Here is a 56,691-nt window from a genome sequence, read left to right on the forward strand (position 1 = left end):
CCCGGACTGGGAGCGCAACTGGGGCCGCAAGTGGGACGTCATCACGGCCAACGCCAAAGCCGGCCGTGAGGACCTCACCCTGCCCTCGACACTGCCGGTGACCTGCAACATGTGTCATCTGCCGATGACCGTGTGGACCGACGAGGCGGCGCCGCTGCGCATCGTCCGCAAGGGCGGGCGCAGCTACCGGTTCTGCTCCGACCCCTGCCAGTGGATCTTCGAGCAGGAGCCGGAGAAGTACGTCGGCCACGATTCGCTGATCGACCGGTTCGTCGCGGGCCAGATCCAGCCGCCCGACCTCAACGGCGCCCTCGGCTACATGGGCATCACCCCGGAGGTCGCCGGCAAGGACGCGCTCGACTACGCGTGGGCCAACCCGGCCTGAGAGGACAACGATCATGGGTAACCCGATGCCGGTCGTCGCCCACTTCCGAGGCGACTTCCTCTACAACCTGGTCCTGATCGAGGACACCGACTCCGTCGCCGACGTCGGGCGCAAGTGCGCGGAGCACTCGGTCGGCCGTCGCGTTCCCGAGCAGGATGCGCCATACCAGGTCGAGTACGCCGGCTCGCTGCTGGCCGACTCGCTGACCGCCTCCGAGGCTGGAATCGAGCCGATGGAGGAAGTGATCGTCTCCTACGCCGCCCGATGACCGCGGTGTCTCAAGGATCGTGGCAACCCGCCGGCGCGGCCGACGACGTCTGGGAGGGCGAGATGACCTTCCAGCAACTCGGCGACGGAACCTCGGTACTGCTGGTCAACACCGACGGCGCCGTGCGGGCCTTCCACGGTCTGTGTCCCCACCAGGAGAACTCTCTCGAGGACGCGGACTTCGACGGCGAGATCATCACCTGCCTCGCGCACATGTGGGAGTTCGACGCCCGCTCGGGCGCCGGCGTCAACCCGACGACCACCTGCCTACCGGAGTACCCCGTCGAGATCCGAGACGGCGAGCTCTACGTCCACACGTCCTCCGCACCCCCTGAGAAGGAGGCGGGTCCCGAATGACCGCAGAAGCAACCGACCCCACCACGTCCGGCCCGGCGGCCGCACTGGTCGGACCGATCATGCAGGTCGGCGAGATGGCCGAACTGGTGGCCGACGCGATCGCCGAGGACAACCCCGGCGTCGAGGTGCACCTCCGCGACGAGGGCTCCTACATCCACATCCACACACCAGGCCGGTGCCGTCTCACCCGCACGACCCTGACCGCGTTGGCCGGTCGTCCGATCCGGATCGGGGACGTCGAGCCGTACATGGCGTTCTTCGCCGGCCACATCATCACCACGTCCGACGAGATCATCTGGCACACGAAGCAGGCAGCGGCCAGGCCAACCAGGAAGGAGGGCTGATCGCCGTGAGCTCACCCACCAGAAAGCGGCGCAGCTGGAGCCGCTACACCGAACGCCGCGTGCCCACCGAGTACGAGTTCGTCTCCCACGACCTGCACTGGCACTACAAGCCAGGGCAGACCCCTTGGGAGATGTCCCCGGACCACGTCTGGAACCGCTGGTACACCGAGCACCGCAACGACTCACCGTTCCGGTGCTCGGACTGGAACGCCTTCCGCGACCCGGACATGCTCGTCTACCGCACCTACGTGCGCATGCAGGACGAAGCAGAGACCTACGTGGACGGGCTGATCGACGACCACGAGGACCGCAACTCCTACGCCGAACTGAGCTCACACTGGCTCGATGCGCTCGGCCGGGCCTACACCCCGTTCCGCTACGCCGGGCACGGCCTGCTCATGGCCTCGACCTACGTCATGTCCATGGCGCCGTCGAGCTACATCAGCAACGCGGTGGCCTTCCAGGGCGCCGACGAGCTCCGCCGCATCCAGCGGATCGCCTACCAGACCCGCCAGCTTCAAATCCACTATCCGGAGCGCGGATTCGGTGAGGACCGCGCCGCCTGGGAGACCGCACCGGCCCTGCAGCCGCTGCGCAAGGCGATCGAGACCCATCTCGGCATCCGTGACTGGGGCCAGTCGTGCGTGAACCTCTGCTTCGTGCTCAAGCCGGCGATCGACGCCGTGTTCAACCTCAGGGTGGCCGAGGCGGCCGCAGCGAACGGTGACGAACTCACCTCGATGCTGCACCGCAATCTGCAGCTCGACACGATCCGTAGCCGCCGGTGGTCGGTCGCGCTGGCGCGCACTGCCATCGCCGATCACCCACCGAACCGTGACCTCATCCAGAGCTGGGTCGACCAGACCCGGGAGGACATCAGCTCGGCGGTCGTGGACGCCTCTGCGTTGCTCTCCACCCCGGCCTACGACCTCGGTCCGGACGAGACCCGCACTGCAGTGGACGAGGCGATCGACGCCGGCCTCATCGGCGTCGACAACGGGCTCGACGACACCGAAGCCTGATCATCGTCCGATCGACCCGAACCGAACGGGGCCCGGCGATCGCCGGGCCCCGTTCCCGAGGGACGAGGAAAGGTCGACATGCTGCACGACAACGGGCACGGCGTAGTGGTCGTCGGCGCCTCAGTCGCCGGCGTTCACGCGGCCGAAGCTCTGCGCGACAACGCCTACAGCGGCCCGATCACCGTCCTTGACGCGGAACCCGGCCCCGCGTCCTACGACCGCCCGCCGCTGTCCAAACAGCTACTGCTCGGCGAGTGGGACCTCCCGCGGGCAGCTCTCCGAGCACCCGCGGCGCTTGCCGACCGGCACATCGACACCCGCTACGGAGTACACGCCGTCGGCCTCGACGTCGATGCGGCGACTGTTCACACCTCACACGGGCCGCAACCGTTCGACGGCCTCATCATCGCCACAGGTGCCACCCCGCGGCGTCTGCCCGGCGTGGCCCCGATGGCCGGTCTTCATGGGCTGCGAACGGCGAGCGAGTGTCTCGCACTGCGCGCCGACTTCGAGCGCGGAGCGGAACTCGTGATTGTGGGGGCCGGCTTCATCGGGATGGAGGTCGCCGCCGCGGCGCGCGCCATGGGCGTTTCGGTCACAGTCGTGGACACCCTCGACGCGCCGATGGCCGGCCAGCTCGGGCGCGAGCTCGGACAACAGCTGCAGCGGCTCCACGAGGGACACGGCGTGCGCTTCCTGCTCGGCCGGGGCGTCACGTCCGTTCGTGGTGTCGATCGCGTCGAGTCCGTCGAACTCGACGACGGAACGGTGCTGCGGGCCGACGTGGTGCTCGTCGGCATCGGCGCGCGACCCGTGACCGACTGGCTCAGCCGTAGTGGCCTCGACACCTCCGATGGCCTGATCTGTGATCGCCGCCTGTTCGCGGCTCCGCAGATCGTCGGCGCCGGTGACGTCGTGAACTGGCACAACCCACGTTACGACCGGCGAATGCGGATCGAGCACTGGACCACGGCCATGGAACATGGCGCCGTGGCCGCGGGGAACCTTCTCGGTGACGCCGACGAGCACCGTGACGCCGACCTGGTGCCGTACTTCTGGTCCGACCAATACGGTGTGCGAATCCAGCAGGCGGGCATCACCGGTGCCACCACACGGGTCGTGCGAGGAGACCCCGACACGGTCGTCGTCCTGTCGGGGGACGCCGATCTGCTAACGGGAGTGATCGCTGTCGGCGCCGACCGAGCCTTCGTCCGGGCACGACGTCTTCTCCGGAAACCGTGCACGCTCGATGATGCCGAGGACGCCGTCGCCTCGCTTCTCGCCCGAGGAGGCGTGGGATCTGAGCCGTCTCGGCGATGACCTCGCAAGCGCCTGAGCAGCGCGATTTCTGGCCGCTCGGGTTGCCACCGAGGGCCCGAGAACCCGCAAGTATCAGGGCCGAACGGCAGATCGCCGTCGCGGCCCGTTCCCGTGCCGGCGCCACCAGCCGCAGACCCGGGCGGCTCGGCGGGTCCGCCGGCCGGCGTCGAGCGCGGCAGCGCCCTGCACAGAGCCGACCGCGCCGCCCCGTGCCGCCTGCCCGCCCACTTGACCCTCGGACCGCAGCCCGCTACAAACGTTTATAGTCCGACGGCGAGGTCGAGCCGATGGCGATCGCCCGGTCGACTCGCAACAACTCGCTCCAGTTCACGGTGAACCCATCACTACCTGGAGCTTCACTGCGATCACATGGTCAACGGCTACAGAGGCAGGGAGCCTGATGCAGAACGCGGATCGTTTCTACATCGACGGTGAGTGGATCAGCCCGCACTCGTCGGACAGCACGGCGGTGATCGATCCGTCGACCGAGCAGGCCGTGGCAACGGTCGCGCTGGGAGACAAGCAGGACGTCGACCGGGCGGTCGCCGCGGCGCGGCGTGCGTTCCCGTCCTTCTCGACGACGTCGGTCGAGGACCGGATCGCGCTGCTGGAGCGGATCATCGAGGTCTACCAGTCGCGGAGCGACGACCTGGCCCAGGTCCTGATGACCGAGATGGGCGCTCCGACCACACTGGCGCACACCGCTCAGGTCGGCGCGGGGCTCGGCCAGTTCGCGTCGGCGTTGGACGCGCTGAAGAACTTCGAGTTCGAGGAGCAGCGTGGTTCCACGATGGTCCGGCACGAGCCGATCGGGGTGTGCGGGCTGATCACGCCCTGGAACTGGCCCGCGCTGCTGATCGGCGCCAAGGTCGCGCCCGCTCTGGCCGCCGGGTGCACGGTGGTGCTGAAGCCGTCGGAACTCGCGCCGGTCAGCGCCGTGATCATCACCGAGATCCTGCACGATGCCGGCGTGCCCGCCGGCGTGTTCAACCTGGTGCACGGTGACGGACCGACGGTCGGCTCCGCGATCACCGCCCACCCGGACGTGGACATGGTGTCGTTCACGGGCTCGACCCGCGCGGGGGTGCAGGTCGCCGAGAACGCGGCACCCACCGTCAAGCGGGTGGCCCAGGAGCTCGGCGGCAAGTCGGCCAACATCCTGCTCGACGACGCCGACCTCACGACGGCGATTCCTCGGGACATGAACGACGCCTGCGCGAACTCGGGCCAGTCCTGCAACGCCGGTACCCGCTTCCTGGTCCCGGAGACCAAGCGCAGCGAGGCCGAGAAGATCGCGAAGGGCGCAGCCGAGGCGATCGTGGTCGGTCCGCCGACGGAGGAGGGAACCCAGATCGGTCCGCTGATCTCGCAGGCCGCCTACGACAAGGTGCAGCGTCTGATCGAGCGGGCCCTCGACCAGGGCGCGACGCTGGTGACCGGCGGGCTCGGGCGTCCCGAGGGGCTCGAGAGCGGGTACTACGTCCGGCCCACGGTGCTCACCGACGTCACCAACGACATGGAGATCGCCCAGGAGGAGATCTTCGGCCCGGTGATCACGCTGATCTCCTACACCGACGAGGACCACGCGGTGCAGATCGCGAACGACACGATCTACGGCCTGTCCGGGTTCGTGTCGTCGGCCGACATCGACCACGCGCGCGCGGTGGCACGTCGGATGCGCACCGGCATGGTGCACCTCAACGGGAACGGGCTGGACTTCGCCGGATCGTTCGGCGGGTACAAGCAGTCCGGCAACGGCCGGGAGTACTCCGACTTCGGGCTCCGGGAGTTCCTTGAGGTGAAGTCGATCTTCGGGTACCAGACGTAAGCCCTTGCCGGACACGGGCGCCTGCACGCGCGGCGGCCGTGTCCGGCCGGCTCGTCCCCTCGGCGGCGAGCGTGTCAGCCCGGTGCGGGGTCGAGCCGGTCGATCGGCGGCGCCAGCGGTGGCGGCGCGGTGCGGTAGGTCGGCGGAGTCAGCGACAGACCGATCGGGTTGCGGGTGACGGTCACCGACGAGTGCGGGCCACGTGGCAGGTCGACGGTGGGGGACAGACCGAGCCGGGTGGCGAGCTCGAACGCACCGGCGATGTCGTTGACCACCCCGGCGGGCACGCCGGCCGAGGTCAGGTCCCGCGCCCATTCGGCAGCCGGTCGCCGACGCAGCAGCGAACAGAGCTCCTTGCGCAGCGCCTCGCGGTGGGCCACCCGGACCGGGTTCGTGGCGAACCTCGTGTCCTCGGCCAGGTGTGGCGCGCCGACGGTGTGGCACAGCAGCCGGAACTGTCGGTCGTTGCCCACCGCGACGGCGAGCTCGCGATCCGCGCACTCGAGCAGCTCGTACGGGGCGATGCTGGGGTGGTTGTTCCCGAGCCGCCCCGGGACGATCTTGCCGGAGGTGTAGGCGGTGCCCTGGTTGGTCAGTGCGGCCAGCAGCGAGGACAGCAGGTCCACCTCGACCCGCTGGCCGTGTCCGGTCCGCTCGCGGTACTGCAGCGCGGAGAGGATGCCGACGCCGGCGAACAGGCCGGCCAGGACGTCGACGAGCGCCACGCCGACCTTCTGCGGGGCACCGTCGGGTTCGCCGGTGATGCTCATCAGTCCGCCGAGCGCCTGCACGAGCAGGTCGTAGCCCGGCAGGTCCGCGCCGCCGTGGCGGCCGAACCCGGTCACCGAGCAGTAGACGAGCCGGGGGTTGGCGGCGCAGAGCTCGTCCGCGCCGAGGCCGAGACGGTCCATCACGCCGGCGCGGAAGTTCTCCACGACCACGTCGCAGTCCTGCGCGATGCTGCGCGCGCGAGCGAGGCCGCGGGGGCTGGCCAGGTCGATGGCCACGCTGGTCTTGTTGCGGTTGACCGACTGGAAGTAGGTGGACTCGCCCGTCGCGTCGTAGGGAGGACCCCAGGATCGGGTCTCGTCGCCGATGCCGGGGCGCTCGACTTTGATCACCTCGGCGCCCAGATCGGCGAGCATCATGGTGGCGAACGGCCCCGCGAGAACCCGGGAGAAGTCGAGCACCCGCAGGTGCTCGAGAGCCGATGAACCCGTCTGCAACTCATCACCTCAGAAACGTTTCGAAACCAGTTCGTTCGTCACGCCAACAGCCCGGCCGTGCTGGCCGGCAAGCTCCCGCGGGCAGCCGTCGCGCCGTACTGGGAGTCGCGCGTCATGGCCTCTCACCGGCCACGACAGCGTTCTCGGTCGGGCCAGGTCAGCCGGGTCCACGTATGATGCATGGCGGCACAGGCCGGAGATGAAGGGGCGTCGATCGAGCCGTTCACTCTTGACTGTACCCGCCAGTCGGACGCTATCATAGAAACGAATCAAGTCGCTGAGAACGTCCTCCCAGCAGGGCTCGGCGAGCTGAGATCCCACGCGTGACGGCTGCCCGGTCGCGGGCCGCTCGTCATCGTCCACCGCGACCGGGAAGGACCAAGACCTGTGCCGGACTACGACCCACACGCGCCGAACGCACGGCGCTACCCACGGGTGATCGTGCCCGACGAGATCGACAAGATGCCGCGGCTGACCTTCAACACCGGCATCACGACGAACATCTTCGTCTCCCGTGAGCGCGACGACGCCCGCTACTTCCGCCACGGCTACTGCTACGGCGAGCCCGACCACCTGCCGTACCACTGGGATCAGAAGGACTTCGACGAGTCCCACTACGTCCTCAAGGGACGGATCCACCTGGTGGTCGAGGACGCTGCGGGCCGGACCATCGTGCTCGAGGCCGGCGAGGGCGAGCACATCTACCTGCCCGCGGGCTACAAGTACACGCTCGAGGCCACGGGCGTCGCCTTCACCTTCTTCTGGACCTCGGGACCGTCCCCGAAGGTCGGAGTGGTCGAGGCGGCCGAGTACAGCCGCGAGCTCAAGGCGATGAGGAGCTGACATGGCCGTGACCGCGAGCACCCTGCAGCCGCTGCGTGGCGACAAGCGCTGGGCCTACCTCAGCCGGGCGCGCACGATCCGGATCGCCACCCTCAACGAGGACGGGACGATCTACCTGTCCCCGTTGTGGCTGGTGGTGCACGACAAGAAGATCTACATCCCGATCGACGCGGCCAGCAAGCACGGCGCGAACTTCCGCGCCGGGCGCGCCCTTTCCGCGCTGGTCGACGGCGGCGACGAGTACGCGACGGTCAGCGGCGTGCGGATCAGCGGGACGATGTCGGAGGTCACCGACACCGCACTGGCCGACACGCTGGCGCAGGTGGTGTTCGACAAGTACTTCCACGTCGGTCATCCCTACGCGGACAACTACCTCGAGTTCGGTGAGGTGGCCGGTCGCACCTACTTCGAGCTGGTGCCGGACAAGATGATCGGCTGGGACATGCGGGAGATCACCACGCTGGCGGTCCCGGAGATCCGGACCCTCCCGGCACACGTGGGGGACCGACTGCTGTGACGACGGCGACGCAGAACCACGCTCTGCGTGTGTTGGTCGCGGGCGAGTCCTGGATCAAACACACGACCCACCTCAAAGGCTTCGACCAGTTCCACACCACCGAGTACGAGGAAGGCGCCGGGGAGTTCCTGGCCGCGCTGGATCGCTGCGGTTTCGCGGTCACCTACGTTCGCGCGCACGAGATCTCGGCACGCTTCCCCAAGTCGGCCGAGGAGCTCGACCAGTTCGACGTGGTCGTGCTCTCCGACATCGGGTCCAACTCGTTCCTGCTCCCGGACGAGACCTTCCTGCGGTCCGAGCGCAGCGCGAACAAGCTCGCGGTGCTCGCCGACTGGATCCGCGGCGGCGGCGGGATGGTGATGATCGGCGGCTACATGTCCTTCACCGGGATCGACGGGCGAGCCCGCTACGGGATGAGCCCGCTCGCGCCGGTTCTGCCGGTCACGTTGCTCGACCACGACGATCGGATCGAGGCCCCCGAGGGCATCAAGGCCGAGTTCGACCACCCGGACCACCCGGTGCTCGGCGGCACCCCGGCCGACTGGCCGATGCTGCTCGGCTACAACAAGATCACCTCCCGGCCGGAGGCGACCACGGTCGCACGGTCGGCCGCCGGGGACCCGTTGCTCGTCGCCGGTCAGGCCGGTGACGGCCGCACGGTCGCGTTCGCCTCGGACCTGGCTCCGCACTGGGCCCCGCCCGAGTTCGTGGGATGGGCGCACTACCAGAAGCTCTGGGAGTCGATCCTGAACTGGGCAGCCGGCCGGACGAGCTGACCGGCGGGCCGGCTGACCGGGTCGGGCCGCATCCGCCGCCGGGTCGCGCTCCTCGACGTCGCCACCGCGACGCCACGCGACCCGGCGCCGGCAGCCCGTCGGCGTGGCGCAATAAACGCTTCGAGCTGGGCATCCTCTAGAGTCCAACGGCCGCCCCGCCACAACCGCACACCGCACACCGCACACCGCACCACACTGGAACGTCAGGTGCTCGGGGCTCACCCCATCAACGCGTCCGGCCGACCGTTCGGGCGCCGCAGGCCAGAGGAGTTTGAGCGGCATGACAGCGCGCCGTCGGCCCACGATGAAGGATGTCGCTCGACACGCCGGCGTCTCGGTCAGCACCGTGAGCTACGTCCTCAACGACAGCGGCCCGGTGGCGACGGATCGACGCAACCGCGTCCTGGACGCGATCCGCGTGCTGGAGTACTCGCCCAACGAGTCCGCCCGCAACCTCAAGCGGCGCTCGGCATCGACGATCGGCATGGTCGTTCCGGAACTGGCCAACCAGTTCTTCGCCATGGTGACCGAGGGTGTGCAGCGCGCCGCATCCGCGCGCGACGTCCTCGTCGTGTTGGTCGTGCCCGACGCCAGCCAGCAGCCCGAGGAGAGCCAGACCCGGCTGCTGCGCAGCCAGCGGGTCGATGGCGTGATCTACCTGTCGGGCACCGGAACCGCACCGGCATCGCTCTACGACCTGGCCCGCTCCGGACCGGTGCTGCTGGTCGACGAGCAGATCCCGGGCCTCGAGCTGCCGGCCATCGTGTGCGACTCGCGTCGCGGAGCCCGCGAGGTCGCCGCGCACGTCCTCGAGATGGGGCACCGCCGGCTCGCCGTCATCGGCGGGCCGGCTGCACTGTGGACCTCGCAGCAGCGGCTCGCCGGATACCGGGAGGCGCTCGCGGGCGCCGGGATCGACCCGGACCAGGTGCCGGTCCACAACGGCGACTACCGCCAGGCCTCCGGGTCCAAGCTGGCCCGCCAGGCACTCTGCGAGACCAGCGGGCCGCGACCGACCGCGCTGCTGTGCGCCAACGACCTGATGGCGATCGGGGCGATCGAGGCGTGCCGTGAGCTCGGCCTTCGCGTGCCGCAGGACGTCAGCATCGTCGGCTTCGACGACCTTCCGCTGTCCTCCCTGCTCACCCCGCGCCTGACCAGCGTGCGTCAACCGGCCCACGACATGGGTTTCCAGGCCGGGTCCGCCCTGCTCGACCAGCTCGAGGGCACCACCGTCGAGCCGATCCCGCCGCTGCCGGTGTCGGTCGAGCTCCGCGACTCGGTCTGCCCCCCACAGGAGGAGACGTGACGCCCAAGGTCATCGTCGTGGGAGCGGTGAACGTCGACATGGTCGTCACCGCCCCCACGCTTCCTCGTGCCGGTGAGACCGTGGTCGGCCCGGGCGTCGAACGCCATGGCGGCGGCAAGGGCGCCAACGCGGCCGTCGCCGCGTCCCGCGCCGGCGCCACCGTCCACTATCTCGGTGCCGTCGGAGACGACGACCTCGGTCGCACCGCGCTCGCGGAACTGTCCACCGAGAACGTGATCGTCGACGACGTCGAGGTCATCGGCCGGTGCTCGACCGGCGTCGCTCTGATCGTCGTGGACGACGCCGGTGAGAACCAGATCGCCGTCGGCGGCGGCGCGAACATCCGACTCTCGGTCGACCGCCTGCGCGCCGGGCTCGTCGCGAGCCTGCCCGAAACCGACTGTGTGCTGGTCTCGACCGAGATCCCCGACGACGCCGTGGTGACGGCGGTGGAGCTCGCCACCGCGGCCGGGGTGCGCTGCCTGCTCAACCCCGCGCCCGTCATCCCGGCCGTTCACCGCCTCATCGATCGCGGCGCGATCCTGACCCCGAACCGGGGCGAACTCGCCGCGCTCGTCGACCCCTCCGCCGCCACCGGCGCCCCGACCACGGACCAGGCCATCGAGCACGCACGGGCGCTCAATGCCCGCTCCCGGGCGCCGGTCGTCGTGACCCTCGGCGGGGACGGGGCGCTGCTCGTCGACCCGGACGGCGGCGCCGAGCACGTCGCCGCCCTGCCGGCCACGGTTCGCGACACCACCGGCGCCGGTGACACCTTCAACGGTGTCCTCGCCGCCACGCTCGCCAGCGGCACCTCGCTGCGCGAGGCCGTGACCGACGCGAACACGGCCGCCGCCCTGTCGGTGGCCCGGCTCGGGGCGCGTGCGGGGATGCCGACAGCGGCCGAGCTCGACCTGGCGCGCGCCCGAACCTGACCCCCAGCCCGACCCGCGTCCTCACCTCCGGGGACGCGGTACACCCGTTCCTCCGGTAGAAAGGGTTCTATCTCCCAGCGAAGTGCGGCCCTGTCCAACCTGGACACACGGCCCACTCCGCCGACGATCAGACTGGGTAACCCCTGGCTACTGGTCCTCTGAAGTGCACGAACGTCTGACACGGCGAGCAGCGGCATGATCGCCGCCGGCTACCGCGCAGGCGAACGGAGCAAACTGGATCGCTCAGATGAGTTGACGGTCACACTAGAATCGTTAAAATTGTGTTGCTCCGTAGCCCTACCTCTGGCGGACGCCGGAATCGATCCCCCAGGGTGTTCAGGGCGTGGGCCGCAGCGGTCCGCACATGTCAGGACCGAGCTCGATGCCCTCCCGGGCACCGCGGCTCCCAGTAGAAACGACTCACGTGGAAGGTGAGCCAACCCGATGGGCTACCTCGACAACCTGATCATCAACACCGACAACTACAAGCACTGCCACTACCCGCTCTACCCGCCGGGCACCGAGTACGTCTCGAGCTACATCGAGTCCCGCGGCGGCGAGTGGCCAGTGACCCAGTTCGTCGGGTTGCAGGCCTACCTGCGCGAGTACCTGATGCGCCCGATCACCCTCGAGGACATCGACGAGGCCGAGTTCGTCGTGCGCGAGCAGGGCATGCACTTCAACCGGGACAACTGGCTCGGCATCCTCAACGACCACGGCGGATACCTCCCGGTGGAGATCGAGGCGGTTCCCGAGGGCACCGTCCTGCCGGCGCGCAACGTGCTCGTCCAGGTGATCAATACCGACCCCAAGTACTTCTGGGCGACCAGCTTCTTCGAGACCGCGCTGCTGCGCGCCGTCTGGTACCCGACCACGATCGGCACCGTCAGCTGGCTGTCCAAGATGGTCATCAAGGAGGCGCTCGAGCGCACATCGGACAACCCGCAGCTGATCCGCAACACCCTGCATGACTACGGCGCCCGCGGGGTCAGCTCCCAGCAGTCCGCCGCGCTCGGCGGGCTCGCCCACCTGGTCAACTTCGACCAGAGTGACACGGTCCCCGGGATCCTGGCCGCCAAGCACTTCTACAACGCAGGCAAGGTCTCCAACTCCGGACCGAACTCCGAGCACGCCGGGTTCTGCGCCTGGGGCCGCGACCACGAGGCCGACGCGCTGCGCAACATGCTCAACGTCTACGCCAAGGAGGGCTGTGCCCTCCTGCTGACCGACACCTACGACCACGAGAACTGCGTCAAGAACATCCTCGGCGGGGAGCTCAAGGAGCAGATCCGCAACTTCCCCGGCCTCGTCGGCGCCCGGCCCGACTCCGGCGACATCGTCCAGGTCACATCGGACACCACCGAGTGGCTCATGGACGCGTTCGGCTACGAGGTCAACAGCAAGGGCTTCAAGATCCTGCCGCCGTTCATCCGCGTCGTGCAGGGCGACGGCGTGAACTTCCACAGCCTGCCCCAGGTCTACATGGAGATGGAGCGCCGCGGGCTGGCCGCCGACAACGCCGTGTTCGGTATGGGCGGCGGGCTGCTGCAGCACTGGAACCGCGACACCATGAACTTCGGGCAGAAGGCCAGCGCAGCGATGGTCAACGGCGAGTGGCGCGATATCGCCAAATCGCCGACCGGTGCCGGGTTCAAGGTCTCCAAGGCCGGCCGGCTCGCCCTGAAGTACGAGAACGGGAACTACGTGACAGTCCCGAAGGGCTCGATCCCCGAGTCCGAGAACGTGCTCCAGCCGGTCTTCCGTGACGGCAAGCTGCTCAAGAAGTGGGACTTCACCGAGCTCATCGCGAACGCCGAGCGAGAGGTCCCGGAGTCCTACTACATCGAGCACGTCGGTCAGATGCGGACCGTCGCCCCGGAACAGGCCGTCACCGTCCCGGCCTGAGCCGGTGCCACGTCGTCCAGGTCGCGGTCGATCGCTCCTCCCCCGGCCGCGACCTGGACGACGGCTCGGCCCGCGACAGGCAGAACGCCGAACGCGCACCTCGACATCCAGGGAGCCCGCACCCATGACCGGCCTGCACGTGTTCGATATGGACGGCACGTTGCTGCGCGGCGCAGCCTCGGTGGAGCTGTCCCGTCACCTCGGCACCTTCGACGAGGCGAACGCGATCGAGAACGGCTGGGTACGCGGCGAGATCACCGAGACCGGCTTCTGGGAGCGGATGCTCCCGCTCTGGTCGGCCGCGTCCGAGGCCGACATCGACGACGCGTTCGCCCACGCAGCCTGGATCGACGGGGTACGGGAGGTCTTCGCCGACATCGCCCGGCGCGGCGAGCACAGCATCGTCATCTCGCAGTCACCCCACTTCTTCGTCGAGCGCCTGCAGCGGTGGGGAGCCCACCGCACGTTCGGATCGCAGGTCGGACCCCACATGCGCGCCGAGGAGTGGTCGCTGCTGACCCAGCAGCACAAGGTCGACATCACCCTGTCGGTCCTCGACGAGCTCGGCATCGACGAGTCCCGCTGCCTCGCCTACGGCGACTCCACCTCCGACGTGCTGCTGTTCGAGCACCTCCACAACACCGTCGGGGTGAACAGCAACGGCTCACTGCGGTCCAGCGCGACGGTCGTCTACGACGGCGACGACATCCGGGAGGCCTACGCCCTGGGCCGCTCCCTGTGGGAACGATCCGCCACCACCTGTTCGGAGTCCACGTCATGACCACCGAGACGACGGCGGGGAAGTCCTCCACCTCACCCACCACCGCGACCAGCCTCCCGCTCGGCTACAACAAGCGACTCATGCTGTTCAGCGGCAGATCCAACCCGGCGCTCGCGAAGGAGATCAGCAGCCAGCTCGGCGTCGATCTCGGTCCGGTCACCCTCAAGACCTTCTCCAATGACGAGGTCTACTGCCGTTTCGACGATTCGATCCGGGGTGCGGACGTCTTTCTGATCCAGCCCATGTGCAGCAATCCTGAAGAGGGGTTGAACGCCAACGACTCCCTTGTCGAACTGCTCGTCATGATCGATGCCGCGGTCGGGGCGAGCGCGCACCGGGTCATCGCTGTGACGCCGTGGTACGGATATTCGAGACAGGACAAGAAGTCGGCTCCACGCGAACCGATCTCGGCGCGGCTGGTCGCCCGGATGCTGGAATCCGCCGGAGTGGATCGCATCCTGACGATGGACCTGCACGCCGGGCAACTCCAGGGGTTCTCCCAGCGCCCGGTCGACCACATGACCGCGCTGATGATGCTGGCCGATCACTTCGCCGCACTCGAGGACGAGCTGGTCGTGGTCGCCCCCGACGCCGGACGCGTCAAGCTGAACAAGCAGTTCGCGACCCGGGTCGGCGCCGATCTGGCGATCCTGGACAAGGACCGGCCGGAACAGCAGGTCGCCGAGATCGGGCACGTCATCGGCAACGTGGCCGGCAAGACCGCGATCATCGTCGACGACATCATCGACACCGCAGGCACGTTGCGCGCGGCCGGCGAGGCAGTCATGCGGGCCGGCGCGTCCCGCGTGTTCGCCGCCGCCACCCACGCCGTGTTCAGCGGACGCGCCTTCGAGAACCTGCGAGCTGCGCCGTTCGAGCGCATCGTCGTCACCGACACGATCCCGCTCCGGCCGGGGGCCCCGGACAACGTCCACGTCGTCTCGTGCGCTCCATTGCTCGCCCATTCGATACGGAGCATCTTCACCGACGACTCGGTCAGCGAGGTGTTCGGCGGGAAGAACCACGTGTTCTGACCGCATTCCGTGAACTGAACCCGAGATCGCCCGGACCGGGCGCGAGAGGCCCGCACGCCGATGCGGTAGCACCATGACTTCTGCGCGAGCAGTTGACGAAGGAGAGCAATGAGCGGCACGGACGGTTCGACGACGACACCGCCGATCACCATCGGCTACAAGGCATCGGCCGAGCAGTTCGGCTCGGTCGAGCTGGTGGAGTTCGCCGCCGAGGCCGAGCACCGCGGCCTCGACCTCATCGCCACCTCCGATCACTTCCAGCCCTGGCGCCACCACGGCGGGCACGCCCCGAACGCGCTGACGTGGCTGGGCGCGGTCGGCTCCCGCACCCGCCGCGCTGTGCTGGCCACCAGCGTGCTCACGCCCACGCTGCGCTACCACCCGTCGATCGTCGCGCAGGCGTTCGGCACCCTGGGCATGCTCTGTCCCGGTCGGGTCGTTCTCGGGATCGGCTCCGGTGAGGCGATGAACGAGACGCCGGCGACCGGGCAGGAGTTCCCCGGCGCCAAGGAACGCCGGATGCGGCTGGCGGAGTCGATCACGCTGATGCGCCGGTTGTGGAGCGAGGAACGGGTCGACTTCGAGGGCCGGTACTACCGGACCGAGAAGGCGACCGTCTACGAGCGGCCCGAGACACCCATCCCGATCTACGTCGCGGCGTCCGGGCCGCTGGCGGCCAAGCTCGCCGGCCGGGTCGGGGACGGGTTCATCTGCACCAGCGGGAAGGATCCCGAGCTCTACCGGACGCTGCTGGGCAACGTCGCCGAGGGCGCGACCTCGGCGGGCCGGCACCCCGCATCGCTGCGCCGCATGATCGAGATCAAGGTGTCCTACGACCGCGACCTGGCCACCGCCTACGAAGCGTGTCGCTGGTGGGCGGCGCTGGCACTGAGCTCGGAGCAGAAGACCGGGGTCGAGGACCCCCTGGAGATGGAACGCCTCGCCGACGCCAACGCCGACCGCGCCCACACCCGGTTCATCGTCTCCGACGACCCGCAGCAGGTCATCGACCGGATCGGGACCTACCTCGACCTCGGATTCACCGACCTCGTCCTGCACGGGCCCGGTGGTGACCAGCGCCGCTTCCTCGAGCAGTTCTGCACCGACGTCCTGCCAGGGCTGCGCGAGCGGGCCCGCACGGCCACCCCGGTAGCACTGGAGACCGCGCCATGACCGGGCCGCCCACCACCGACGGACACGTCGACGCCGGTCACGACGACACGGAGCAGACGCTGCGTCATCTCGTGGCCGGCCGCTGGGTCACCGGCACCGGCGCCGACATCGTCGACACGAACCCGGCCCGGCCGTCCGAGGTCGTCGCGCGCGGGCAGCTCGTCGGTACCGACGAGGTCGACACCGCAGTCGCCGCGGCCGCCGCCGTGTCCAAGCAGTGGGCCTCGACCCCGTTCCCGGAACGCGGCGATGTCCTCCGTCGCAGCGCCGAGATCCTCGCGGCCCGAGCCGGGGACTGGGGCCGTGAACTCGCCAGGGAGGAGGGCAAGACCCTCGCCGAGGGCGTCGGGGAGGTCCGCCGCGCCGCCGAGGTGTTCCGGTTCTTCGCCTCGGAGTCCCAGCGCCCGGTCGGCGAGGTGTACGCCTCGCCGCGCCGCCACGAACAGATCCAGCTGGTGCACCGGCCGGTCGGGCCGGTCGCGGTGATCACGCCGTTCAACTTCCCGATCGCGATCCCGGCCTGGAAGATCGCGCCCGCGCTGGCGTTCGGGAACCCCGTCGTCTGGAAGCCGGCCGCCGACGTACCGCTGCTGGCGATGCGCCTGGCCGAGGCCCTGGTCGAGGGCGGGCTACCCGACGGCGTTCTGTCACTTCTGATCGGCGACGGCACCGCGGGCGCGCGCCTGGTCGAGCACGCCCGGATCGAACGGGTCTCGTTCACCGGCTCGACAGCGGTGGGACGCGCGCTGATCGAACGCTGCGGGACGCTCGCCCGCCCGATCCAGACCGAGATGGGCGGCAAGAACGCCGCCGCGGTACTCACCGACGCCGACCTCGACCTCGCGGTCGCCGAGGTCGCGGCCGGGGCGTTCCGCTCGACCGGGCAGAAATGCACCGCCACCTCGCGTGTCGTGGTCACCGACGCCGTCGCCGACGAGTTCGTGCGCCGGCTCTGCGAGCACACCTCGGCCCTGCGGGTGGGCGACCCCGTCGACGAGTCCGTGCAGATCGGGCCGCTGGTGTCGGCTCAGGCACGCGACCGCGTGCGCGACGCGGTCGACACCGCGACGCAGCGGCCGGCCGTGCAGCTGCTCACCGGCGGCGGCGCCTACGACGACGACCGTGCCGCCGGAGCCTTCCTCGCCCCGGCCGTCGTCGAGCTGGGCGGCGGCGATCCGCTCTGGCGCGACGAGGTCTTCGGCCCGGTGCTCGCCGTTCGCCGCGTACCCGACGACCACACCGCCCTCGAGCTCGTCAACGACACCGTCTACGGGCTCTCGGCCGCCGTGTTCACCGACAACCTGCGCGCGGTCACCCAGGCCGTCGAGTCCCTCGACGTCGGGATCCTGCACATCAACTCCGAGACCGCCGGCGCCGACCCGCACGTCCCCTTCGGCGGCAGCAAGCACAGCGGCTTCGGGCCCAAGGAGCAGGGCCGCGCCGCCCGCGAGTTCTTCACCACCACGACCACCGTCTACCTCAAGCCGTCACGCCCACTCGTGACCTGACCCGTGCGGCGCCGCCCGCGCACCGCCGAGGAGAACCCATGGCGCCCATGTCCGACCCGCTGGACCTGCTCGACGTCTCGACGCTGCTCAGCGAGGACGAACGTGACATCCAGGCCACCGTCCGCGCGTTCGTCGACGACCGGGTCCGCCCCGACATCGGCGACGCCTTCGAGAACGCGCAGTTCGCCCGCGAGCTGATCCCCGAACTCGGCAAGATGGGCCTGCTGGGCATGCACCTCGAGGGCTACGGCTGCGCCGGGACCAACGCGGTCAGCTACGGGCTGGCCTGCCTGGAGCTCGAAGCACTCGACTCCGGCCTGCGCAGCTTCGTGTCGGTGCAGGGATCGCTGTCGATGTTCTCCATCTGGCGGTGGGGCTCCGACGAGCAGAAGCAGGAGTGGCTGCCCCGGCTGGCCGCCGGCGAGGCCGTCGGTTGCTTCGGGCTCACCGAGCCCGACTTCGGGTCGAACCCCGCCGGCATGCGGACCCGCGCGGTCCGCGACGGTTCGGACTGGGTGCTCAACGGCGGCAAGATGTGGATCACCAACGGCGGGATCGCCGACGTGGCCACCGTCTGGGCCCAGACCGCGGACGGGATCCGCGGCTTCCTGGTGCCACGAGACACCCCCGGGTTCAGCACCACCGACATCAAGCACAAGCTGTCGCTGCGCGCCTCGATCACCTCCGAGCTGGCCTTCGACGACGTCCGCCTGCCCGCCTCGGCGCAACTGCCAGAGGCCCGCGGGCTCAAGGGCCCGCTGTCGTGCCTCAACGAGGCCCGCTTCGGGATCCTGTTCGGTGCGGTGGGTGCGGCCCGCGACTGCCTGCAGACCGCACTGAACTATGCGGACTCCCGGATCCAGTTCGACAAGCCGATCAGCGGTTTCCAGCTCACCCAGAAGAAGCTCGCCGACATGGCGGTCTCGCTGAACACCGCCATGCTGCTCGCCCTGCACCTGGGCCGGCTCAAGGACCAGCACGCGCTGCGCCCCGAGCAGGTCAGTGTCGGGAAGCTGAACAACGTGCGCGAAGCGATCGCGATCGCCCGCGAGTGCCGCACCATCCTCGGCGGCAGCGGGATCTCACTGGAGTACTCGCCGCTGCGGCACGCGAACAACCTCGAGTCCGTGCTGACCTACGAAGGCACCAGCGAGGTCCACACCCTGGCCATCGGCCACGCCCTCACGGGACAGGCGGCCTACCGATGACCGCCCCGACGACCCCGCCGGAGCCGTCCCCGCTGCACACCGTCTGTGTGTTCTGCGGCTCGAACCCCGGTCGCACGCCCGGCTACCTGCAGCGGGTCGAAGAGCTCGCCGTGCTCCTCGCCGAGTCGGGCATCCGCATCGTCTACGGCGGCGCCAAGGTCGGCACGATGGGCGCGCTCGCCGACGCCGCGCTACGCGCAGGCGGCGAGGTCATCGGCGTCATCCCCTCCCATCACATGGGCGACGAGATCTCCCACCAGGGGCTGACCGAGCTCCGTGTCGTCGAGTCGATGCACGAGCGCAAGGCCGCGATGAGCGACCTCGCCGACGGCTTCGTGGCCCTGCCCGGCGGTCTCGGCACGCTCGAGGAGTTCGCCGAGATCGTCACCTGGTCCCAGCTGGGCATCCACCGGAAGCCGACCGGCCTGCTCAACACCGACGGCTACTACGACCACCTGCTGGCCTTCCTCGACCACGCCGTCGACGAGCTGTTCCTGCGCCCCGACGACCGTGCCCTCGTGCTCGCCGACACCGACGTTCCCGGCCTCATCGACCAGATGCAGCGCTGGAGCCCCGCCACCGAGCAACGCTGGCGATCGTTCACCGACGACGACAGCGCCGAGCCCACCACCACATCCGCTACTCCGCATCCACGACCCGCATCGGCAGACAGGTCCGCACACACGGCTTGATCCGGCGTCCGCGAGGCGAGATCACGTGATCCGGAGGGGCTTCCGGCCGGTGGTCGCGCTCGTTCCTGATCCGACAGACCCACGCGTCTACCAGCGATTTCAAGCCCACGGGCGTGCCATCGCGCCCCGATCGCTCGGGTAGCTGCGGGCCGGTGTCGTTGTCGGGATACACCACGCAGTTGTCGGATTCGAAGAGGCGCGTTGACACCGCTGGACGTGACTCGGAACACTCCAGAGCACATCATTTGGCCGGACAAAAGCCGGACCGCTCGGACGAGCGGGACCGTCGGATGAGGGGCGTCGATGCCGTCACTGGAGTTGCCCGCGGAGGAGCGCCTGCGGGCGGGCGACCTCATCGCTCGGCTCAACGACATGGCGACCGCGGTCGGCCCCAATGACTGTCACTGGCCGGGCCTGACCGCCTACCGGTTCACCTCCCCGCAGTCCGCCCAGTGGGCCGAGGTCCACTCGCTGTCGCTGTGCTGTGTCCTGCAGGGACGCAAGCGTGTCACCGTCGACGGCGAGGAGTATCTCTACGATCCGTTCAACTACCTCCTGTTCACACGAGGGATGAGCTTCGAGGCCGATATTCTGGAAGCAAGCCCCCAGATGCCGTTCCTTTCCTTTGTCCTGCAGATCGATCCGACGGTCGTCCGGGCCGTCTCCGTCGATATGGCGCAGCGCAGGACAACTCCGTTCAGTCGTCCGTCGAATCCCGGCACGCCGAAAGCAGCCTACGTCTCCCCGCTGGAACAGAACCTGCTCGGCGCGGTGCTGCGATTCTTCGGGACTCTCAACTCGGAGACCGATCGTCGGGTCCTCGCGCCGATGTACCTGCAGGAGATCACCTACCGGCTCCTGCAGGCCGATCAGTGCGTGCGGCTTCTCGCGGCCGCACACACCGAGAACGAGCGCAACCCCGTCACGGAGCTGATCCGGCACGTCCGCGCCCGTCTCGGCGAGCCGCTCACGGTCGCCGACATGGCCCATGCGGTCTGCCTGAGCCCGACGGCACTGACCAACGTCTTCACCGAGGCGACCGGTATGGGTCCCTACCAGTTCGTCAAGAAGATGCGCCTCGACCGCGCCAGCGTCCTGCTGCTCGAGCAGGAGATGAACGTCAGCGAAGTCGCGAAACAGGTCGGCTACGCCAGCGTGTCGCACTTCATCTGCGAGTTCAAACGGTACTTCGGGACCACGCCGCGGCACTACCGCGAGGCACAACGCGAACGCGTGGGCCTCGGGTTCGCATCGGCAACCGAACGCCGATCCCACGGGTAGACCGTTCCGTTCCCGGTAACCCAGAACGATCACCGGGTCAATCGAATCCGATACTTTCGGCGGCGATACCGGCTACATGCCGGGCAATTTCGCGGCTAGTTTTGACTTTCCCGAAAACCGCAGCCTCAACGAGGAGTGGGTATGCCACGTCTGTTGTTCCTGGTATCCGGTGCGCGCGAGCTGCCGCTCGCGGACGGGTCGATGCACGAGACCGGGTACTTCGCCGAGGAGGCGCTGACCCCCTACGAGCGGTTCGTCGAGGCAGGCGTGGACATCGACGTCGCGACCCCGGACGGCCGCGCGCCGCACGCCGACCCGTACGGCCTCGAGCCGATCTTCCACTACCCGGACGAGGACGAGGACTTCCTGGCCTCGATCACCCGGACGTTCGCCCACGACGTCGATGACATCCGGCTCACGCTGCGCCACCTGACGGAGATCGGGCTGATCGCCGCCCGGCGCGTCCACCTGGCCCTCGTCGAGGCCGGCGTCACCCCCGAGCAGGCCCGCGACCAGGTGGCGCGCGCGGCGCGCACCGCGTGGGACACCGACCGGAACTTCCTGGACGTCCTCGACGAGACCGGCGACGGCGCGCCGCTCGACCGGGCGGCCCTGGACCGGGCCTACACCGCGGTCGTCGAGGACAGCCGACGGGAGTCCGAGCGAGTGGCCGCGACCCTGGCCGCGAACCCCGGATTCCAGCAGCCCACCTCGCTCGCCGCGCTGTCCGACGAGCAGCTGGCCGGCTACGACGCGGTGTTCGCACCCGGTGGCCACGGTCCGATGGTCGACCTCGCCGACAACCCGGACGTCACGCGGCTGCTGCGGATCCTGCACCAGAAGCGGGCACCGATCGCCTCGCTGTGCCACGGCCCGGCGCTACTCCTCGCGGCGCCGGCGAACCTCGACGGCCAGTGGATCTTCGACGGCTACCGGGTCACCGCATTCACCGACGAGGAGGAGTACCAGACCCCGCCGGGCAAGCTCGGCATGCCATGGCTGCTCGAAGCGTCCCTGCGCAACGCGGGCGCGGTCTTCGACGACGCGCGGGCCGCGTGGACCTCCCACGTGGTCGTCGACCGCAACGTGATCACGGCGCAGAACCCCAACTCGGCCGACGCCGTCGCCGATGCCGTGCTCAAGGCCCTCGACGTCCTCTAGAGGCCCGCCATGACCACCACACGTTCCTGGTGGAGCCGGCTGCTCGGCTCCCACACATCCGAACCGACGGCCCCACCACGATCCCCCGAGGAGCAGGTAGCGGTGACAGCGTCCGACTCAGCCGCAGGTGCGGCGACAACGTTCTGGAGCGGCATCCGAGCCGGCGACCTCGACGCGGCGTTCGCGGTCGTGGACCCCGCCGCCGAGGTCCGGATCGGCCCGGCCGGCGTGCTCGGCGACGCCACTCACGCCCGCGCGTTCTTCGCCGAGACCCTGACCGCATTCCCCGACCTGCGGATCACCGAGAAGTCCTCGCTGACCGGCGACGACGGCACCACCGTCACCGAGATCAAGGTCGAGGGCACCCAGGCCGCGCCGTATCTCGGGGCCCTGAACCAGGAGAAGCACCTCGACGTCGACCAGGTGTGGTTCCTGCGCACCGAAGCCGGGCGCGTCCGAGGCATCTCCGCGTACTGGTGCCAGAACCAGCTCTACCGACGGTTGGCCGTCAAGCGGCTCGACCAGGTCGCGATCGTCGCAGGAGGGACGACATGACCGAGACACTGACCGCCCACCACCAGTCACCGACCGCCGGAGCGTCCGACGTCGTGACCAGGTTCTTCGGGGCCTATCGCGACCATGACGTCGAGGCGATGGTCGCGCTCTGCGCCGAGACCGCCTCCCTCGAGTACGTCCCGTTCGAGCTCTGGGGCCGGCAACGCGTGCTGCGCGGCGCCGGGACGGTCGCGACCGTCGGCAAGCCGCTGTGGGTCGGCCTCATCCAGGCGTTCCCCGACCTGAGCAACACGGTCCGCTCCGTCACCGCCGACGGCCACGGCAACGTCGCCGCGGAGGTGGTGATCGGCGGCACCCAGGCACGACCGTGGGGAACCATCGGCAACCAGGGCCGGAGCTTCTCCGAGCCGCACGCCTTCGTGTTCCACGTCACCGACGGGCTGATCGACCACATCGCCGCCTACTGGGACGGCGCCGGCATCGCCCGACAACTCGGCCACCTCGAAGTCGACTGAGAAGGACGGACACCCGATGACGCTGATGAAGCGCGAAGAGTGGCAGGACATCGTCAGGGACGTCGACTGGACGTTCGGCTACGTCACTGACGACGCCGTGTTCCCGGACTGGCTCTCCGGCACCGGCAAGGTCCCCCGCGGGGCGTGGGCGCAGTGGGAGGAGAGCTACAAGGTCTCCTACCCCGAGTACGTCGCGACGCAGCGGGAGAAGGAGAGTTCCGCCTACGCGGTCAAGGCCGCTCTGCAGCGGTCGAAGACCTTCGAGCACCTCGACGAGGGCTGGAAGTCGTCGACGAAGATGCACTTCGGCGGGGTCTCGCTGGTCGAGTACGCCGGTCTGCTCGGCGAGCTCAAGATGGCGCGGTTCGGGCTCAGCCCGGCCTGGCGGAACATGGCCGTCTTCGGCGCGCTGGACGAGATGCGCCACGCCCAGATCACGCTGTTCTTCGGCCACGAGTTCGTGGCCAAGGACCCGCAGTACGACTGGTCGCAGAAGGCGTTCCACACCAACGACTGGGTGTCGATCTCGCTGCGCAGCCTGTTCGACTCGATGATCATCGGGGCGGACGCGGTCGACCTGGCGATCCAGCTGCCCATGACGTTCGAGACCGGCTTCACGAACCTGCAGTTCGTGGCCCTGTCCTCGGACGCCCTCGAAGCAGGCGACATCAACTTCGCCAACATGATCAGCTCGATCCAGACCGACGAGGCCCGCCACGCCCAGCAGGGCGGGCCGACCCTGGAGCTGCTCGTCGAGCACGACCCGGTGCGGGCGCAGTGGACGATCGACAAGTTCTTCTGGCTGTCCGCCCGCGCGTTCGCCGCCCTCACCGGGCCCGCGATGGACTACTACACCCCCGTCGAACACCGGAAGCAGTCCTACCGGGAGTTCATGGAGGAGTGGATCATCGATCAGTTCGTGCGGACGATCGAGGACTACGGCCTGCGCAAGCCCTGGTACTGGGACGAGTTCATGCAGGGCCTCGACACCTGGCACCACGCCCTGCACCTCGGGCTCTGGTTCTGGCGACCGACGCTGTGGTGGAAACCGGCCGGCGGCGTCGACGCCGAGTCGCGCGAGTGGCTGCGGGAGAAGTACCCGAACTGGGACGCCGTCTACGGCGACAAGTGGGCGGTCATCGCCGAGAACGTCAACGCCGGCAACATGGAGGCCACGCTCCCGGAGACCCTCCCGTGGCTGTGCAACATGTGCCACCTCCCGGCGTGCAACGCCACCTACGGTCGGGACGGCAAGTGGCGGGTCCGCAACCACTCGCTCAAGCACAACGGGACGACGTACCACTTCTGCACGAAGGGCTGCCGGCAGATCTGGTGGGAGGACCGCGACGCGGTCAACCACACCACGGTCGTCGAACGCTTCCTCGCAGGCGAGATCCAGCCCATGGACGTGCCCGGCATCCTCGGCTGGATGGGGCTCACCCCGGACGTGATGGGCGACGACGCCCACGGCTACGCCTGGGCGAAGTCCTTCGGCCCGGTTACCGAGAACGAGTCCGGCCTCGCCGTCGTGGGCGGGGGGCAGTGACCGTGTCCGACACCGCAACCGACACCGCCGCCGACGCGACCCCGCAGCTGGTCCCGATCAACGCGATCTTCGCCGACGACTTCGTCGAGGTCCTCGCGCCGGTGCTGTCCACCGACACGATCGCCGAGGTCGCCGAGAAGGTCGCCCACCACAGCGAGGGCAAGCGGGTGCGCAAGCAGGACAAGCCGAAGGTCGTCTACCACGACGACCGGATCCTGCCGATGGAGATCACCGTGGTCGAGGCCGGAATCGGCCCCCTGGACCACGTCCGCGTCGACTACCAGGACTGAAGACATGGACAACGCAGTCGGTCCCATCCTGCGCATGTGCGACGAGGTCGAACTCGTCGCCGCCGCGATCGAGGACGACAACCCGGACAAGGAGATCGAGGTCATCGACCGTGGCTCCTACGTCCGCATCCACGCGTCCGACCACCTGCGGGTGACGGCCGAGTCGCTCAAGCGCCACCTCGGTGACCAGTTCGAGATCCGATCGCTCGAGGCGATGATGTCGGCCTTCTCCGGCCGCATCCAGACCTCCAGCGACTCCGTCGAATGGTCGCTCGGACGCCGTGGAACCGCCTCGACCGCGGCGACGCGGTGACATCGGAGGGGAACTGAACATGACAGAGACGCCGGCCACCCCGAAGCGACGGCTGCGCACGTGGAGCGCGTTCGGGGACGTGAAGCGCCGACCCAGCGAGTACGAGATCGTGACGCACCGCACGAACTGGACGCTGCGTCCCGATCGGAAAGCGCCACTCGAAGGCAACCCCTCCTCTCCGGGGAACCTGTGGCTGCTGACCTACCGCGACCAGTCGCCACTCCAGGTGCCCGACTGGGACGACTTCCGCGACCCGGACGCCCACACCTACCGCTCCTACGTGATCCACCAGGACCAGGAGGAGGGTCAGGTCGCCGGACTGCTCGACCAGTACGCCACGGCCAGGGCCGACACCGGGCTGTCCCCGGCGTGGGTGCGCACGCTCGCTGAGCTGTTCACCCCCTCCAGGTTCCCGCTGCACGGCTCACAGCAGGTCGAGGCCTACATCGGGTACGTGGCGCCGTCGTCCTACATCACCAACCCGGCGGCGCTCGCCGCGGCCGACCTGCTGCGACGGGTGACCCTCGTGTCCTACCGGACCCGGGAGCTGCAGATCGCCCACCCGGACAGCGGCTTCGCCACCGGCGAACGGGCCGTGTGGGAGCACGGCGAGGCGTGGCAGCCCGCCCGGCGGGCCGTCGAACTCGCCCTGGTCGCCTACGACTGGGCGGAGGCATTCACCGCGCTGAACCTCGTGCTGCTCCCGACGCTCGACGACGTCCTGCTACGGCAACTCGGCGACGTGGCCCGGGACAACGGTGACGAACAGAGCTGGCTGCTCGGCGGACGTCTGGCCGCCGACTCCGACCGGCGCATGCGCTGGAGCGGCGCGCTGGCGCGGTACGCCCTCGAGAACGGCCCGGGCAACGCCGGCGTGCTGCGCAAGTGGATCGGCAAGTGGTCCCCCCGCGCGGACGACGCCGCAGCCGGTCTCGGACACCTGCTCGAGACCCTGCCCGACCACGGCAGGCCGGCGTCCGAGGTGGCGGACGGCGCGCGCCGGACCCGGGAGCGGCTGCTCTCCGAGCTCGGCCTGATCTGAGCGTCCGCCACCCACCGGCGGCGTCGCCGCCGGTCGCCCGCTCCCACGCCTCGGAGCAGGGGCCGGGACGGTCGGAACTCCCCGGCCGGCCGTCCCGGAACCACCACAACCTGCAGTAGTTCGGAGACAGCCCCATGAACCGTGCCGCTTCGGGCACATCGACCTGGACCGCCGCGATGGAGGAGGACGAGCTCTGGGAAGGCGACATGGCGCCCGTCGTCGTCAACGGCGTGAAGGTCCTGCTGATGAACGTCGACGGCACGGTCCGCGCCTACCAGAACCGGTGCCCGCACCAGGAATGGGCGCTCGACGAGGGCGAGTTCGACGAGGGCAAGCTCATCTGCTCACGCCACCTCTGGGAGTTCGACGCCCTCACCGGCGCCGGGGTCAACCCGACCGACTGCGCACTCACCTCCTACCCGGTCAAGGTGGAGGACGGCCAGATCCTGGTGTCCTTGCCATGACCGCCCCGATCGTGGTGATCGGCGGCGGCCCGGCCGCATCCGCGGCGTGCGGCGCCCTGCGCGAGGAGGGGTACGACGGCCCGCTCGTCGTCTGCTCGGCCGAACACGTCGCTCCCTACGAACGGCCGCCCCTGTCCAAGGACCTGCTCACCGGGCAGGCGACCGCCGCCGATCTGGCCCTGCGCGCCGACGACTGGTACGCGGCCAACGACATCGACCTGCGGCTGGGGACCCCCGTCGTCGCGCTGTCGAACGGGACCCATGAGGTCGAGCTCGCCGGCGGTGAGCGGCTCGCCTACGACAAGGTGCTGCTGGCCACCGGCGGCTCGCCGCGCCGCCTCCCCGACGACCACAGTGACCGGGTGCTGTACCTGCGAGACCTCGGCGACTCGCACGAGCTCGGGAAGCGGATCCGGTCCGGCGAGCCGCTGGTCGTGCTCGGTGGTGGTTTCATCGGCTGCGAGGTCGCGGCGTCGGCTCGCGGGTCGGGCGCCGAGGTGACCGTGCTGGAGATGGACGAGCTCCCGATGCGGCGCGGGGTCGGCGACGCCATCGCCGCCGCGATGGCGCAGGTGCACCGCGAGAACGGGGTGGTGTTGCGTACCGGCGAGCGGGTGGACGTCGTCGAGAGCTCGTCGGAGGGCGTCCGGATCCGCGCGGCAGGAGGCGACCTGGAGTGCGCGACCCTGCTCGTCGCCGTCGGCCTGGTCCCCAACACCGCCGTCCTCCGCGGCACCGGTATCGACCTCGATCCGGCGAGTGGCGGCGTGGCGGTGGACGGGTTCTGCCGTTCGAGCGATCCCGACGTGTTCGCCGCCGGCGACGTCGCCGCCCACGATCACCCCGGCTACGGCCGGATCCGGGTCGAGCACCACGACAACGCGATCAAGCAGGGTGCCGCAGCAGCCCGCGCCATGCTCGGTGTGCTCAGCGAACCGTACGCCGAACCTCATTGGTTCTGGTCGGACCAGTTCGAGCACAACCTCCAGTCCGTCGGCCGGTCCGGCCCGGGCGACCAACAGGTCGTGCGAGGGTCGATCGAGGAGCGCCGCTTCGCGCAGTTCTCCCTGCACCGCGGGCGGGTCCGCTCGGTGATCGCTCTCGATCGCGGGCGGGACATGATGTGGGCGAAGAAGCTGGTCGCCTCCGGGATGACCGTCGACCCCGGCCAGCTCGCGGACGACTCCGTCCCTCTCAAGCAGCTCGTCAAGTCCGGTGGAGGAGCAGAGCAGTGAACGCACTGGATGAACAGCGGCCGCCGGCGCCCGACCAGCGCTTTCTGGGCCGCACCAGCCAGGCCCGAGCGGACCAGACCACCGTCCGCAGAGCCCTGTCCTCGGTGAGCGACATGCCGGCCGACCGTGCCTACGCCGCGCTGCAGTTCAGCGCGGGGATCAGCTGCCCGGTCGCCGCGCGTGTCCTGCTCGAGGCGATGACGACCGCGGAACGGGCCGGGGTCGCGTCGTCGGACCTCGTCGTGTCCGGATTCGAGGTCGGCGACGGCGAGACGGTGACGCGGGTCCGTCGCCTGGCCCACGGGAAAGCGGACTGGATCTCGACACAGACCACCGCCGTACAGGTAGAGCTCAGCGCGCCGGCCGCCCCGCCGCGCCGAAGAGAGGCAGACCGATGAGCCGGACCGACACCCTCGCGACCGAGGCGATCACCGAACAGATCACCGAAGCGCTCACCGAGGTGCTCGACCCCGATCTCGGTGTCAACGTCGTCGACCTCGGGTTCCTCTACGGGATCACCCTCGACGACGGAGCGGTGACCCTGACGATGACCCTCACGTCACCGGCGTGCCCGTTGACCAAGCCGATGGAAGACCAGATCCAGATCGCGCTTGTCGACGGCGGCCTCGTCACCTCCGCGACGGTGGACTGGGTGTTCCAGCCCCCCTGGTCGCCGGCTCGGATCACCCCCGACGGACGGGACCAGCTGCGCGCGATCGGGTTCAACCTGTGAGCGTCATCGTGGTCGCCCGCTATCGGACGGCGCCCGCCGACGCCGACGACGTCGCTCGGCTCCTGGTCGACTACGCCCCCCAGGTCCGCGACGAGCCGGGCTGCGTGAGTTTCGTAGCAGCCCGCAGCCCCGATGACCCGGCCTCCTTCGTGCTTCTCGAGCACTACCGAGACCAGAGCGCGTTCGACCAGCACGTGAACTCGGAGCACTACGCGGCCGTCGCCCGAGACAAGATCCGGCCGCTGCTCACCGAGCGCGCGGTCGAGTTCTACGACACCGTGGAGTGACATCGTGATGATCTTCGGACTGGCACACCCGGAGCGAGATGAGCCGCCCGGCTGACCCCTTACGAGATCGGCGCGGGCAGCGAGACGACAACCGAAGCAGGGGGAGGTACGGACCGTGACCGCTGAGGGCACTCGGCCCACGATTGCCTACCGCACCCTGGCCAACGAACTCCGCAACGCGATCCTGGCCGATCAGTTCGCCGACGGGGTCCCGCTGCCGACCGAAGAGTCCCTGGCGCGAGACCGGGGACTGAGCCGCCAGACCGTGCGACGAGCGTTCCAGGACCTCGTCACCGAGGGCCTGGTCTACCGGATTCGCGGCCGCGGCACGTTCGCCAGCCCACGCGACGGTCGCTACCTACGCCAGTTCGGGTCCGTCGAGGAACTCATGGGCCTCTCACTCGACACCGAGCTCGAGCTGATCGTCCCCCTCCACGACATTGTGGACGCGGCAGCCGCCGACCGGCTCGAGGAACCATCGACGGGCCTGTGCTCGGCGACGTTTCGCCGCTTCCACAACGGGACCGCCTTCTGCTCGACCCGGGTGTACCTGCCCGGCGACGTCGGAGAGCTCATCGCCGGCGCCCCCGAGCTGAGCACGCTCGGATGCCGCAGCCGCAACACCGTCATCGGCCTGATCGACGACCGAGCCGAGCCGATCACCGACGCCGAGCAGTCGATCACGGCGACGGCCATACCGGGAGAGATCGCCGGGCACCTCGGCGTACGGCCCGGACTGTCGGTCCTCCGCATCGACCGGACCTACTACGGCGCCACCGGCCGGCCACTCGAGCTGGCAATCAGCCATTTCCTGCCCAGCCACTACAGCTACCGGGTTCGGCTGCGGCGCAACAGCACATGAGCCCGACCCTGCTGGGACGGGCACGTCCCCTGGCATGTGCGTCTCGCGGACACGGCCCCTGCGAGCCGTCTCCCGGCCCAGGTAGAGAGGAAACGCAACCGTGGCAGGACCACTGGCCGGACTACGCGTCGTCGACCTGACCCAGGTCCTCGCCGGCCCCTACTGCACGATGGTCCTCGCCGACCTCGGCGCCGACGTGATCAAGGTCGAGCCCCCCGGCGGAGACATGGCGCGCCAATGGGGACCGCACCCGCAGGGCGCCGACGCCGCCAGCTACGGCGGCTACTTCGCCAGCGTCAACCGGAACAAGCGCAGCGTGTGCATCGACATCAAGGACCCCGCCGGGCGCGAACAGTTCCTCTCCCTGCTCGGCACGGCCGATGTGCTGATCGAGAACTTCCGGGCCGGCGTCATGAACGGCCTGGACCTGTCGTGGGAGCAGCTGCACACCCGCTTCCCCGCCCTGGTGTACGGGAGCATCCGTGGATTCGGCGACCCTCGCACCGGAGACAGCCCGTACCGCGACCGCCCGGCTTTCGACATCATCGCCCAAGCGATGGGCGGGCTGATGAGCGTCACCGGTGAGGACGCCGCCCACCCGATGAAGGTCGGCCCCGGGATCGGTGACATCTTCCCGGCCGTCCTCGCCGCCGTCGGCATCGTCGCGGCGGTCCGGGAAGCCGACACCACCGGCGTCGGGCGATTCGTCGACGTCGCGATGTACGACGCCGTGCTCGCGCTGAGCGAGCGGATCGTCTACCAGCACTCGATCACCGGCAAGAGCCCGGAGCCCCGAGGGAACTCGCACCCGATCCTGTGCCCCTACGGCGTCGTCCCCACGGCGAGCGGCTCCATCGCCATCGCCGCACCGTCCGATCGTCACTGGGCCCGTCTGGCTCGGGCGATGGGACGCCCCGAGCTCGCCACCGACCCGTCGTTCGCGACGAACGACGCGCGCCTCACCAACGCCGACGCCGTGTACGGCGCGGTCGAGGCATGGACCCGGACCCTGCCGACCGAGGCCGTCGTCGAGAAGCTCGCCGGCCATGTCCCGTGCGGCCCGGTCAACACGGCCGCCGACATCGTCGCCGACGAGCACGTCGCGGTCCGCCGCATGATCATCGAAGTCGAGCACCCCGGCGGTCGAACCGTTCAGATCGCCGGATCGCCCATCAAGCTCGCCGACGACACAGCCATCGCCCACACCCGGGCTCCGCTGCTCGGCGAGCACAACGACGAGATCCTCGCCGAGCTCGCCGCCCACGACCGGGGCGTCAGCGGCCGAGCGATCACAGCCTGACCTTCGGCGACACCCACGACCTGACGATCGACCGGAAGGACGGGGTTCGCTAGGCCTTGAGCGCCGTCACCAGCGCCTCGGCGAGTGGCTCGGAGGACGCCGGGTTCTGGCCCGTGTACAGGGTCCGGTCCACCACGACCTTCGGAGCCCACGCGTCAGCGACCGAGACCACACCACCCTCGGACTTGATCCGGTCTTCGAGCAGCCAGGACGCCTGGTCGGCGTAGCCGACCTGGCCCTCCTCGACATTCGAGAACGCCGTGAGCCGGTACCCGTCGAACGACCAGCTGCCATCTGCGCGCCGGGCCGCCAGCAGCCCGGCAGGCCCATGACAGACGGCGGCGATCGGCGTGCCCGCGTCCAGGAACGCGTTCAGCTGCGCACCGAACGACTCCGACACGGCCAGGTCTTCCATCGGACCGTGCCCACCCGGGACGAACACCAGGTCGAAACCGGCCGGATCGATCGTCTCCAACGGCGTCGGGGCGGCCAGCTCGGCCGAGATCGAGCTGATGTAGTTGCGCAGGCCCTCGCCGACCTCGGCCGAGCCACCATTCATCTCCGGAGAGAAGCCGGCCTCGTCGGGGGTGGGAACCACACCACCCGGCGTCGCGATCGTGATCGTGAAACCCGCCGCGGTGAAGATCCGGTGGGGCGCCACGAGCTCTTCTGGCCAGTACCCGCACGGGTGCTTCGAGCCGTCGGCGAGCGTCCAGTGATCGGAGCCGGTTACTGCGAGCAGAACTGTCGTCATGGCCCGAAGCTAACGGGACGTGCCGGCCGCCAGCGCCATCTGAACAGCATCACGACAGAACCGTGTACGAACCCGCAACTCCCCCTCGTGGTCCCCGGGTACTCAGTCGCTCGGTGTGAAGAGCGGGACGCTCTCACCCAGGTCCGGGTGGACGAAGGCGACACGAACGGGGAGCCCGGCGCGCATCGTCGTCGGGTCGCCGCAGATCCGGGCGTGCAGCCAGGGGCCCTCGTCGAGTTCGACGATCCCGGCGACGTAGGGCACCGCGCCGGCCAGGTCGGGGTGTGGGGCCCGGTGGACGACCGTCCACGTGACGAGGTGGCCCCGACCCGTTGCGGAGATCCACGTCAGGTCGACGCTCGCGCAGGACGAGCAGGTGCGTGCCTCGGGTGGCTCGGGATGGGCGCACCGCTCGCACCGGCGGATCATGAGCTGCTCGCGGGCGGCGCCGTCGAAGAACGGAGCGGTCGCCATGTCACGTTCGGCCGGCGGGCCCGGGAACCGCGGGGTCACGACGTCGGCCCGTGTGGGCTGAGCACCAGCGTGGCGTGGTGTTCGAGGACCCCGCCGTTGCCGCTGACCAGCACGACGTCGCAGCGGTCGACCTGGCGTTCCCCGGCCTGGCCGCGGGCCTGCAGGACCGCTTCTCCGAGCGGGGTGAAGCCCCACAGGTAGTAGCCCGACAGCTGCCCGCCGCCGGTGTTGCAGGGCAGCTTGCCGCCGCGGGCGGTGTGGCCCTCGGCCACGAACGGCCCGCCTTCGCCCTTCTCGCAGACGCCGTAGTCCTCGAGGGTGACCAGGACCGTGTACGTGTAGCAGTCGTAGAGCTGCAGGACGTCGACGTCGTCGATGCCCAGGCCGGCCATCCGCAGCGCGGCCGGCCCGGCGATCGCGGCACCGGTGCGGAGCCCGAACTCCGATCCGCGCTCCATCACCTGTCCCGGGTGGCCCTGTCCCCAGCCGATCACGTGGACCGGAGGTCGGGCGAGGTCGCGGGCACGGTCCGCGGTCGTCACGATCACCGCGGCGCCGCCGTTGGACACCAGGCAGCAGTCGAGCAGGTGCAGGGGTTCGGCGATCCAGCGCGACGCCTGGTGCTCGGCGAGGGTGAGGGGCGTCCGGTGCTGGGCGAGCGGGTTCGACCCGGCCCACTCGCGTTGTGCGACGGCGATCGCGCCGAGCTGCTCGGTCGTGGTGCCGTAGGTCTGCATGTGTCGCCGGGCGGCCATCGCGTAGAGCACGTTCGGGGTGACGGCTCCGGCGGCCAGGCGGTAGCTCGGGATGCCGGCCGGGATCGGTCGCGCCCCGGCCGCGTAGGCGGAGCCCGCGCTGCCGGAGGGGCGCAGGGGCGCGTCGGCGAACACGCACGCCACAGCGGTGGCCGTCCCGGCGGTCACCATCGCCGCGGCGAACATGACCATCGCGCCGGCGGTGGCACCGAACGCGTTCATCTCGGTGTTCAGGCGCAGGTCGCGCAGGCCGAGCGTGTCCTGCAGCCGGACCCCGAGGTCGCGGCGCAGTCCGCTGCTGGTCAGCAGCCCGTCGATCCCGGACAGCGGGAGCCCGGCGTCCACGGCGGCCCGACGCACGGCATCGGCGGCCAAGTCGGTCGCGGAGCGGCCGTACACCTTGCCGACGTCGGTGATCCCCCAGCCGGCGATCGCCGCCGTGGCACCCGTGGTCACCGCTTGCCCGCGATCCGGTCCGCCACATCGTAGGTGTCGGCGACGCGGTCGACCGCGGCCCGGGCCGCCTTCGCCGCAGGCCCCTCCGGGTCGGCGAGCCCCTTCAGTGCGGCTCTGTCGACGAGGAGGCCCCCGAGGACGAGCGTGACCAGGGCGCTGCCGACGTCCGCGGGCGGTGTCGGTCCGTCGGGATCGAACCAGGTCCACATCCACTGAGCTGACCCGAACACCAGCAACGTCTGCAACGCCGGATCGACAGCCTGGAAGAGGCCCCTCCCGATGCCGTCCGCGAGCACCTCCCGTACGGCGTCGAGGTAGGTCTTGCGCATCGCCCGCCCGGTGGCCATCGCCTCGCGGTCGGCGAGCCGCGCGATCTCCCGGTGGACGGCGACGGTCGCCGCCCGGTCCTGCACGTAATAGATCACGAACGCGTGCAGGACCGCTGCGAGACGCTCGGCCGGATCGCCGAGCTGGTCGGTCATCAGGTCCAGCTCCATCGACCGCCGGTCCATGTAGGACTCCTGCAGCGCGGCGAGCATCTGTTCCTTGGCCCCGAAGTGGTGCGACAGCGCACCCTTCGACAGACCCACCTCGGCCGCGACCGCGCTGAAGTTCGTCTCGTCGTAGCCGACCTCGGCGACCTGGCGCGTGAACGCCTCGAGGATCTCGCGGGCCCGTCCGGGTCGGGGCATGTGCAGCACTCCTGGGGCTCGTAACTGGACGCCCGACCAGTCTAACCCTTGACACGGTCCGACCCGCCACTGAAATTGACCGGACGTCCGGTCAGTAACGGAGGCATCGATGGAGAGCACCACCGAGCGGCGGATCATCGCCGACATACGGCAGTTGATCGAGGGTCGGACGACGGCGATGGCCGACGAGGTCCGCAGGCAGCCGACGTCGGTCTACGTCGACCCGGAACGACACGTCGCCGAGCGGCAGGTCCTGTTCCGCCGGTACCCGAGCGCGGTCGCGCTGACGGCCCAGGTGGCGAACCCGAACGACTTCGTGACGACGACGGTGGCCGGGATCCCGGTCATCGTGGTCCGCGGCGACGACGGCGTCGTGCGGTGTCTGGTCAACATCTGCCGCCACCGCGCCAACCGGGTGTGCGACGAGAAGTCCGGCAACCGGCGGATGTTCGCCTGCCAGTTCCACGCCTGGACCTACACGACCAAGGGCCACTGCCGGTCGTTCGTCGACCGCGAGGGCTTCGCCGACATCGGCCGGGAGGACTTCGGCCTGCGCGAGCTGCCGTGCGAGGAGCGGCACGGCCTGGTCTGGTGCCTGCCGGACGCGGACGTGCCACTGGACATGGCCGGCTACCTCGGGCCGGTCCTCGACGCCGAGCTCTCGGACTACGACGTCGGATCGCAGACCCTCTACGCGTCCACCCGCCTGGAGAAGCCGTTCAACTGGAAGCTCGGCGTCGACACGTTCCACGAGGTCTTCCACCTCGCCTTCCTGCACAAGAAGACCGTCGGGCCGCTGTTCCTCGGCAATCTGGCGGCGTACGAGAAGATCGGCCTGCACCACCGGTTCGTCCCGGTACGCAGCACGTTCCCCGACGTCCTCGCCCGGCCCGAGGCCGAACAGGAGCTCCTCCCGCACGCCGGCGTCGTCTACTACGTCTTCCCGGCCACGTTCATCAACTGGCAGATGGACCACATGGAGATCTGGACCGTCGCGCCCGACGCACGGCGAGACGACGCCTGCGTGATCACCGCGTCGATGCTCGTCGCGGACCCGCCGTCGACCGAGCGCGAGACCCGGCACTGGGACCGCAACTGGACGATGCTGCGCGACTCGGTGATGACCGAGGACTTCGACACCATGGAGATCATCCAGTCGAACATCGAGTCCGGCGCCGTCGACGAGCTCGCGTTCGGCCGCAACGAGATCGGCCTGCAGAACTTCCACCGCGACCTCGAGGCAGAGCTGGCCAGGCACGCCGCCGGGCAGTCATGACCGCCGGCCGGCTCCGGGACGCGATCGCCGGGCTGTGCGCGACGGCGGTACCCGGGTCACCGCCGACCGGGGCCGAGCTCGACCGCTCCGCCGCAGCACTCGCCGACACCCGTCACCCCCTGGACGCCCAGGCCTACACCGTCGCGACCGCCCGATGGCTCGCCGACCTCGACCACCGGTGCGAGCACCCGGACCGGGTGGCCACCGCCCTGCTCGACCACCTCGGAACCCTGTTCGTCGGCGCGAGCCTCCGGACCGGCGAGCCCTCGTCGGACCTGCTCGCCGGAGTGCGGACGCACGCGACCGAACCGCCGCCGGACGTCATGGTCCTGTCCGACACGTTGCTGCACGTCGTCGGCGATGACCTGCCCCACGACCACCTGGCGCACATCGACGAGCTCTGCGACCACGCCGTCCCCGCCGCCGACAGCCTGCACGCGGCGGACTCGATCTTCTACACCCCTGAGGCCCGATCGAGCCTGGAGGGATTCGCCCGCCTGAACCTCGCTCGCACCCGGCAGGCGATGTCCGCCCGCAACCCGCAACCGACCGGAGGCCCGAGATGACAGAGCTGTCAGCGCACGACGCCTTGCCGAGCGCGATCGCGCGCACCGCCGCGCAGGACCCGGGCCGCCCGTTCCTGCTGCAGGTCGACGGCCGGTCCCAGAACTACGGCGAGGCCGATGCCGAAGGCGACCGGTTCGCCTCGGCGTTCCGACGGCTCGGGGTGGAGCAGGAGACCCGGGTCCTGACACTGCTTCCCCCGTGCATCGACGCCGTGGACACATGGGTCGGCCTGGCCCGGCTCGGCGCCGTCAACGTGCCGGTGAACACCAGCTTCGAAGGCCGGATCCTCGAGTACGTCATCGAGAACTCCCGAGCCGGGATCCTGGTCTGCGCCGCCCGATGGCTCGACCGGATCACCCACCTGGCCGACCGGCTGACCAGCCTGCGCGTGATCGTCGTGCTCGACGGACCCCCGACCGACGGCCTGCCACAGCAGATACTGACCCGCGACGAGTTCCTCACCGGCGACCCGGGTGACGAGACGTTCGGCAACCCGGAGCTCTCCGATCCGGCGATGATCATGTACACGTCCGGCACGACCGGGTCGTCGAAGGGCGTCGTGCTCCCCTGGGGCGCGTTCGTGCGGTCCTCGCACAACCTCGTCGCGCCCGACTGCGACGTCGATTCGCACGACGTCATGTACCTGCCGTTCCCGATGTTCCACATCAGCGGGACCCAGTTCCTCAGCATCATGGCCCGGGTCGGCGGCACCGTCGTGCTCCGCGAGGTCTTCTCGACCGACGACTACTGGTCCGACATCCGGCGGTTCTCCTGCACGATCAGCCTCATGGTCGGCGCCATGGCCGGCTTCCTGGCCAAACAGGATGCCCGGCCGGACGACGCCGACAACCCCCTCGACGTTGCGATCATCATCCCGATGATCGACGGACAGGCCGAGTTCGAGCGGCGCTTCGACGTACGGACCTACACGCTCTACGGGTCGACCGAACTGGGCTGCGTCCTGACGTCGAACCTGGGGATCGTCCCGCCACGCTCCTGCGGCTTCCTCCGCCCCGGCTTCGAGCTCCGCATCGTCGACACCCAGGACCGACCCGTCCCCGACGGCGAGCCCGGCGAGCTGATCGTCCGGCCCACCGAACCATGGACCACGATCATCGAATACTTCGACATGCCGGCCGCAACGGCCGCCGCGTTCCGCAACCTGTGGTTCCACACCGGCGACACGTTCGTCCGCACCCCCGACGGCGACTACATCTTCTTCGACCGACTCAAGGACTCCATCCGGCGCCGCGGCGAGAACATCTCCTCGGCCGAGCTCGAAGCGTGCGTACTCGTGCACGACGCCGTGCTCGAGTGCGCCGCGGTCGCCGTCCCCGCCGAGATCTCCGAGGACGAAGTCAAGGTATGCGTAGTCCTACGACCCGGCCGGGAACTGACGGCGCCGGAACTCATCGACCACCTGCTGACCGAGCGAGTGCCGCGGTTCATGATTCCGCGCTACGTCGAGTTCCTCGACACCCTGCCCAAGACACCCACCAACAAGATCCAGAAGGACCGACTGCGAGCAGCCGGCGTCACCGCCACCACCTGGCAATGGTCGGGACGCGGGAGCAACACCGAGTTGGTGTCGAGCGGCGGGTGAGCCGTCAGCATGTAGACACTAGGATCATCAGACCAACATAACTGCTGTTCAGAGGGTGGAGACGAGGGGAATCGAACCCCTGACCCCGCCTTGCAAGAGAACGGGCTCGTGTGAGCTGCGTTGCATCCCGCAGGATGTCGTCGTCCATTGCCATCGTCAGTGCCACGCAGTCCGGAGTGGACGAACGTGCTGGCTACCACGCTGACGTCGGCGACGATCTCGAGGGAGTCTCGCCCGGCGATGGTCGAGCCGGCCGGGGGTCGGTCAGGACGGGTTCATCAGCTTGAACACGCCTCGCGCGAGACGGTCCTTGATCGCCCCGCGGGTGGTGGCGGCAGCGCCGGTGCGGGCCGGTGCGGCGGTCCCGGTGAAGCGGGGGAACAACTGCTCGGCGTTCCGGTGGTCGACGGCCGCGGCGACGGTCGGACCGAACGGCGTGTTGGCGGTGTACTCGGCCAGGCCCGCGTTGAAGTAGGTGACCGCCGAGGACGGCGCGAACGGCCAGTCGCTGCCGTAGAGGACGTGGTCGGGCCGGGCGAAGTTCAGCACCGCCAGCAGCGACGCGGGGCCGGCAGACAGGGCGGTGTCGAAGTAGAAGCTGCGGAAGTCGTCGAGGATCTCGCGCGGGGTCCGGCCGGTGTCGCCGGCCATGCCGACCGCCATCCGGTGCGCCGCGTAGGGGACGAACCCACCGGCGTGGCTGAGGATGAACCGGATGTTCGGGTAGCGCGACACGATCTGGTTGCGCACCAGCAGATAGGCGGCGCGGCTGGTGTCCAGCAGGAAGTCCGCAGCGAACGGCGGGATGCCCTCGACCTGCGGGCCGGGCAGCTCGGCGGGGTGCACGAACACCACGGCGCGGCGCTCGTCGAGGGCGGCGAACAGCCGGTCATGGCCCTCGGAGCCCAGGTAGCGCCCGCGCGAGTTGGCCAGCAGCACGACACCGTCGGCACCGAGGTCGTCGAGCGCGTGGCGGGCCTCGACGACGGCGGCGTCGACGTCGGGCAGCGGGAGTGTCGCGAAGTGCCCGAAGCGGCCGGGATGGTCGCGGGTGAGCTCGGCGCCGTACTCGTTGAGCGTGCGGGCGAGCCTCGCGGCGGCCGACGGGTCGTCGAGCAGGGTGGTGCCCGGCGCCGAGACCGACAGGACCGCACTGCTGATCGCGGCGTCGGACATCTGGTCGAGGGCGGCCTGCGGGCTCCAGTCCGGCAGTGCCCGACCGCCGACGTCGGTGATCCCGGCGGCCGCGAGGGCCTCCCGGTAGGGCGGGGGCACGAGATGCTGGTGGACGTCGATACGCCGTGACACGATTTCCCCTTCCATGGCCGGGGCCTGCGGCGCCGGCGGCTCCATTACTCGTAGTGATTCCCACAGACCGACGGCGGCCCGTGCTCAGCCGCCGAGCGCGCGCGACAGGGCCAGTGCCGCGGTCCGCACGGCCGGCGCGACCCGCTCCGTGTTCAGCCGGTTAGACCAGCCGGTGATCGACAGACCGGCGATGGCGCGCCCGTCGGCGCCGAGCACCGGGGCCGCCACGCACGCCACCCCGACTCCGGACTCCTCGTGTTCCTCGGCGACGCCGCTGTGGCGGACCCGAGCCAGCTCGGCGCCGAGACGAGCCGGCAGGACGATCGATCGCGGCGCCACCCGGGCCAAACCGGCGTCGAGCACGACCTCGACCTGGGACGCCGTCCCGTAGGCCAGCAGAGCCTTCCCGACCGCCGTGACGTGCGCGGGCATCCGTCCGCCCGTCCGCGACGCGATCTGTGGGCCACCGCTGGTCGTGAGCTTCTGCAGGTACACCACCTCGGCGCCGTCGAGCACCGCGAGATGCACCGTCTCGCCGGTGGCGCGGTGCAGGTCGGCCAGGAACGGCGCGGCCGTCTCCTGTAGGTCCCGCTGGCCCGGCACGAGCTGGCCGAGCTCGAACAGCCGGATCCCGAGCCGGTAGCCGCGTGCGGTGCGTTCCACCATCGCCTGCGACTCCAGCTCGGCGAGCAGCCGGTGTCCGGTCGGCTTGGGCAGATCGGTGCGCCGGCACAGCTCGGTCAGCGTCACCTCCGGTTCCTCCGGGCGGAACGCCCCGAGCAGAGCCAGCACCCGCGCCGACTTCGACGTTGCCTTCCGCGTGCCGTCAGCGGTCTGTGCAACGGCGCACGCGACGGCGGGCGGGTCCACGCCGCGGTGGTGGAGGTACTCACGGCACGGACCCGGCACCGTCGGCGCTCTCCCGGGCGATCGCGTCGGTGAGCAACCGGGCGTGCAGCGCGAACATCTCGAGCAGGTCGACGTCGTCGCCATGGATCTGGTGGGCGATGAACAGACCGTCGGCGCCGGCGAGTGCGTAGGTGGTCAGCCGCCGCGCCGACGCCTCCGGCAGCCCGGGCGCCAGGGCGTCGAGGGCCGCCTGCACCCGGTCCCGGGCGACCTCGCGGACCTGCAGGAAGCGGGTCCGGGCCGTCGGTTCGGTCGGGCGGCGTTCCAGCGTCAGCAGCAACCCCAGCCGGAGGAAGTCGGGAGTCTCCAGCAGTGCCTTGGCCACTCCGACCGACATCGCGGCCGCCCGTTCGGCCGGGTCACCGGCCTGTTCGTCGGGCAGTTGTACCGCGGCCAGCCAGGTCTCGAAGCTGCGCTCGATCACCGCCGCGATCAGCTCGTCCTTGTCGGTGAAGTGCCAGTAGATCGAGCTCGCCGGCAACCCACAGCGCTTGCTGACCGCCGAGATGCTCGTGCCGTCGTAGCCGCGTTCCCCGGCGATCTCGGCTGCCGCGTCCAGGATCCGCCGCTGGGACTCCTGCCCGTCGGCGCGCTTGCGCCGCCCGCTGCCGGTCACATCCACCTCCCGTGACGCCCACCTTGACGCCTTCATCAAGCGTCCTTACTGTAGCACTCATTCCAATTGTATCGATCGCTACGGAAAGAGGTGGATGGTGGCGACGCTCACGCAGGCTCCGTCGAAGCCCGCCGTGCACACCGAGTCGACCGTGCACGCCGGTGGACGCGAGATCGCGCTGACCGAGGTGTCCTCGGCCGGTGGGCCGGTCCGGGAGACACCGCTGGTGCTGCTGCACGGCGGCGGGCCGGGCGCGAGCGGCATGTCCAACTACGTGGCCAACGTCGACGCGCTCGCCGCAGACGGCTACCGGGTCCTCGTCCCGGACCTGCCCGGCTACGGGCGCTCCAGCAAGGGCATCGACCGGTCCGACCCGTTCGGTGACCTGGCGGTCTCGGTGCGCAGCCTGCTCGACGCCCTGGACATCGAGCGGGCCGCGCTGCTCGGCAACTCCTACGGCGGCGCGGCCGCACTGCGCCTGGCACTGGACCGCCCGGATCGGGTCGAGCGCATGGTGCTGATGGGGCCCGGCGGTGTCGGTACGACCCGCGCGCTGCCCACCGCGGGCCTCTCGGCCCTGCTCGACTACTACACCGGGGAGGGCCCGAGCCGGGCGAAGCTGCGCGCGTTCCTGCGCGACTACCTGGTCTTCGACCCATCGACGGTCACCGAGGAGATGGTCGAGCAGCGGTACCTGTCGAGCGTCGACCCCGAGGTGATCGCCGACCCGCCGCTGCAGCGGCCGTCCGGGCTGTCCGCGCTGCGCACCGCGCTGCGGATGGACTTCACCCGCGACTCCCGCATGGCCCGGTGCACGGTGCCGACGCTCGTCGTGTGGGGCACCGAGGACAAGGTGAACCGCCCATCGGGTGGGGCGTGGCTGGCCCGGACGATGCCCGACTGCGACCTGCACCTCTTCGCCCGGACCGGGCACTGGGCACAACACGAGCAGGCCGAGCGGTTCAACCGGCTGGTCCTCGGCTGGCTGGACGGTGCGCTGTGAGCGCCGCGACGGCTCCACCGGCACCTGCCGACTGGCGGGCACACGCCTCGGCCGTTCGCCCGGACGTCTTCGGTGCCGCGCGTCTCGGCTACGTCGTGGTCGAGTCCCAGCGGCTCACGGCCTGGAACCGGTTCGGCGCCGACGCGATCGGCCTGCACGTCGACGCACCGGACCGGGACCACCTCCGGCTCCGTCTCGACGACCGACCCTGCCGGTTCCTGATCCGGCGCGGCCCGGACGAGGACGTCACGGCCGCCGGCTGGGAGGTCGACGACCACGCCACCTTCGAGGAGATCCTGCATCGGGTCCATGCGGCCGGGCTCCCGGTCACCGAGGGCACCGACGAGCAGGCCGCGCTGCGCGGCGTGGAGCGGCTCTGGCGTTTCCCCGGACCGAAGGGCATCGCCACCGAGATCTTCACCCGCGCCCGCACCGCCACCGACCCGCTGCGGATGCAGAACTCCGCGTTCGTCACCGGCCACTCCGGGATGGGCCACCTGGCCATCACCACCCGCCACCCCGAGCAGCTGCACACCTACTGGAACAACCTGCTGGATCTGCGGCTGACCGACCGCATCACCGAACGCGTCGGCCCGGCCATGCTCAACATCCGCTTCCTGCGCGCGGGCGAGCGACACCACTCGATCGCTCTGGCCAACGTCGCCGGCCTCCCGATCGACCCGATCCGCACCCGCGTCCAGCACATCAACATCCAGGTCGCCCGCCTCGAGGACCTGCTCGCCGCCCACCACCGGGTGACCGAGCTCGGCTTCGCCATGGCGTGGTCGGTCGGCCAGCACACCAACGACCGCGAGCTGTCGTTCTACTGCGTCACACCGTCCGGGTTCGAGCTCGAGGTCGGCTGGAACCCCGTCGTGATCACACCCGAGCGCGAGGAGCACTGGGAGCCCACCATCTACGAGGGCATCTCGATCTGGGGCCACACCCCGACCGGCCAGAACGTCGCCGAGCTCATGGGCCGCTTCGGCGCCGCCGTGCGGTCGCTGCGCGAGCGCGAACAGACCGTGCCCGCCCTTTCCTCGATCCCGCGCGGGGCCCACCGATGAGCCCCGCCGCGAGCAACCCGACGGGCCCGCGGGGCGAGGCACCCGACTACGACGTCGCGATCGTCGGCTACGGGCCGGTCGGTGTCACTGCCGCCAACCTGCTCGGCGCGATGGGCCTGCGGGTCCTGGTCGTCGAACGGGACACCGACGTCTACGCCCGGGCCCGCGCGATCTCCACCGACGAGGAGGTCGTCCGCATCTGGCAGCGGATCGGCCTCGCCGACACGCTGACGGCCGACATGCTCGCGGACCGCGAGCTGACCTTCGTCGACGCCGACGGCCGCACCTTCCTGGCGTTCACCCCGCAGCCGGTCGGCAACGGGCACCCCACACAGCTGTTCATCTACCAGCCCGCGCTCGAACGCACCCTTCGCGAGGGCGCGACCCGCTACCCGAACGTCGACGTCCGGCTCGGCCACGACTGCGTCGGCATTGCTCAGGACGACGACGGCGTCGAGCTGTCCGTCCGACCGGCCGGCCCTGTCGACGCAGCCGCAACACCCGCATGGACGTGCCGATCGTCCTACGTGATCGCCGCCGACGGAGGATCCAGCGCGATCCGGTCCTGCCTCGGGATCGGCTTCGAGGGCCGCACCTACACCGAACGCTGGGTCGTCATCGACACCAAGGTCCGCCGGCCGTGGCCCGAGGTCGACCGGCTGCGCTTCCACTGCGACCCCGAACGCCCCGCCGTGGACTGCCCGACCCCGCTCGGCCACCACCGGTGGGAGTTCCCCGTCCAGGACGGAGACGACGAGCAACGGCTCACCAGCACCGACGGCGTGTACGAGCTGCTCGCCCACCAGGGGATCGGACCCGAGCACGTCGAGATCCTGCGTGCGGTGATCTACAGCCACCACGTGCGCTTCGCCGACCGCTGGCGCGACCGGCGGGTGTTCCTCGCCGGCGACGCCGCCCACGTCATGCCCCCGTGGCTCGGGCAGGGCATGGCCTCCGGCGTCCGCGACGTCGACAACCTGTGCTGGAAACTGGCCACCGCCCTGGACCCGCAGCTACCGGACACGACCCGCGAACTGCTGCTCGACTCGTACGAGGCCGAACGCATGCCACACGTCCGCAGCATCACCCGGGCCGCCGTGTTCTTCGGCAGGGTGATCACCGAACGACGCCCCGGCGCGGCAGCCGTCCGCGACCACGCGTTCCGGACGATCTGCCGCCTGCCCGGCGTCGGCGCGTTCCTGCAGAACGGCGGCTGGTTCCCCACGACCAGGTACCGGACTGGCCTCCTCGGACAGGCGCACCGCCGCAGGGGCCCCGCCCGCGAGACCGGTACCCACCTGCCCCAGCCGTGGGTGCTCGACCAGCACGGCCACCGGACCCGTCTCGACGACGCGCTCGGCCACACCGAATGGGCCGTCCTGCATACCCGGGCCCGAACCGGCACGGACCTCGACGCCTGGCGGCGCGCCGGGATCCCGCTCGTCGAGCTCCGCCCGGCCGGCAGCGACCCCGGCCCCGGCGCGGTCGTCGACATCGAGAACGTGCTCATCACACGGTTCGCGCGAGCGGGTGTCTCGGCCGCCGCGATCCGGCCCGACGCGATCGTCTACGCGGCCGCCGGCACCAGGTGCCCGCTGCCCCCGCCACTGGGCGGGATGCGGGCCGTCGACCGGCCCGCGGCGCCGGCCTGACCGCCGTGTCGTCACCGGACCGGGTGTCGGGTCGCGATCCGCATCCCGACGCCGTGGGGGCGTTCGTACTCAGCGCTCAACCCAAGAGGTAACGACGATCGCGGGTCAGGGCAGTGAGCCTGTCCTGCATCGCCGCCTCCACCCGACCCGCGAGGGCCTCGGCGCTCTCCCCGTCGGCGCTGCGCACCGCCGGGAGCACCGCGGTACTCAGCTTCGTCGGGAGCGGGACGTAGGGCAGCATCCCGACCGCGCCGACGTTCAACCCCCACGGCAGCGAGATCGACACCGGCAGTGCCTTGAGCCGCAGCAGCTTGTCCAAGCGGGCCGCCCGAGCGAGCCTGGCTCCGTCGGAGAGCACGACCAACGACTCCCCCGCCCCGGCGGTGACCAGCGGCACGATGGGGACACCGGCCTCCTGAGCGATCCTGGCGAACCCGACCCGCCCGTCGAACACGATCTCGTCGCGCCGCTCCCACGACTTGAACGCATCGACGTCACCGCCGGGCAGCACCAGGACGTGCTTGCCCTCGCGCAGCGCCGCCAGGGCGGTCTCCCGCCCGGCCGGCCGAGCACCGAGAGCCTCGATGAACCGACCGACCTGCAAGGTCCAGGCCACCTGATGGGTCAACACGATCACCTCGCGGTCGACCTCGAGCGCGTCGAAGGTCGCGAACAAGGCCAGCACGTTCAGGTCGACGATCCCGCCGAACCCGTGGTTGGCGACCAGCAGGCACGGCTCGTCGGGAAGCGACCGTTCGCCGGAGACGTCGAGCCGGTGGTAGCGACGGACGAACTCGATCCCGACGCTGCGCATCAGATGCAACGCCGTCACCACGGCCGCCGGCAGGCCCAGCTCACCGTCCGAATGACCCTCGGCGGTCGCCGCCGCGGCCTCCAACACCGCGTCCGACAACTCCGAAGCCCGCTGCGCCTCGTCCGACATCGCCTCGCCCACCTCGCCGTGTCCGACCGTTGTCGCAGCAGAGACCCCTGAGGGACGCCACCAGGACGCGACCACGACGGTGATTGTCCCGAGCCGGATCGCGCCTGCGTCATCCGGATCACTGAGTCCGTCCGGCGGCGCTCGTCATGCCCCACGACAGGCGGAGCAACTCAGTGCCAAACGATCATTCTACGATCAAGCAGACTTCATAGTCCCAGGTCAGATGAGTGGAGACGAGGGGAAACGAACCCCTAACCCCCGCCTTGCAAAGGCGGGGGTTCGTCGCCGGTGGGGTGTACACAGCAGGTCAACGTGAACCTCAGGCTGTCTGGACTGTCTGTGGTGGCATCCGTTCGGTCTGACTCGCTGCCATCGCGGCTGCCATTAGCACCACAGTGGACGATCGTCGGACGGACGGCAGACGCCATCGACATCTGAACTGGAACGACCCTCCGCCGATCGCACTCACGTGACGTAGACCAGTGTCGGTTGCGTCGCGGCCAGCATGCTCGGCAGGGTGAGCTCGACGTCGTGCGGGGTTCGCGATCGACAAGGACACCGCGACCCCGACAGCGCGCGCCATCCTCGCCAACGCCGGACTCTGCCCGGCGCCTGCCCCGAATGCGGCGCCCGCGAGGCACATATCCTCGTAGTCGCCATATAGGAGCGCTGGCCGCAGCTGTCGATGAACTGGCCGATCTCACCCGTCATGCCACCGCTGTCGTCGATAAGAGGGTCTATACGATGTTCAGCGATGAAGGACTCGCCCTAGCGGACGAGCAGGCATGGACCGACATGTTCGTCTGCGGGATCGACACCGAGGTCTGCGTACTCAAGACGGCCGTCGACGCGTTCGAGCTTGGGATTCGCCCTTGGCTGGTCACTGACGCTTCCGCTAGTCATTCTGGCCAGGAGCCGCACAACGCCGGAGTACTTTTCGCTCAGAAGATGATCGGCCGCAAGCAGGCGATCGCTTGTTCAGAAATTGAGGGCATACTGTCTTTAGAGTCGTAACCCAATATTCGCTCACCAACCGTGCCATCTTTCAGCGCAGTTGGTCAAACAGCTTTCGTAGCTGGGTCAGGGTAGCGGACTTTGATACCTCAAAATCCATCTCGCCGCTAAGGCGACGACCGGTCGCCGTATATGTTGCACGCAGCCTTTGTCGCCGCCCTGATAGCGCCTCAGAGCAGACATATATTGCTTTGCCGCTTGCAACGGGATCGCCGATCCAACAACGCTCGTGGCTTGAATGTGGAGCGATCTCGCAGAAGTCTCGCTTACCTCGTTGGACACCAGCTAGATCGGCGTTGAGGTCGTTGACAGTTTGGAATCGCGAGGCTGCATCGTTGTCGAGTGCTCTCCTTACGCTCATTGCGAGCCGGCGGCTTACATGGGGACTGACGTCGCGTACGTCATCCACTACCTTGTGAGCGCCGTCGCGATGGGGTAGTCGACCAGTAAGTGACATAAACAAAGAAGCGCCTATAGACCAGACTTCGGTGCACTCATTGGTCGGGTACCCCCATCTAACCTCGGGAGCCTTCGCGTCGGGGTGGCCGTATGCTGAGGCAGAACCGTTCTGATCCATGATCGCCGCGATCCCAAAATCCCCGAGCTGCACATCATCTGTTTCCAGAATAAACATGTTGTCAGGTCGGATATCTCGGTGTAGCACTCGCCGTGAGTGACACAGGCCCACCGCAGTACAGATTTGACGAATCCACTTGATAGCTCGCGCAGGCTTTACACCGTGCGGTGCTACAGCGTCTGCCACCGTGCCGCCCGAGACGTACTCCGTGTCGATATACGGTACGTCGATGGCTTTCGAGGCGTTGTTGATACCTACGATGTAGGGGCTTGACAACTGGGTAAGGCGGGTAGCCTCGTGCCACGCCGCATCAGGCGCGCTTCCCTGATTCAGTAGCTTGAGCGCCACGACATGACCCCTATGGGTGTCAAGCGCTTCCCAGACTTCGCCGAATTGACCAGATCCAAGCTTCTTCAGCAACACGTAGCGATCATCGAAAAGTTGACTTGGCGGTAGGCTCGTCAGGACTCCTGTCACCTCCTGCAAATACCTGTATCATACTCTGGTGGTGTACATCGGAGTAGCCGTACGGACAAGCAAATCGTGCCCAGTTATCTGGCTCTGCCACTCAACAGAGCTCGTCGGTCCTCCAACAACGTGGTCCCATCGTGCCACGACGGGGACTTCTCCCGTCGAGCAGCAGTTTGAGCTGGCGCAGTCGTTCCGTACTTTTCTAGCTGGTCTTCGATCGCCGATATCGGCATTCGTTCTTCGAGAGGCGGACGACGGCCGCCAAGGCGGTGACACGACGACGCGGAAGACTCGGTTTCGAACGGAAGGAAGCGTCCTCGCAGCAGCAAGAGAGAAGACCGAGAATGTTCACCTACTGAACGGTAAGCAGACGGGGCACCGTTGCGGTGAAGAGATCAAGGCGTTGGACGCCCGGGTGGCTGGCGACAGTCCATCTGACTTCGTCCAAGCTGCCTCGGCCCTAGAAGCAGCTCGGGCTATTGCACGGCCATAGTCGTCTGCTCTTCTAGATGCAGGACGTCTTCGCTTAACGTAACTGCGAAATCTCGATAAACAAACCGCTTCACGGTCCGGAATCCAGCGGCGGTCAGTTCATTTACACAAGTGTCCACATTTGCATGTGTAACCGCGACTGTCTCTACGACAAGTATCCCGCAGTCGGCGGCTTCAGCTTCCTCGATCGACTGCAAGTCCCCATCGGCCATGATCAACGTCGCGCCAACTAGGGGTGAGGCGTTGCCGCTTGCAGCGACAACGACCTGGCAGTTCTGATCTGCAGCTGCCTGGCAGACAGCCCGTGCGGCCTCACGCAGCCCCTTGATCGACATGACCTCATGCTGAGCCGCTTGAGCTGCAAGAACAGCGCCGGCCAGAGTTCTGGGCTCTTCGCGCACTTGGACTCTCCGCACGTGTATGGGAAACTATGAAACTTAGTTTCTCACATGACCAGGCGGGGTGCGAGAGTGCCGGACGAGGCACGTCAGGGTCGGCGTGGTCCGAAGCCAAGCCCTGACCGCGGCACCCCGAGCGGCTTCAGGCTCTCGGCCCGCGAACGCTTCGAGCTCGGGATGGCGGCCCAGTTCATCGGAACATCGAACCTGCAGCACACCATCGAAGTGGCTGTAGACGAGTTCTTAGGCCGCATGCGCTCTGTGCCGGGGTTCTCAGACGCACTCTCCAGCGCAGAAGCATCGAGACAATCCCGAGCCGGCATCAGGAAGATTGCTGGCGATGACTCCAACGACCCGGGCCAGCAAAGTCGGGAGTAGTCTTAGCGTCCGTTGGCGTTAGGTCGCCGAAGACGTCCACTGAGGATGTTGTCTGCCCGCCGATCGCTGTTGTCGATCCACGCCGTGTAGACGCGGAGTGTGGTCGCGCCGCCGCCGTGGCCTAGCCGGCCTGCGACTGTTCGCAGGTCTACGCCGGCGGATAGCAGCTCGGTCGCTGAGTAGTGCCGGAGTGCGTGCGGATGGCTGTCGATGCCGAGCCGCTCACACATGCGGCCGTACCTATGCGTGATGCCACTCGGGTCGCACGGCCGATCGTTGGCCGGGGAATAAGAGAAGAGGTAAGAGGAGCTGACTGGTTCTACTCCAACTTCCCTGCACCGCGCCTCATAGCGCTGGCGATGCTCGCTCAAGAGCTCGACGGTTGCGTCGTCGAGAGATAGGCGGCGCGTGCGATGGGTCTTCGTGTCCTTCTCGATGCTCTTGCCGGTGACACGAACGTGGTTACGGCGCACGAAGAGCTTCGCACTCTCGAAGTCGACATCAGACCAACGAAGGGCAAGCAGCTCGGCGCGCCGCACCCCGGTTACCAAGAGGAGCCACACCAACGTGCCCCAGTCAGCTCCCTCATCCCACGCCGCGTTCACGAGCGCAGCGGCCTCCTGCGACGACGGTGGATCAGGGTCGGGGGTAGGAAGCCCAGGTATCCGAGCGGTCTCAGCCGGGTTGCCTGTTATCCACTCCCACCGCACAGCCGCGGCGAGCGAGCCGCGGATGATGAAGTGGATCTTTCTCACGGTCGCCGGCGCTAGCTGTAAGTCCCAGCAGGGTTGTTGACGCGGGTGATGGGTGGGTGGCCGCCGAGCGCGGTGTGGCTACGGTGGTGATTGTAGGTGTGGAGCCAGGCCGGGAGCTGCGCTGCTCGTTCGGCGTTGCTGGCGAACGGGCGCTGGTAGGCCCACTCGTCGAGCATGGTCCGGTTGAACCGCTCGGCCTTGCCATTGGTCTGGGGCCGGTAGCGGCGGGTGAACCGGGCCTGGGCGCCGAGCTCGGCCAGGGCGTCGCGCCAGGCCGCCGAGCGGCGGTAGACCAGGGCGTTGTCGGTCATCACCCGCTCGACCCGGGCGATGCCGTGGGCGGCGAACCAGGCCGCGGCGCGGCGCAGGAACGCGGCGCAGGTGGCGGCCTGCTCGTCGAGGTGGACCTCGGCGTAGGCCAGGCGGGTGTGGTCGTCGATCGCGGCGTGGATGTAGTCGAACCCGACCCGAGACCCGTAGCGAGCCCGACGGTGTTCGAGGCTGTCGCGGCCATGCGCGCGCCAGCCGCCGCCGTCGCGGAGTCGGCCGAGTTTCTTCACATCGACATGGACGAGCTCGCCGGGCCGGTCGCGTTCGTAGCGGCGGATCACCTGCCCGGTGGGGCGGTCCACCCAGGCCAGCCGGGACAGCCCGCGGCGGACCAGCACGGCGTGCACGGTCGAGGCGGCGAGCCCGACCAGCGGCCCGATGCGGTGCGGGCCGAGCTTGCGCTCGCGGCGCAGCCCCACGATCAAGGTTTCGAGTGGGGCGCTGGTGCGGGCCGGGACCCGGTGCGGGCGGCTCGATCGATCGGCCAGGCCGGCCGGGCCTTCGCGGCGGTAGCGGCCCCACCACTTGTAGCCGGTGGCACGGGAAACACCGAGCTCGGCGGCGACGTGGGCGACCGGTCGACCCGAGCGGACACGCTCGACGAGCAGCATGCGCCCATGCACGGTGAGGCGGGCATTACGGTGGGCCACTGAGACCTCCGGGTGGTTCGGGGTGAGCGTCGACAACTCACACCCCGCCCGGAGGTCTCCCCGATTTCAAGCCACCACGCCGTCAACAACGTGGATGGGCACTACAGCTAGCGGCCGACACGTATGAGGCTGACATTCGATGACACGACAGGCCTTCTCCGCGCAGTCGTGGGGCGGGTAGCCAGCGGCCGGCGGACGACCGGGCGGCCGCTTGTGTCGGACCTCCCGACACTCATGCGGACCGTCGAGCCGATGGTCGACAGCGGGTCGACCATCGCAGCGCCGCGAGCAACGGCGAAGTTCGGCGTAGAAGCGCTCAAGGACGTGGGTTGTAGTGCGTCCCAGCGGCTCAGGTCCAAGTGCTGGGTAGATGTGGTTGGCGGCGTACTCGACGTACGTCTCGCGGGTACTTTCCGCGAGCTCGTGTGTATCGAGCCACGCCTCGATCGTCGTCTGCAGCGACGCTCGAGTTTTCGCGTGCCGCTGCGCGTTCACCTGGGCGACGAGCTTCCTCAGGATGCGGTTCGCCTCGGCCTCGTCGGTGCTGGAGCCGCGGAGGTGGAGTTTACGCCCCGTGACCGGGTCGATCCCCGCGTAGACGATCACCTGGAACGAGTTCCCGCGCTTCCGCACCATGCCCTGCTGGCGTCGGTTCGGCGAGTTCTTGGCCACAGCTCGACGGTACTGGATGCCATCGTGGCTGCCATCACACTGCCGGAAGATCCGTTGCAATTGCTAACCATGCAGGTCAGCAGTGGTGGAGACGAGGGGAATCGAACCCCTAACCCCCGCCTTGCAAAGGCGGTGCTCTGCCAATTGAGCTACGTCCCCGAGACGCCCAGGACGCTACCCGAGCGAGGCATTCAGCGGGTGGTGGCCTCGTGCCACAGGTCGTCGGAGCCGACGCCGCGGAACTTGTTGTAGGCCAGGAACGCCGCACCGGCGACGGCCACGAGTGCGATCAGCTTCTTCATCGGATGACCATCCTCTGCAGTCCCGGCGGGAAGGGTGGGCCTAGGTGGACTTGAACCACCGACCTCATCGTTATCAGCGATGCGCTCTAACCGTCTGAGCTATAGGCCCGTGCAGCGGTGACCACGGTACAACACGCCCTGGTCACCCCCGCCAGCGGGTTAGTCGCGCTCGGAGAGCGTGACCTCGATGCCGCCGACCAGGTCGGCGGCCACGTTGTAGACGAACGCTCCGATCGTCAGCGCGACCGCGAACAGCAGGCTGTTGATCGCTCCGACGACGGCGGCGAGCAGGAACACCCGGCCCGCACTGATCAGTGATCCGGAGTCCTGGGCCTGGCCGGTGACCAGGTCGGCGTAGGTGCCGTTCAGGCGGTCCCAGACGCCCATGCCGCCGAGGATCCCGTACAGCACGCCGGCCGCGACCATCCACACCAGGAACAGCACGACGGCCAGCGCCAGAGCCATCTTCAGCACCGACCACGGGTCCAGTCGCTTGAGCTGCAGCAGAGCCTGGCGCGGCGGGCGGTTGCGGGCCGACGGACGCACCCCGGAGGAGGGAGCACGCCCGTTGGTGTCCCCGCCCGGCTGCTCCTCGGTCGCGACCGCGGTGCCTCCCGCGGCGGGCTCGGCCTCCGCCGAGGCGCCCCGGGGACCGGTCAGGAACGTCGTCGGAGCCTCACTGAGCAGCGAGTCGGCGACCGTCGGGCGCTCCGGCTCCTCCGGGGCGGGCTGGTCGCCCGGGACACGCCGCCACGGTGGCGGGCCCTCGGCCTGGGGCGTGGAGCTCGCCGCAGCGGCCGCTGGTTCGGCCGTCGCTGGGGACGGGGTCGAGGAGGCCGGCGTCGAGGCGGACGGGGCGGACGACGACCCGTTGGCCGCCCCGGCGTCCGAGGTCTCCCCCTCCGCCTGCGCCTCCCAGCGCGCGTCCGGGCTCGCCGGACGTGGGACGGGCGACGGGCGCGCGGCCGCGGACTCGCCGCCCGCGCCCGTCGCGTCCTCCGCGGCGGCATCCGGCCCCGGTGGCGACGACTGCTCGGCACGATCCGCGTCGGTCGCCACGGTCCGCCCGTCGTCCTCGGGCCGGGTGCTGTCGTTGCTGCTCACGAGCTGGCGCTCTCCTCGATCGTCGGCTCCGGGTCAGGCCTGCTGACCCGGGTCCTCGGCAGTCTCCTCCGCATTGCGCGCGACCGCATTGAGGGTCGAGTTCTCGCCCAGGTTCATCAGGCGGACCCCCTTCGTCTGCCGGCCGGCCTTGCGCACCTCCCGCGCCGAGGTCCGGATGACCCCACCGGTCGAGGTGATGGCGTACAGCTCGTCGTCGATCCCGACGATGAGCGCGCCGACCAGCGTGCCACGACGGCGGTCGTACTGGAGCGTCAACACTCCCTTCCCGCCACGGCCCTGCACCGGGTAGTCCTCGATCGGTGTCCGCTTCGCGTAGCCACCGGCCGTCGCGACCAGAAGATAGGTGTCCGACCGGATCACGCCGAGCGCCAGCAGCTTGTCACCGGAGTTGAAGCGCATACCCAGCACACCGGAGGTCGCCCGGCCCATCGGGCGCAGCGCCTCGTCGGTCGCGGTGAACCGGATCGACTGGCCCTCGGCCGAGACGAGCAACAGGTCGTCCTCCGCGGAGCAGAGGACGGCGCCGACCAGCTCGTCGTCGTCGCGCAGGTTGATGCCGATCAGGCCGCCGGTCCGGTTGGAGTCGAAGTCGGACAGGCGCGACTTCTTCACCAGGCCGGTCTTCGTCGCGAGGACGAGATACGGGCGCGCCTGGTAGTCCTTGATCTGCATGACCTGGGCGATCTCCTCCTCCGGCTGCAACGCCAGGAGGTTCGCCAGGTGCTGACCGCGGGCCGTCCGGTTGGCCTCCGGCAGCTCGTAGGCCTTGAGCCGGTAGACCCGGCCCTTGTTCGTGAAGAACAGCATCCAGTCGTGCGTGGAGCAGACGAAGAAGTGGGCGACGATGTCGTCCTGCTTCAGGGCCGCGCCCTGCACGCCCTTGCCGCCGCGCTTCTGCGCCCGGTACAGGTCGGTCTTCGTGCGCTTCGCGTAGCCGGTCTCGGTGATCGTGACGACCACGTCCTCGACGGCGATGAGGTCCTCGTCGGCGACGTCGCCGTCGTACCCGACCAGCTGCGTCCGACGGTCGTCGCCGTGCTTCTCGACGATCTCGGTGAGCTCGTCGCGGACGATCTGGCGCTGCCGCTCCGGGCGCTCCAGGATGTCGTTCAGGTCGGCGATGTAGGTCTCGAGCTCTGCCAGCTCGTCGATGATCTTCTGGCGCTCCAGCGCGGCGAGGCGCCGCAGCTGCATGTCCAGGATCGCCTGGGCCTGGATCTCGTCGACGTCCAGCAGGTCGATCAGGCCGGCCCTGGCGACGTCGACCGTCTCGGACGCCCTGATCAGCGCGATGACCTCGTCGAGCGCGTCCAACGCCTTGACCAGACCGCGCAGGATGTGGGCCCGCTCCTCGGCCTTGCGCAGCCGGTAGCGCGTCCGGCGGACGATCACGTCGATCTGGTGCCGGACGTAGTGCCGGATCATCTGGTCGAGCCTCAGCGTGCGCGGCACGCCGTCGACGATCGACAGCATGTTCACGCCGAAGCTGTGCTGCAGCTGCGTGTGCTTGTACAGGTTGTTCAGCACGACCTTGGCGACCGCGTCCCGCTTCAGCGTGATCACGATCCGCATCCCGATCCGGTCCGACGACTCGTCGACGATCTCGGAGATGCCGGCGATCTTGCCGTCGCGCACCATCATCGCGATCGACTCGATCACGTTGTCCGGGTTGACCATGTATGGCAGCTCGGTGACGACGAGGGTGGTCCGCCCCTTGGCGTCCTCCTCGACCTCGACGACGGACCGCATCCGCACCGAGCCGCGCCCGGTCCGGTAGGCGGACTCGATGCCGTCCCGGCCGACGATCAGGCCGTACGTCGGGAAGTCCGGGCCCTTGATCCGGGCCATGCACGCCTCGAGGAGCTCCTCGTCGCTCGCCTCGGGGTTGTCCAGGCACCAGACGACGCCGTCCCCGACCTCGCGCAGGTTGTGCGGCGGGATGTTGGTCGCCATCCCGACCGCGATCCCGGCGCTGCCGTTGATCAGCAGGTTCGGCACCCGCGACGGGAGGACCTCGGGCTCGAGGGTCTTGCCGTCGTAGTTGTCGGCGAAGTCGACGGTCTCCTCGTCGATGTCCTGCAGCATCGCCATCGCGAGCGGGGACAGCCGGCACTCCGTGTACCGCATGGCGGCCGCCGGGTCGTTGCCGCGCGAGCCGAAGTTGCCCTGCCCGTCGATCAACGGGTAGCGCATGGACCACGGCTGGGCCATGCGCACCAGCGCGTCGTAGATCGCCGAGTCGCCGTGCGGGTGGTAGTTGCCCATCACGTCGCCGACGACGCGGGCGCACTTCACGTAGGAGCGGTCCGGCCGGAAGCCGTTCTCGCCCATCGAGAACAGGACGCGCCGGTGCACCGGCTTGAGCCCGTCCTCCACCAGCGGCAACGCGCGCCCGACGATCACGCTCATCGCGTAGTCGATGTAGGAGCGCTGCATCTCCTGCTGGATGTCGACCGGCTCGACCCGGCCGCCGCCCTCCCCACCGTCGCCCGTGGCGGGCGCGGTCGGGTCCAGAGTGTCTGTCACGGAATCCCCTCGAGGAAGTTCATACGTTCGTCTGGATCAGTCGTATGGATCAGACGTCCAGGAAGCGCACGTCCTTGGCGTTGCGGGTGATGAACGAGCGGCGGGACTCCACGTCCTCACCCATGAGCACGGAGAACAGCTCGTCCGCGGTCGCCGCGTCGTCCAGGCTGACCTGGTAGAGCAGGCGGTTGGCCGGATCCATCGTGGTCTCCCACAGCTCCTTGGGGTTCATCTCCCCGAGGCCCTTGTACCGCTGCACGCCCTCTTCCTTGGGCAGCTTCTTGCCCGCCTCGCGGCCGGCGGCGATCAGGCCGTCGCGCTCGCGGTCGGAGTAGGCGTACTCCGGTTCCGAGTTCCGGCCGCCCCACTTGATCTTGTAGAGCGGCGGGGCGGCGAGGTACACGTGCCCGTGCTCGACGAGCGGCCGCATGAACCGGAACAGCAGCGTGAGCAGCAGCGTGCGGATGTGCTGGCCGTCGACGTCGGCGTCGGCCATCAGCACCAGCTTGTGGTACCGGAGCTTCGCGAGGTCGAAGTCGTCGTGGATGCCGGTGCCCATCGCCGTGATGATCGACTGGACCTCGGTGTTCTTGAGGACACGGTCGATCCGGGCCTTCTCGACGTTGATGATCTTGCCGCGGATCGGCAGGATCGCCTGGAACATCGAGTCCCGGCCGGACTTGGCCGAGCCACCCGCGGAGTCGCCCTCCACGATGTAGAGCTCGGTCTTCTCCGGGTCGGTGGACCGGCAGTCGGACAGCTTGCCGGGCAGGCCGCCGATGTCGCCCGCGCTCTTGCGCCGGACGAGCTCGCGCGCCCGGCGGGCGGCCAGCCGCGCCTGCGCCGAGGAGACGGCCTTGTTCACGATCGTCCTGGCCTCGGTGGGGTTCCGCTCGAACCAGTCGGCCAGCCACTCGTTGCTGATCCGCTGGACGAACGACTTCACCTCGGTGTTGCCGAGCTTCGTCTTCGTCTGGCCCTCGAACTGCGGCTCGGAGATCTTCACCGACACGATCGCAGCGAGACCCTCGCGGATGTCGTCCCCGTTCAGCGCCGGGTCCTTCTCCTTGATCAGCTTCTTGTCCCGCGCGTACTTGTTGACCGTCGCGGTCAGCGCGTGCCGGAAGCCCTCCTCGTGCGTGCCGCCCTCGTGCGTGTTGATCGTGTTCGCGAACGTGTAGACCGACTCCGTGTAGCCGGAGTTCCACTGCATCGCGACCTCGACCTGGTGGCCGGGACCCTCACCGCTGTAGGAAACGATCTTGCGGTGGATCGGGTCCTTCGACTTGTTGAGGTGCGCGATGAAGTCCTCCAGCCCGTTCGGGTAGTGGAAGACGTACTCCTTGACCTTCGCGACGTAGCCTTCGGCGTCCGCCTCGCCCTCGGAGTCCTCGGGACGGATCGCGTCGTCGACGGCCTCGTCCTGCTCGCCGGGGCCGGATCCCTCCGGCCGCTCCGGCAGGCGCTCGTCGCGCAGGATCATCGTCAGGCCCTTGTTCAGGAACGTCTGCTCCTGCAGGCGGCGACGGATCGTCTCCAGCGTGTACGACGTCGTCTCGAAGACCTTGGGATCGGCCCAGTACGTGATCGTGGTGCCGGTCTTCTTCGTGGTGCCGGCCTCGATCAGCTCGCCGGGCTTCGCGTGGTCGTAGCGCTGCTTCCAGATCTTGCCGCCGACGTGCACCTCGACCTCGAGTGCCGTGGACAGCGCGTTCACCACGGAGACGCCGACGCCGTGCAGTCCACCGGAGACGGCGTAGGACTTGTCGTCGAACTTGCCGCCCGCGTGCAGGCTCGTCAGGACGACCTCGAGCGTCGGCTTCTTCTCCACCGGGTGCATCTCGACCGGGATGCCGCGGCCGTCGTCCACGACCCGGATCCCGCCGTCGGCGAGCAGCGTGACCTCGACGCGCGACGCGTACCCGGCCATCGCCTCGTCGACGGAGTTGTC

At 69.2% G+C, this 56,691-nt stretch carries 59 protein-coding genes and 2 tRNA genes (2 of these 61 running past the window's edge); 41 read left to right on the plus strand and 20 right to left on the minus strand.

Annotated features, from left to right (window positions below):
• From EV378_RS17245 to EV378_RS17275, 7 genes are all read left to right on the plus strand, one after another.
• On the plus strand, positions 1 to 385 hold the end of the coding sequence (locus EV378_RS17245) for a YHS domain-containing protein (protein ID WP_132426597.1). It extends 1,082 nt beyond the left edge of the window; only the last 385 of its 1,467 coding nucleotides appear in the window; the start codon falls outside the window, past its left edge; it ends in the stop codon at positions 383 to 385.
• 13 nt (positions 386 to 398) lie between these two features.
• The gene (locus EV378_RS17250; protein ID WP_132426600.1) at positions 399 to 653 is read left to right on the plus strand and encodes a toluene-4-monooxygenase system B family protein; all 255 of its coding nucleotides are present in this window, start codon (positions 399 to 401) and stop codon (positions 651 to 653) included.
• Positions 650 to 1,009: a Rieske 2Fe-2S domain-containing protein gene (locus tag EV378_RS17255; RefSeq protein WP_132426603.1), complete on the plus strand. Its 360-nt coding sequence runs from the start codon at positions 650 to 652 to the stop codon at positions 1,007 to 1,009. Before EV378_RS17250 ends, EV378_RS17255 begins: the two co-directional genes overlap by 4 nt.
• Positions 1,006 to 1,353 (plus strand): MmoB/DmpM family protein, encoded by a 348-nt coding sequence (locus EV378_RS17260; protein ID WP_132426606.1) that lies wholly within the window; start codon positions 1,006 to 1,008, stop codon positions 1,351 to 1,353. Before EV378_RS17255 ends, EV378_RS17260 begins: the two co-directional genes overlap by 4 nt.
• Positions 1,354 to 1,358: 5 nt before the next feature.
• A complete protein-coding gene (locus tag EV378_RS17265; protein WP_132426609.1) occupies positions 1,359 to 2,375 on the plus strand; it encodes a ferritin family protein in 1,017 nt (338 codons plus the stop codon).
• A 78-nt stretch (positions 2,376 to 2,453) separates the two neighbouring features.
• Entirely contained in the window at positions 2,454 to 3,695 is a 1,242-nt protein-coding gene (locus tag EV378_RS17270; RefSeq protein ID WP_132426612.1) for an NAD(P)/FAD-dependent oxidoreductase, read from the plus strand.
• A gap of 400 nt (positions 3,696 to 4,095) precedes the next feature.
• On the plus strand, positions 4,096 to 5,523 hold the full coding sequence (locus EV378_RS17275; protein WP_132426615.1) for an aldehyde dehydrogenase family protein: 1,428 nt from the start codon (positions 4,096 to 4,098) through the stop codon (positions 5,521 to 5,523).
• Positions 5,524 to 5,597: 74 nt separating this feature from the next.
• On the opposite strand, the gene EV378_RS17280 is transcribed toward EV378_RS17275, so the two are convergent.
• Complete coding sequence (locus EV378_RS17280) at positions 5,598 to 6,749, minus strand: CaiB/BaiF CoA transferase family protein (RefSeq protein WP_132426618.1); 1,152 nt, start codon at positions 6,747 to 6,749, stop codon at positions 5,598 to 5,600.
• 387 nt (positions 6,750 to 7,136) lie between these two features.
• Between EV378_RS17280 and EV378_RS17285 the strand changes: the two genes are divergently transcribed.
• The 27 genes from EV378_RS17285 (at position 7,137) to EV378_RS17415 (ending at position 30,975) form a co-directional block, all read left to right on the plus strand.
• The gene (locus tag EV378_RS17285; protein ID WP_132426621.1) at positions 7,137 to 7,592 is read left to right on the plus strand and encodes a cupin domain-containing protein; all 456 of its coding nucleotides are present in this window, start codon (positions 7,137 to 7,139) and stop codon (positions 7,590 to 7,592) included.
• 1 nt (position 7,593) lies between these two features.
• The gene (locus EV378_RS17290; RefSeq protein WP_132426624.1) at positions 7,594 to 8,109 is read left to right on the plus strand and encodes a pyridoxamine 5'-phosphate oxidase family protein; all 516 of its coding nucleotides are present in this window, start codon (positions 7,594 to 7,596) and stop codon (positions 8,107 to 8,109) included.
• A complete protein-coding gene (locus EV378_RS17295) occupies positions 8,106 to 8,885 on the plus strand; it encodes a glutamine amidotransferase (protein ID WP_207908695.1) in 780 nt (259 codons plus the stop codon). The genes EV378_RS17290 and EV378_RS17295 overlap by 4 nt, the downstream gene beginning before the upstream one ends.
• Positions 8,886 to 9,189: 304 nt before the next feature.
• Positions 9,190 to 10,194 (plus strand): LacI family DNA-binding transcriptional regulator, encoded by a 1,005-nt coding sequence (locus EV378_RS17300; protein WP_132428048.1) that lies wholly within the window; start codon positions 9,190 to 9,192, stop codon positions 10,192 to 10,194.
• Entirely contained in the window at positions 10,191 to 11,129 is a 939-nt protein-coding gene (locus EV378_RS17305; RefSeq protein WP_132426627.1) for a ribokinase, read from the plus strand. Before EV378_RS17300 ends, EV378_RS17305 begins: the two co-directional genes overlap by 4 nt.
• Positions 11,130 to 11,573: 444 nt before the next feature.
• Positions 11,574 to 13,034, plus strand: a complete 1,461-nt coding sequence (locus EV378_RS17310) for a nicotinate phosphoribosyltransferase (protein ID WP_132426630.1) — start codon at positions 11,574 to 11,576, stop codon at positions 13,032 to 13,034.
• Positions 13,035 to 13,158: 124 nt separating this feature from the next.
• Positions 13,159 to 13,815 carry an HAD family hydrolase gene (locus tag EV378_RS17315; protein ID WP_132426633.1) on the plus strand — a complete coding sequence of 219 codons (657 nt, stop codon included), beginning with the start codon at positions 13,159 to 13,161 and terminating at the stop codon, positions 13,813 to 13,815.
• Positions 13,812 to 14,849, plus strand: coding sequence for a ribose-phosphate diphosphokinase (locus EV378_RS17320; protein WP_243653514.1), 1,038 nt, complete (start codon positions 13,812 to 13,814; stop codon positions 14,847 to 14,849). The genes EV378_RS17315 and EV378_RS17320 overlap by 4 nt, the downstream gene beginning before the upstream one ends.
• A gap of 108 nt (positions 14,850 to 14,957) precedes the next feature.
• Positions 14,958 to 16,022, plus strand: coding sequence for a TIGR03557 family F420-dependent LLM class oxidoreductase (locus tag EV378_RS17325; RefSeq protein ID WP_132426636.1), 1,065 nt, complete (start codon positions 14,958 to 14,960; stop codon positions 16,020 to 16,022).
• A complete protein-coding gene (locus EV378_RS17330) occupies positions 16,019 to 17,530 on the plus strand; it encodes an aldehyde dehydrogenase family protein (RefSeq protein ID WP_132426639.1) in 1,512 nt (503 codons plus the stop codon). Before EV378_RS17325 ends, EV378_RS17330 begins: the two co-directional genes overlap by 4 nt.
• Before the next feature lie 38 nt (positions 17,531 to 17,568).
• Positions 17,569 to 18,738 carry an acyl-CoA dehydrogenase family protein gene (locus EV378_RS17335; RefSeq protein ID WP_341540430.1) on the plus strand — a complete coding sequence of 390 codons (1,170 nt, stop codon included), beginning with the start codon at positions 17,569 to 17,571 and terminating at the stop codon, positions 18,736 to 18,738.
• Positions 18,735 to 19,430: an LOG family protein gene (locus EV378_RS17340; RefSeq protein WP_165922319.1), complete on the plus strand. Its 696-nt coding sequence runs from the start codon at positions 18,735 to 18,737 to the stop codon at positions 19,428 to 19,430. The genes EV378_RS17335 and EV378_RS17340 overlap by 4 nt, the downstream gene beginning before the upstream one ends.
• 303 nt (positions 19,431 to 19,733) lie before the next feature.
• The gene (locus EV378_RS17345; RefSeq protein WP_132426642.1) at positions 19,734 to 20,711 is read left to right on the plus strand and encodes an AraC family transcriptional regulator; all 978 of its coding nucleotides are present in this window, start codon (positions 19,734 to 19,736) and stop codon (positions 20,709 to 20,711) included.
• Positions 20,712 to 20,852: 141 nt separating this feature from the next.
• Positions 20,853 to 21,872 (plus strand): DJ-1/PfpI family protein, encoded by a 1,020-nt coding sequence (locus EV378_RS17350; RefSeq protein ID WP_132426645.1) that lies wholly within the window; start codon positions 20,853 to 20,855, stop codon positions 21,870 to 21,872.
• Positions 21,873 to 21,974: 102 nt separating this feature from the next.
• On the plus strand, positions 21,975 to 22,427 hold the full coding sequence (locus EV378_RS17355; protein WP_243653515.1) for an ester cyclase: 453 nt from the start codon (positions 21,975 to 21,977) through the stop codon (positions 22,425 to 22,427).
• Complete coding sequence (locus EV378_RS17360; RefSeq protein ID WP_132426651.1) at positions 22,424 to 22,903, plus strand: nuclear transport factor 2 family protein; 480 nt, start codon at positions 22,424 to 22,426, stop codon at positions 22,901 to 22,903. Before EV378_RS17355 ends, EV378_RS17360 begins: the two co-directional genes overlap by 4 nt.
• Before the next feature lie 16 nt (positions 22,904 to 22,919).
• Positions 22,920 to 24,449, plus strand: a complete 1,530-nt coding sequence (locus EV378_RS17365) for a ferritin family protein (protein ID WP_132426654.1) — start codon at positions 22,920 to 22,922, stop codon at positions 24,447 to 24,449.
• 2 nt (positions 24,450 to 24,451) lie between these two features.
• Positions 24,452 to 24,739 (plus strand): toluene-4-monooxygenase system B family protein, encoded by a 288-nt coding sequence (locus EV378_RS17370; RefSeq protein ID WP_132426657.1) that lies wholly within the window; start codon positions 24,452 to 24,454, stop codon positions 24,737 to 24,739.
• Positions 24,740 to 24,743: 4 nt separating this feature from the next.
• Positions 24,744 to 25,052, plus strand: coding sequence for an MmoB/DmpM family protein (locus tag EV378_RS17375; protein ID WP_132426660.1), 309 nt, complete (start codon positions 24,744 to 24,746; stop codon positions 25,050 to 25,052).
• A 19-nt stretch (positions 25,053 to 25,071) separates the two neighbouring features.
• Entirely contained in the window at positions 25,072 to 26,094 is a 1,023-nt protein-coding gene (locus EV378_RS17380) for a ferritin family protein (RefSeq protein ID WP_132426663.1), read from the plus strand.
• A gap of 134 nt (positions 26,095 to 26,228) precedes the next feature.
• Positions 26,229 to 26,558: a Rieske 2Fe-2S domain-containing protein gene (locus tag EV378_RS17385; protein WP_243653516.1), complete on the plus strand. Its 330-nt coding sequence runs from the start codon at positions 26,229 to 26,231 to the stop codon at positions 26,556 to 26,558.
• Positions 26,555 to 27,793 (plus strand): NAD(P)/FAD-dependent oxidoreductase, encoded by a 1,239-nt coding sequence (locus EV378_RS17390; protein WP_132426666.1) that lies wholly within the window; start codon positions 26,555 to 26,557, stop codon positions 27,791 to 27,793. Before EV378_RS17385 ends, EV378_RS17390 begins: the two co-directional genes overlap by 4 nt.
• The gene (locus EV378_RS17395) at positions 27,790 to 28,191 is read left to right on the plus strand and encodes an uL22 family ribosomal protein (protein WP_132426669.1); all 402 of its coding nucleotides are present in this window, start codon (positions 27,790 to 27,792) and stop codon (positions 28,189 to 28,191) included. Before EV378_RS17390 ends, EV378_RS17395 begins: the two co-directional genes overlap by 4 nt.
• A complete protein-coding gene (locus EV378_RS17400; protein WP_132426672.1) occupies positions 28,188 to 28,526 on the plus strand; it encodes a metal-sulfur cluster assembly factor in 339 nt (112 codons plus the stop codon). The genes EV378_RS17395 and EV378_RS17400 overlap by 4 nt, the downstream gene beginning before the upstream one ends.
• Positions 28,523 to 28,813, plus strand: coding sequence for a putative quinol monooxygenase (locus EV378_RS35385; RefSeq protein ID WP_165922320.1), 291 nt, complete (start codon positions 28,523 to 28,525; stop codon positions 28,811 to 28,813). The genes EV378_RS17400 and EV378_RS35385 overlap by 4 nt, the downstream gene beginning before the upstream one ends.
• 115 nt (positions 28,814 to 28,928) lie before the next feature.
• Positions 28,929 to 29,675 carry a GntR family transcriptional regulator gene (locus EV378_RS17410; RefSeq protein WP_132426678.1) on the plus strand — a complete coding sequence of 249 codons (747 nt, stop codon included), beginning with the start codon at positions 28,929 to 28,931 and terminating at the stop codon, positions 29,673 to 29,675.
• 100 nt (positions 29,676 to 29,775) lie between these two features.
• Positions 29,776 to 30,975, plus strand: a complete 1,200-nt coding sequence (locus tag EV378_RS17415; RefSeq protein WP_132426681.1) for a CaiB/BaiF CoA transferase family protein — start codon at positions 29,776 to 29,778, stop codon at positions 30,973 to 30,975.
• 49 nt (positions 30,976 to 31,024) lie between these two features.
• Here EV378_RS17415 and EV378_RS17420 read toward each other — a convergent pair whose 3' ends face one another.
• From EV378_RS17420 to EV378_RS17435, 4 genes are all read right to left on the minus strand, one after another.
• A complete protein-coding gene (locus EV378_RS17420) occupies positions 31,025 to 31,729 on the minus strand; it encodes a type 1 glutamine amidotransferase domain-containing protein (RefSeq protein WP_132426684.1) in 705 nt (234 codons plus the stop codon).
• 102 nt (positions 31,730 to 31,831) lie between these two features.
• Complete coding sequence (locus EV378_RS17425) at positions 31,832 to 32,203, minus strand: Zn-ribbon domain-containing OB-fold protein (RefSeq protein WP_132426687.1); 372 nt, start codon at positions 32,201 to 32,203, stop codon at positions 31,832 to 31,834.
• Positions 32,204 to 32,238: 35 nt separating this feature from the next.
• Complete coding sequence (locus EV378_RS17430) at positions 32,239 to 33,414, minus strand: thiolase family protein (protein ID WP_132426690.1); 1,176 nt, start codon at positions 33,412 to 33,414, stop codon at positions 32,239 to 32,241.
• On the minus strand, positions 33,411 to 34,106 hold the full coding sequence (locus tag EV378_RS17435) for a TetR/AcrR family transcriptional regulator (RefSeq protein WP_132426693.1): 696 nt from the start codon (positions 34,104 to 34,106) through the stop codon (positions 33,411 to 33,413). Before EV378_RS17435 ends, EV378_RS17430 begins: the two co-directional genes overlap by 4 nt.
• A gap of 109 nt (positions 34,107 to 34,215) precedes the next feature.
• Here EV378_RS17435 and EV378_RS17440 point away from each other — a divergent pair, with 109 nt between their 5' ends.
• From EV378_RS17440 to EV378_RS17450, 3 genes are read left to right on the plus strand one after another with little or no spacing between them, the layout of a single operon-like run.
• Complete coding sequence (locus EV378_RS17440; RefSeq protein ID WP_132426696.1) at positions 34,216 to 35,382, plus strand: aromatic ring-hydroxylating oxygenase subunit alpha; 1,167 nt, start codon at positions 34,216 to 34,218, stop codon at positions 35,380 to 35,382.
• A complete protein-coding gene (locus tag EV378_RS17445) occupies positions 35,379 to 35,948 on the plus strand; it encodes a hypothetical protein (protein ID WP_132426699.1) in 570 nt (189 codons plus the stop codon). Before EV378_RS17440 ends, EV378_RS17445 begins: the two co-directional genes overlap by 4 nt.
• Positions 35,945 to 37,552, plus strand: a complete 1,608-nt coding sequence (locus EV378_RS17450; protein WP_132426702.1) for an AMP-binding protein — start codon at positions 35,945 to 35,947, stop codon at positions 37,550 to 37,552. Before EV378_RS17445 ends, EV378_RS17450 begins: the two co-directional genes overlap by 4 nt.
• A gap of 264 nt (positions 37,553 to 37,816) precedes the next feature.
• Here EV378_RS17450 and EV378_RS17455 read toward each other — a convergent pair whose 3' ends face one another.
• The 3 genes from EV378_RS17455 to EV378_RS17465 form a co-directional block, all read right to left on the minus strand.
• Complete coding sequence (locus EV378_RS17455) at positions 37,817 to 38,860, minus strand: amidohydrolase family protein (RefSeq protein WP_243653517.1); 1,044 nt, start codon at positions 38,858 to 38,860, stop codon at positions 37,817 to 37,819.
• 84 nt (positions 38,861 to 38,944) lie between these two features.
• Complete coding sequence (locus EV378_RS17460; protein ID WP_243653518.1) at positions 38,945 to 39,652, minus strand: IclR family transcriptional regulator; 708 nt, start codon at positions 39,650 to 39,652, stop codon at positions 38,945 to 38,947.
• A gap of 97 nt (positions 39,653 to 39,749) precedes the next feature.
• The gene (locus EV378_RS17465; RefSeq protein ID WP_132426711.1) at positions 39,750 to 40,421 is read right to left on the minus strand and encodes a TetR/AcrR family transcriptional regulator; all 672 of its coding nucleotides are present in this window, start codon (positions 40,419 to 40,421) and stop codon (positions 39,750 to 39,752) included.
• Positions 40,422 to 40,479: 58 nt separating this feature from the next.
• Here EV378_RS17465 and EV378_RS17470 point away from each other — a divergent pair, with 58 nt between their 5' ends.
• The 3 genes from EV378_RS17470 to EV378_RS17480 are packed head-to-tail and all read left to right on the plus strand — an operon-like array spanning position 40,480 to position 44,107.
• Complete coding sequence (locus tag EV378_RS17470; RefSeq protein WP_132426714.1) at positions 40,480 to 41,388, plus strand: alpha/beta fold hydrolase; 909 nt, start codon at positions 40,480 to 40,482, stop codon at positions 41,386 to 41,388.
• A complete protein-coding gene (locus tag EV378_RS36775; RefSeq protein ID WP_132426717.1) occupies positions 41,385 to 42,455 on the plus strand; it encodes a VOC family protein in 1,071 nt (356 codons plus the stop codon). The genes EV378_RS17470 and EV378_RS36775 overlap by 4 nt, the downstream gene beginning before the upstream one ends.
• On the plus strand, positions 42,452 to 44,107 hold the full coding sequence (locus EV378_RS17480; protein WP_132426720.1) for a bifunctional 3-(3-hydroxy-phenyl)propionate/3-hydroxycinnamic acid hydroxylase: 1,656 nt from the start codon (positions 42,452 to 42,454) through the stop codon (positions 44,105 to 44,107). The genes EV378_RS36775 and EV378_RS17480 overlap by 4 nt, the downstream gene beginning before the upstream one ends.
• 76 nt (positions 44,108 to 44,183) lie before the next feature.
• Here the strand turns inward: EV378_RS17480 and EV378_RS17485 are convergent, their stop codons facing one another.
• A complete protein-coding gene (locus EV378_RS17485) occupies positions 44,184 to 45,050 on the minus strand; it encodes a 1-acyl-sn-glycerol-3-phosphate acyltransferase (protein WP_243653519.1) in 867 nt (288 codons plus the stop codon).
• Between the two features lie 621 nt (positions 45,051 to 45,671).
• On the opposite strand from EV378_RS17485, the gene EV378_RS17490 reads away from it, so the two are divergent.
• Positions 45,672 to 46,064: an isochorismatase family protein gene (locus EV378_RS17490; RefSeq protein ID WP_132426723.1), complete on the plus strand. Its 393-nt coding sequence runs from the start codon at positions 45,672 to 45,674 to the stop codon at positions 46,062 to 46,064.
• 31 nt (positions 46,065 to 46,095) lie between these two features.
• Here the strand turns inward: EV378_RS17490 and EV378_RS17495 are convergent, their stop codons facing one another.
• The 11 genes from EV378_RS17495 to gyrB form a co-directional block, all read right to left on the minus strand.
• Positions 46,096 to 47,064 carry a serine/threonine-protein kinase gene (locus EV378_RS17495; protein ID WP_165922321.1) on the minus strand — a complete coding sequence of 323 codons (969 nt, stop codon included), beginning with the start codon at positions 47,062 to 47,064 and terminating at the stop codon, positions 46,096 to 46,098.
• A gap of 524 nt (positions 47,065 to 47,588) precedes the next feature.
• The gene (locus EV378_RS17500; RefSeq protein ID WP_132426729.1) at positions 47,589 to 47,939 is read right to left on the minus strand and encodes a hypothetical protein; all 351 of its coding nucleotides are present in this window, start codon (positions 47,937 to 47,939) and stop codon (positions 47,589 to 47,591) included.
• Positions 47,940 to 48,382: 443 nt separating this feature from the next.
• Positions 48,383 to 49,135, minus strand: coding sequence for a site-specific integrase (locus tag EV378_RS17505; protein ID WP_132426732.1), 753 nt, complete (start codon positions 49,133 to 49,135; stop codon positions 48,383 to 48,385).
• Between the two features lie 11 nt (positions 49,136 to 49,146).
• Complete coding sequence (locus tag EV378_RS17510) at positions 49,147 to 50,115, minus strand: IS481 family transposase (RefSeq protein WP_132428060.1); 969 nt, start codon at positions 50,113 to 50,115, stop codon at positions 49,147 to 49,149.
• Between the two features lie 66 nt (positions 50,116 to 50,181).
• A complete protein-coding gene (locus EV378_RS17515) occupies positions 50,182 to 50,787 on the minus strand; it encodes a hypothetical protein (protein ID WP_207908697.1) in 606 nt (201 codons plus the stop codon).
• Between the two features lie 83 nt (positions 50,788 to 50,870).
• Positions 50,871 to 50,946: transfer RNA gene (locus tag EV378_RS17520), tRNA-Ala, on the minus strand.
• 32 nt (positions 50,947 to 50,978) lie between these two features.
• Entirely contained in the window at positions 50,979 to 51,089 is a 111-nt protein-coding gene (locus tag EV378_RS36370; protein ID WP_243653520.1) for a DLW-39 family protein, read from the minus strand.
• 35 nt (positions 51,090 to 51,124) lie between these two features.
• Positions 51,125 to 51,198, minus strand: a tRNA-Ile gene (locus tag EV378_RS17525).
• A 50-nt stretch (positions 51,199 to 51,248) separates the two neighbouring features.
• On the minus strand, positions 51,249 to 52,193 hold the full coding sequence (locus tag EV378_RS36915; protein ID WP_341540431.1) for a DUF3566 domain-containing protein: 945 nt from the start codon (positions 52,191 to 52,193) through the stop codon (positions 51,249 to 51,251).
• A gap of 33 nt (positions 52,194 to 52,226) precedes the next feature.
• A complete protein-coding gene (gene gyrA / locus EV378_RS17535; protein ID WP_132426735.1) occupies positions 52,227 to 54,740 on the minus strand; it encodes a DNA gyrase subunit A in 2,514 nt (837 codons plus the stop codon).
• A gap of 49 nt (positions 54,741 to 54,789) precedes the next feature.
• A protein-coding gene (gene gyrB / locus EV378_RS17540) for a DNA topoisomerase (ATP-hydrolyzing) subunit B (protein ID WP_243653521.1) crosses the window boundary here: on the minus strand, positions 54,790 to 56,691 show its 3' portion. It continues 144 nt past the right edge of the window; 1,902 of the gene's 2,046 nt are visible here — the last part of the coding sequence; its start codon lies beyond the right edge, outside the window; its stop codon occupies positions 54,790 to 54,792.

Source organism: Pseudonocardia endophytica (genome assembly GCF_004339565.1).
Classification (GTDB): Bacteria; Actinomycetota; Actinomycetes; order Mycobacteriales; family Pseudonocardiaceae; genus Pseudonocardia; species Pseudonocardia endophytica.

Bases quoted from the DNA above. Each gene is read 5' to 3' on its own strand.
- EV378_RS17250 (WP_132426600.1), top strand. From the start codon at position 399: ATGGGTAACCCGATGCCGGTCGTCGCCCACTTCCGAGGCGACTTCCTC.
- EV378_RS17255 (WP_132426603.1), top strand. From the start codon at position 650: ATGACCGCGGTGTCTCAAGGATCGTGGCAACCCGCCGGCGCGGCCGAC.
- EV378_RS17260 (WP_132426606.1), top strand. From the start codon at position 1,006: ATGACCGCAGAAGCAACCGACCCCACCACGTCCGGCCCGGCGGCCGCA.
- EV378_RS17270 (WP_132426612.1), top strand. From the start codon at position 2,454: ATGCTGCACGACAACGGGCACGGCGTAGTGGTCGTCGGCGCCTCAGTC.
- EV378_RS17275 (WP_132426615.1), top strand. From the start codon at position 4,096: ATGCAGAACGCGGATCGTTTCTACATCGACGGTGAGTGGATCAGCCCG.
- EV378_RS17290 (WP_132426624.1), top strand. From the start codon at position 7,594: ATGGCCGTGACCGCGAGCACCCTGCAGCCGCTGCGTGGCGACAAGCGC.
- EV378_RS17300 (WP_132428048.1), top strand. From the start codon at position 9,190: ATGAAGGATGTCGCTCGACACGCCGGCGTCTCGGTCAGCACCGTGAGC.
- EV378_RS17310 (WP_132426630.1), top strand. From the start codon at position 11,574: ATGGGCTACCTCGACAACCTGATCATCAACACCGACAACTACAAGCAC.
- EV378_RS17315 (WP_132426633.1), top strand. From the start codon at position 13,159: ATGACCGGCCTGCACGTGTTCGATATGGACGGCACGTTGCTGCGCGGC.
- EV378_RS17320 (WP_243653514.1), top strand. From the start codon at position 13,812: ATGACCACCGAGACGACGGCGGGGAAGTCCTCCACCTCACCCACCACC.
- EV378_RS17325 (WP_132426636.1), top strand. From the start codon at position 14,958: ATGAGCGGCACGGACGGTTCGACGACGACACCGCCGATCACCATCGGC.
- EV378_RS17330 (WP_132426639.1), top strand. From the start codon at position 16,019: ATGACCGGGCCGCCCACCACCGACGGACACGTCGACGCCGGTCACGAC.
- EV378_RS17335 (WP_341540430.1), top strand. From the start codon at position 17,569: ATGGCGCCCATGTCCGACCCGCTGGACCTGCTCGACGTCTCGACGCTG.
- EV378_RS17340 (WP_165922319.1), top strand. From the start codon at position 18,735: ATGACCGCCCCGACGACCCCGCCGGAGCCGTCCCCGCTGCACACCGTC.
- EV378_RS17345 (WP_132426642.1), top strand. From the start codon at position 19,734: ATGCCGTCACTGGAGTTGCCCGCGGAGGAGCGCCTGCGGGCGGGCGAC.
- EV378_RS17350 (WP_132426645.1), top strand. From the start codon at position 20,853: ATGCCACGTCTGTTGTTCCTGGTATCCGGTGCGCGCGAGCTGCCGCTC.
- EV378_RS17360 (WP_132426651.1), top strand. From the start codon at position 22,424: ATGACCGAGACACTGACCGCCCACCACCAGTCACCGACCGCCGGAGCG.
- EV378_RS17365 (WP_132426654.1), top strand. From the start codon at position 22,920: ATGACGCTGATGAAGCGCGAAGAGTGGCAGGACATCGTCAGGGACGTC.
- EV378_RS17375 (WP_132426660.1), top strand. From the start codon at position 24,744: ATGGACAACGCAGTCGGTCCCATCCTGCGCATGTGCGACGAGGTCGAA.
- EV378_RS17380 (WP_132426663.1), top strand. From the start codon at position 25,072: ATGACAGAGACGCCGGCCACCCCGAAGCGACGGCTGCGCACGTGGAGC.
- EV378_RS17385 (WP_243653516.1), top strand. From the start codon at position 26,229: ATGAACCGTGCCGCTTCGGGCACATCGACCTGGACCGCCGCGATGGAG.
- EV378_RS17390 (WP_132426666.1), top strand. From the start codon at position 26,555: ATGACCGCCCCGATCGTGGTGATCGGCGGCGGCCCGGCCGCATCCGCG.
- EV378_RS17400 (WP_132426672.1), top strand. From the start codon at position 28,188: ATGAGCCGGACCGACACCCTCGCGACCGAGGCGATCACCGAACAGATC.
- EV378_RS17420 (WP_132426684.1), bottom strand. From the start codon at position 31,729: ATGACGACAGTTCTGCTCGCAGTAACCGGCTCCGATCACTGGACGCTC.
- EV378_RS17425 (WP_132426687.1), bottom strand. From the start codon at position 32,203: ATGGCGACCGCTCCGTTCTTCGACGGCGCCGCCCGCGAGCAGCTCATG.
- EV378_RS17435 (WP_132426693.1), bottom strand. From the start codon at position 34,106: ATGCCCCGACCCGGACGGGCCCGCGAGATCCTCGAGGCGTTCACGCGC.
- EV378_RS17440 (WP_132426696.1), top strand. From the start codon at position 34,216: ATGGAGAGCACCACCGAGCGGCGGATCATCGCCGACATACGGCAGTTG.
- EV378_RS17445 (WP_132426699.1), top strand. From the start codon at position 35,379: ATGACCGCCGGCCGGCTCCGGGACGCGATCGCCGGGCTGTGCGCGACG.
- EV378_RS17450 (WP_132426702.1), top strand. From the start codon at position 35,945: ATGACAGAGCTGTCAGCGCACGACGCCTTGCCGAGCGCGATCGCGCGC.
- EV378_RS17465 (WP_132426711.1), bottom strand. From the start codon at position 40,421: ATGAAGGCGTCAAGGTGGGCGTCACGGGAGGTGGATGTGACCGGCAGC.
- EV378_RS17470 (WP_132426714.1), top strand. From the start codon at position 40,480: ATGGTGGCGACGCTCACGCAGGCTCCGTCGAAGCCCGCCGTGCACACC.
- EV378_RS17480 (WP_132426720.1), top strand. From the start codon at position 42,452: ATGAGCCCCGCCGCGAGCAACCCGACGGGCCCGCGGGGCGAGGCACCC.
- EV378_RS17485 (WP_243653519.1), bottom strand. From the start codon at position 45,050: ATGTCGGACGAGGCGCAGCGGGCTTCGGAGTTGTCGGACGCGGTGTTG.
- EV378_RS17490 (WP_132426723.1), top strand. From the start codon at position 45,672: ATGCGGCGCCCGCGAGGCACATATCCTCGTAGTCGCCATATAGGAGCG.
- EV378_RS17500 (WP_132426729.1), bottom strand. From the start codon at position 47,939: ATGTCGATCAAGGGGCTGCGTGAGGCCGCACGGGCTGTCTGCCAGGCA.
- EV378_RS36370 (WP_243653520.1), bottom strand. From the start codon at position 51,089: ATGAAGAAGCTGATCGCACTCGTGGCCGTCGCCGGTGCGGCGTTCCTG.